This is a genomic window from Flavobacterium sp. UBA4197 (assembly GCF_002379575.1).
Lineage (GTDB): Bacteria > Bacteroidota > Bacteroidia > Flavobacteriales > Flavobacteriaceae > Flavobacterium > Flavobacterium inviolabile.
This window is the reverse complement of record NZ_DFUB01000031.1, coordinates 1-43,266: the sequence shown is the minus strand read 5'-3', so window position 1 is coordinate 43,266 and position 43,266 is coordinate 1. Positions and strand designations below refer to the sequence as shown.

Annotated in this window: 34 protein-coding genes; 17 read left to right on the top strand and 17 right to left on the bottom strand. The window is 39.7% G+C overall.

The features are described 5' to 3' along the window. Positions 1-108 precede the first annotated feature (108 nt). The 12 genes from B3394_RS15500 to htpG all read right to left on the bottom strand — a co-directional run bounded on the left by B3394_RS15500 (position 109) and on the right by htpG (position 14,498). On the bottom strand, positions 109-834 hold the full coding sequence (locus B3394_RS15500; RefSeq protein ID WP_177732738.1) for a DUF4369 domain-containing protein: 726 nt from the start codon (positions 832-834) through the stop codon (positions 109-111). A gap of 150 nt (positions 835-984) precedes the next feature. Then, positions 985-2,832 (bottom strand): peptidase M61, encoded by a 1,848-nt coding sequence (locus tag B3394_RS15495; protein WP_286926733.1) that lies wholly within the window; start codon positions 2,830-2,832, stop codon positions 985-987. A gap of 45 nt (positions 2,833-2,877) precedes the next feature. Then, positions 2,878-3,831, bottom strand: coding sequence for an alpha/beta hydrolase (locus B3394_RS15490; RefSeq protein ID WP_286926731.1), 954 nt, complete (start codon positions 3,829-3,831; stop codon positions 2,878-2,880). Positions 3,832-3,834: 3 nt separating this feature from the next. Then, complete coding sequence (locus B3394_RS15485) at positions 3,835-6,432, bottom strand: hypothetical protein (protein ID WP_286926729.1); 2,598 nt, start codon at positions 6,430-6,432, stop codon at positions 3,835-3,837. Between the two features lie 172 nt (positions 6,433-6,604). Beyond that, positions 6,605-6,886 (bottom strand): DUF2805 domain-containing protein, encoded by a 282-nt coding sequence (locus tag B3394_RS15480; RefSeq protein WP_273246927.1) that lies wholly within the window; start codon positions 6,884-6,886, stop codon positions 6,605-6,607. A 405-nt stretch (positions 6,887-7,291) separates the two neighbouring features. Beyond that, positions 7,292-7,972 (bottom strand): aquaporin Z, encoded by a 681-nt coding sequence (gene aqpZ, locus B3394_RS15475; protein WP_177732754.1) that lies wholly within the window; start codon positions 7,970-7,972, stop codon positions 7,292-7,294. A 39-nt stretch (positions 7,973-8,011) separates the two neighbouring features. Further along, positions 8,012-8,365, bottom strand: a complete 354-nt coding sequence (locus B3394_RS15470) for a DoxX family protein (RefSeq protein ID WP_286926689.1) — start codon at positions 8,363-8,365, stop codon at positions 8,012-8,014. Between the two features lie 65 nt (positions 8,366-8,430). Beyond that, positions 8,431-9,330: an EamA family transporter gene (locus B3394_RS15465; protein WP_286926687.1), complete on the bottom strand. Its 900-nt coding sequence runs from the start codon at positions 9,328-9,330 to the stop codon at positions 8,431-8,433. 192 nt (positions 9,331-9,522) lie between these two features. After that, positions 9,523-10,317, bottom strand: a complete 795-nt coding sequence (locus tag B3394_RS15460; RefSeq protein ID WP_286926685.1) for a hypothetical protein — start codon at positions 10,315-10,317, stop codon at positions 9,523-9,525. A gap of 248 nt (positions 10,318-10,565) precedes the next feature. Next, on the bottom strand, positions 10,566-11,849 hold the full coding sequence (locus B3394_RS15455; RefSeq protein WP_286926683.1) for a hypothetical protein: 1,284 nt from the start codon (positions 11,847-11,849) through the stop codon (positions 10,566-10,568). A 104-nt stretch (positions 11,850-11,953) separates the two neighbouring features. Further along, entirely contained in the window at positions 11,954-12,475 is a 522-nt protein-coding gene (locus B3394_RS15450) for a hypothetical protein (RefSeq protein ID WP_286926681.1), read from the bottom strand. 145 nt (positions 12,476-12,620) lie between these two features. Continuing rightward, the gene (gene htpG, locus B3394_RS15445) at positions 12,621-14,498 is read right to left on the bottom strand and encodes a molecular chaperone HtpG (RefSeq protein WP_177732764.1); all 1,878 of its coding nucleotides are present in this window, start codon (positions 14,496-14,498) and stop codon (positions 12,621-12,623) included. 177 nt (positions 14,499-14,675) lie between these two features. On the opposite strand from htpG, the gene B3394_RS15440 reads away from it, so the two are divergent. From B3394_RS15440 to B3394_RS15415, 6 genes are all read left to right on the top strand, one after another. Next, entirely contained in the window at positions 14,676-15,152 is a 477-nt protein-coding gene (locus B3394_RS15440; RefSeq protein WP_177732767.1) for a lipocalin family protein, read from the top strand. 13 nt (positions 15,153-15,165) lie between these two features. Further along, positions 15,166-15,861: an OmpA family protein gene (locus B3394_RS15435; protein ID WP_177732769.1), complete on the top strand. Its 696-nt coding sequence runs from the start codon at positions 15,166-15,168 to the stop codon at positions 15,859-15,861. Positions 15,862-16,005: 144 nt separating this feature from the next. After that, positions 16,006-16,677 (top strand): TetR family transcriptional regulator C-terminal domain-containing protein, encoded by a 672-nt coding sequence (locus B3394_RS15430; RefSeq protein WP_177732771.1) that lies wholly within the window; start codon positions 16,006-16,008, stop codon positions 16,675-16,677. A 21-nt stretch (positions 16,678-16,698) separates the two neighbouring features. Continuing rightward, on the top strand, positions 16,699-18,012 hold the full coding sequence (locus B3394_RS15425) for an ABC1 kinase family protein (protein WP_177732773.1): 1,314 nt from the start codon (positions 16,699-16,701) through the stop codon (positions 18,010-18,012). 91 nt (positions 18,013-18,103) lie between these two features. Continuing rightward, the gene (locus tag B3394_RS15420; protein ID WP_177732775.1) at positions 18,104-19,051 is read left to right on the top strand and encodes an ABC transporter ATP-binding protein; all 948 of its coding nucleotides are present in this window, start codon (positions 18,104-18,106) and stop codon (positions 19,049-19,051) included. A gap of 14 nt (positions 19,052-19,065) precedes the next feature. Continuing rightward, positions 19,066-19,473, top strand: coding sequence for a hypothetical protein (locus B3394_RS15415; RefSeq protein ID WP_177732777.1), 408 nt, complete (start codon positions 19,066-19,068; stop codon positions 19,471-19,473). A gap of 39 nt (positions 19,474-19,512) precedes the next feature. Here the strand turns inward: B3394_RS15415 and B3394_RS15410 are convergent, their stop codons facing one another. Further along, a complete protein-coding gene (locus B3394_RS15410; protein WP_286926678.1) occupies positions 19,513-21,930 on the bottom strand; it encodes a S9 family peptidase in 2,418 nt (805 codons plus the stop codon). Between the two features lie 226 nt (positions 21,931-22,156). On the opposite strand from B3394_RS15410, the gene B3394_RS15405 reads away from it, so the two are divergent. Both B3394_RS15405 and B3394_RS15400 read left to right on the top strand, forming a co-directional pair. Continuing rightward, positions 22,157-23,164, top strand: coding sequence for a 3-oxoacyl-ACP synthase III family protein (locus B3394_RS15405; protein ID WP_177732781.1), 1,008 nt, complete (start codon positions 22,157-22,159; stop codon positions 23,162-23,164). Positions 23,165-23,262: 98 nt separating this feature from the next. Next, positions 23,263-23,934 carry a sterol desaturase family protein gene (locus B3394_RS15400; protein WP_286926676.1) on the top strand — a complete coding sequence of 224 codons (672 nt, stop codon included), beginning with the start codon at positions 23,263-23,265 and terminating at the stop codon, positions 23,932-23,934. 66 nt (positions 23,935-24,000) lie between these two features. Here the strand turns inward: B3394_RS15400 and B3394_RS15395 are convergent, their stop codons facing one another. Beyond that, positions 24,001-26,391, bottom strand: a complete 2,391-nt coding sequence (locus B3394_RS15395) for a TonB-dependent receptor domain-containing protein (protein ID WP_286926674.1) — start codon at positions 26,389-26,391, stop codon at positions 24,001-24,003. Between the two features lie 296 nt (positions 26,392-26,687). Here B3394_RS15395 and argS point away from each other — a divergent pair, with 296 nt between their 5' ends. The 5 genes from argS (at position 26,688) to B3394_RS15370 (ending at position 33,380) form a co-directional block, all read left to right on the top strand. Further along, positions 26,688-28,463 (top strand): arginine--tRNA ligase, encoded by a 1,776-nt coding sequence (argS, locus tag B3394_RS15390; RefSeq protein ID WP_286926672.1) that lies wholly within the window; start codon positions 26,688-26,690, stop codon positions 28,461-28,463. A 30-nt stretch (positions 28,464-28,493) separates the two neighbouring features. After that, complete coding sequence (locus B3394_RS15385) at positions 28,494-29,951, top strand: hypothetical protein (protein WP_177732789.1); 1,458 nt, start codon at positions 28,494-28,496, stop codon at positions 29,949-29,951. Further along, positions 29,941-31,362 carry a GDSL-type esterase/lipase family protein gene (locus B3394_RS15380; protein WP_286926641.1) on the top strand — a complete coding sequence of 474 codons (1,422 nt, stop codon included), beginning with the start codon at positions 29,941-29,943 and terminating at the stop codon, positions 31,360-31,362. Before B3394_RS15385 ends, B3394_RS15380 begins: the two co-directional genes overlap by 11 nt. Before the next feature lie 14 nt (positions 31,363-31,376). Beyond that, a complete protein-coding gene (locus B3394_RS15375; protein WP_177732793.1) occupies positions 31,377-33,062 on the top strand; it encodes an MBOAT family O-acyltransferase in 1,686 nt (561 codons plus the stop codon). Positions 33,063-33,173: 111 nt separating this feature from the next. After that, positions 33,174-33,380 carry a hypothetical protein gene (locus B3394_RS15370; RefSeq protein WP_177732795.1) on the top strand — a complete coding sequence of 69 codons (207 nt, stop codon included), beginning with the start codon at positions 33,174-33,176 and terminating at the stop codon, positions 33,378-33,380. Positions 33,381-33,622: 242 nt separating this feature from the next. Here the strand turns inward: B3394_RS15370 and B3394_RS15365 are convergent, their stop codons facing one another. From B3394_RS15365 to B3394_RS15355, 3 genes are all read right to left on the bottom strand, one after another. Then, the gene (locus tag B3394_RS15365) at positions 33,623-34,381 is read right to left on the bottom strand and encodes an SDR family oxidoreductase (protein ID WP_286926639.1); all 759 of its coding nucleotides are present in this window, start codon (positions 34,379-34,381) and stop codon (positions 33,623-33,625) included. Between the two features lie 308 nt (positions 34,382-34,689). Next, positions 34,690-35,643 carry a hypothetical protein gene (locus B3394_RS15360; RefSeq protein ID WP_286926637.1) on the bottom strand — a complete coding sequence of 318 codons (954 nt, stop codon included), beginning with the start codon at positions 35,641-35,643 and terminating at the stop codon, positions 34,690-34,692. 253 nt (positions 35,644-35,896) lie between these two features. After that, positions 35,897-37,168, bottom strand: a complete 1,272-nt coding sequence (locus B3394_RS15355) for an NAD(P)/FAD-dependent oxidoreductase (RefSeq protein ID WP_273246940.1) — start codon at positions 37,166-37,168, stop codon at positions 35,897-35,899. Between the two features lie 393 nt (positions 37,169-37,561). On the opposite strand from B3394_RS15355, the gene ffh reads away from it, so the two are divergent. The 4 genes from ffh to B3394_RS15335 all read left to right on the top strand — a co-directional run. After that, positions 37,562-38,899 carry a signal recognition particle protein gene (gene ffh, locus B3394_RS15350; RefSeq protein ID WP_177732803.1) on the top strand — a complete coding sequence of 446 codons (1,338 nt, stop codon included), beginning with the start codon at positions 37,562-37,564 and terminating at the stop codon, positions 38,897-38,899. Between the two features lie 63 nt (positions 38,900-38,962). Further along, positions 38,963-39,853 carry a bifunctional 5,10-methylenetetrahydrofolate dehydrogenase/5,10-methenyltetrahydrofolate cyclohydrolase gene (locus B3394_RS15345; RefSeq protein WP_286926635.1) on the top strand — a complete coding sequence of 297 codons (891 nt, stop codon included), beginning with the start codon at positions 38,963-38,965 and terminating at the stop codon, positions 39,851-39,853. Between the two features lie 3 nt (positions 39,854-39,856). Further along, entirely contained in the window at positions 39,857-40,351 is a 495-nt protein-coding gene (locus B3394_RS15340; protein WP_286926634.1) for a GNAT family N-acetyltransferase, read from the top strand. Positions 40,352-40,511: 160 nt separating this feature from the next. Next, on the top strand, positions 40,512-43,266 hold a 2,755-nt coding region (locus B3394_RS15335; protein ID WP_286926632.1), incomplete at its 3' end, for a M4 family metallopeptidase.

Here is a 43,266-nt window from a genome sequence, read left to right as displayed (position 1 = left end):
CGAGTCCCTCCATCGGCTCAATCGTCTTTAAGCCACTTGAAGAAAGTGGTTTTTTTATTTATAAAGGTTTAAAAAAAGCGGCTTATGAAAATAAGCCGCTTTTTATTTTTATTGTGGAGTTTGTTCCTGCTGTTTTCTTTTCGCAATAAACTCTTTTAGCATTTTACCATAATGGGATTGAGCCACCTCAGGCGATAACGATTTCTGAATGGTATCCATATATTTCAGATTGGTATCGTAAATATCCGTCAGGGCAATATAAGGTGCTACTTCATATTTGGCATTGTTTACCGCAAAATTCACCGCATCCAGATAACGTCGGATGATTAGCTTTTCGTTACGCTCGTTCAGGCTGTCCATCATTTTTGTTTTGTTGAACTTCTGCGCATAAAGACTTAGGCTTAAAACCTTGTTTTCTTCGTCTGTAAAGCGTGATTTTATTTTTTTGTAGTCTTCGTATAGTTCGTTGTTTTTTGAGCCTGTAACTTTTGCTTTTGCGTAAAACTCTTTTAAGTCGGTTGTAATCTTCATTTCACCCGGTTCTGCAAAAAACATAAGGCTGTTGTCGATAGAATTGGAAGTACCGCGATCCAGGAACAGGTAGTACATTTCCGGAGAATCAATTTTTAAGTTGCTCTCAAAATTGGAATTTCCTTTAATCAGGAAACTGTCGATCGTTACAAATGAAGTGTCAACGATTTTTTTTAAGTATAGTTTACCCTGCTTTAATCCGTTAACTGTTCCTGTAAGATGAAGGTTGTTTGCTGATTCGTTCTCTTTATTACAAGCGGTTAATAAGGCCAGCGAAAATAAGGCTATAAGTGTTTTTTTCATTAGGGTTACGATTTTAAAGTTTGCAAAGTAAAGAAAAAAATATTCAGATGCTAAGGAAGTTGTTGAAATAGTATGGTTTAATCCGGCAATTTCGGATATAAAAAATCCCCAATAGCTATTGGGGATTTTGAAAATATTCCGGATAAAGCATTATCCTTTTAACCAGGCTTCTTTGATTTTTGCTTTACTGTTGTCTGTAAAGTGTAATCCTTCCACATCTTCCATGGTTAAGGTTACTTTTCCTTTTAAAGTCTGTTCCTTGTTGTTGCGTTTTATTTTAATCGTGATCGGGTCGTTTTCTTTCCAATCCATGCTGGACATGATCAGCTCATAAATGTTATCCAGATTATAAGCGGTACCGTTAATCGCTAAGAGGGTATCGTCGTTTTTAAGACCAATTTTTTTCATGAAACCGTTTAGTTCCATTCCCGGCGGTATCATAATTTCTTTTGTCGCAGGGTTTACCGTGATATAAGGCATATCGCCTTTTAAGAACGGATTGGCTGGTTTTTTAACGCTTCCTTTGATAACACCCACTTTGGCAAAATAGTCGTTATAAGGAATCGGAGTATCACCGGCTACATATTTGTTTAGGAATGCACCGATTTCCGGATAGGTTAATGCGGTAATTTTAGCAAAAAGATCTTCATCGTTAAACGGTTTGTTGTTACCGTATTCGTTCGATAGTGCCTGCATTAAGCTTAAGATTCCTCTTGCTCCGTTGCTGCTTTCTCTCATTTGAATGTCAATGCACATCGCGATCAGCGCTCCTTTCAGATAAACATTATAATACGAATCTTTATATTGTTTGTCCAGGATGTTCTTACTCATGTTTGTAAACGGCATTTTGTCGTTGAAACGGGTTGACGCTTCAATTTTTTCCGCCATTCTGTTGTAGAATTCGTCTTCTGTGATTAAGCCCTGGTTTACCTGGAACAGGTTTGCAAAATATTCGGTAACACCTTCATACATCCATAAGTGCTCGGACATTTTTGGAGTATTGTAATCGAAATACTGGATTTCTTTGGAGTGAATGCTTAATGGTGTAACGATATGGAAAAATTCGTGGGAAACCACATCTTTCAATTGCTCTAAAAGCTGTGCTTTTGGCATCATTTCCGGCATAACAACGGTTGTGGAAGTGGTGTGCTCCAAAGCTCCGAATCCTTTGGCATCCGGTTTTTTCATATCGGATAAATACAGCAATACACTGTATTTTTTAGTGCTGTTTACCGGACCTAAGAATTTTTTCTGCGCACGTATCATTGTTTCCATTTCCGGAGTGATGTCTTTTGCCGTATAAGTTCCGTTTGGTGAATATACGCTGATCAGGATGTCCATACCGTCCACATTGAATGTGGTATAATCCGGTTTGGAATACATGATCGGGCTGTCAACCAGTTCGGCATATCTTGGCGTATGGAAAACATCCACTTCATTGCTCGGATCATTGTCAACTAAAGATGTAGCACCCCATAATGTTGCCGGATGGGAAACGGTTACCGTGTACGGGATTTCGTTTTTCCCCTGAAAGTATCCTACAAAACCATGCGTGTTCAGCATGAAGTTTTCGTTAGCCGCAATATTGGTACCGGCTGGCGAAAAGATATCATGCGTTCCTTCCACATCATAAGTATCGTTAACGAGATACGTTACTTTTGCCAGGGCTTTTGCATTGGATATCTGCCAGGTATTGTCATCTGTTTTAGAAACGGCAAGTGCATTTCCGTTTGCATCAAGTGCTTTGAAATTGTCAATAAACTTACCATAATCGTCTTCCGAATAAGTACCCGGGATAATTTTTGGAATATGGAATGTTGCTGTTTCTGTAGTAAAGGTTGGAGGAGTAATGGTTACCATTACTTTGTCATCCGTTACATTTTTAAGGTCAATGGCAACTTTTACCTCGTTTATAGTGGTAGTGGATGTTTTTTCCTGAGTTGTTTTACAGCTCATAACCATCACTGCCAGTGCCAATGTACAGATAAGTTTCTTCATCGTTTTATTTTTAGTTTACTATTTGTAGTTGGAATTCGATTTTTGTTACAGTTTATTCTTTTTTAGGAAAAGATTAATTTTTTCCGAAAGTTCCGGTGTATTCCGGGTATCCGGATCGGAATAGGAAGCCAGGTTTTCGGCTTCGTCGCCGGTGATGTTTTTAAAGACATGATTCATGTTCGGAATGATGTTTAGCGTGGCGCCCGGTTTTGATTTTTGCAATAATTCGGCATCCAGAACGCGAACCTGAAGGTCTTTGTCGCCGTTTATGATCAGTACAGGAACTTTTAATTTACTGATCTCTGTTTGCGGATTGTATTGCATCCAGGATTTCATGTACGGCTGAACGCTTTCCCGGAGAATCGAGGCCAGCAATGGTTTTTTAATCTCGATGGTTTCTCCTTTTTTCAGGGCGGCAAAACTCTGAACCAGTTCCTCTTTTAAAGCGGGTGTCTGGCGGGTTATCTGTTCCACAAGAATTTCATCAATCGGTCTTCCGGGACCGGCTAATGAAATGAAAGCATCCGCTTTTGTTTTTTGGGCGGCGATCATCCCGATCAGGGAGCCTTCGCTGTGTCCGGCAAAAAGGATCTTTGAATAATGGTACTTGTTTTTCAAATAGTCAAATACAGTAACGGCGTCGGTAATCATGTCGTCAAAACGCATTTCTTTTTCGTTGACAGTTCCGGCAATTATCTGGGCAATAACTCGCTTGTCGTATGTGAAAACGGCATAGTTGTCTTTGCATAAATCTTCGGCAAGATACTTTAGCGAATTGTTCCTGCCTTTCAGCTGGTTTCCGTTCCGGTTAGTCGGTCCGGAACCGGCAATAAGAATGATCAGCGTTGTTTTTTGCGGCTGACTTTTTGCCGGTGAATATAGGTCGCCTTTCAGTAATTCGTTAACCTGTAGTTCTTCCACAGCAAAAGGCTGTTGCTGGGCATAACTTTTTAAACCGGCTATAAGAAGGAAACCTGTAAGAATTATGTTTTTTATCATGTTTTAGTCTTTTATAGATATTGGAGGAGCTGCTTCATCGGTATTTTGCCCGTCATATTCGCCCGGATAAAGAGTGTATAAATAGATGTTTTCGATTTCACTGAATACCGTATCCTCCGGATTAATCATTGTCAGGTTCATTTCAAAATTAGGTTTATCGGATTCTCCGATTCCGATAATGTGCATGTTGTTTTTGGATTTGGTCATTTTAAGGTATTTTGAGCTGGTGTTCAGGAAATATGTGGTTACCCATACGGTTCCGCTGCTTAATTTACCATCAGTAATATCGGCTTCATATTCTTTTTTGCCTTTCGGATTAAAATACGTCACTTTACCGTGTAGCATACCGTCCTTTTCGGAATAACTCATTTTCAGTTTGCCATTATCATAGTAAACCGTTGTCTGGTAGCTCAGGGCCGCAGCATCCAGCAGTGTTTTCTTACTGATCAGGATGTTCCCGGAAAAAGTACTTTGTTCTGTGAGCTGTCCGTTCTGATAGGTTGTTTTGGATGTGCTGTTTTCACTCTCTTCAATAATAGCCTGGCCGTTAAACGGTAGATCATCCTTATAGGTTACTCTGGAAATTTCTTCTCCCTTGCTGTTATAAAAAATATAATCCCCGTTAATAAGATCATCGACGTACTGCGCTTTCGTAGCAATGATCCCGTTTTTGTAAGTAGTGGTCTCCGCTAACATGCCGTTTTCATAAATGGATTTGCTGATCGGTTCTTTCGTTGAGGCATCCAGTGTGAGTTGCTCGCCCTGTTTGATTCCGTTTGCATAATTGTCAATCTGATAGGAATAGTAACCGTCAGTGGTGATGACTTTCCCGTTATAAGGAGCTCCGTCTTTGTATTGTGTAGTATATAATGGCTTTCCGTCCTGATAAAACACTCCCGATTTGTTATAGTCGATTTCGCTGATTAACTGGTACTTGTTGCTGTTTGCAGTAGCAGAAAAATTAACTGTATAAAGCTTTTCATAAAGCAGTTTTCCGTTAGCATATTTCTGAATGGATTGAATGTCATCGCTGCCCTCAAAGAAAGTATAAAGGGTTCCGTTTTGTTTTACATAGTCGTATTCGCTTATTTTTTTACCCTTCTCATTATAGAAGATGCCCATTTCGGGATCATAGGTGCCATAGGTGATGTCGGATTTTATTTTTCCGTTTTTATAGTAGCTGATGTCTTTTGAGAGTCTTTCGTTTTTGTAAAAACTCACTTTTTCCGGACGGAGTTCATCGGAAATGGTCTTATTGTACACTATGGATTTGGCGTAGGTTCCGCCTTTATACTCATAAGCATCGTTGATAACATCGTTATACATCGTGTAAAGTATTCCGTCTGCAGGTGTATCGTAATTGCCCGGACTATAGGAATCGGAATAGGTCAGGGTACCGATATTTTTTCCTTTTTTATCAAAAAAGACGGCCGTTTTGCCTTCAAATTTTTTAAAAGGTTTCTGATTGCTGTAATAAATAGTTTCCGAAATAATAATACCGGCTTTGTAAATACGGATAATATTGTCTGCTATTTCGGTTCCGTCTAACGGATTGGAAGAATCAGGGGCATAACTCAGACTGCTGCTTATTTTGCCAAAACGGTCATAATTGTCGGTTGTCATTATCATTCCGCCGTCATTGTACAGATCTGTTTTCAGTAAGCTGCCGTCCGGACGGTATTTTTTTGTTTTTACAAGAGCCCCGTCTTTGTATTCCGAATAGGTTTCCACGATATCCTGATCTTTACCTTCTTCCTGATCGTCATAAAAATAATGAAGCTGTATACCATCCTGGGGAGAGGAATAATCATATTCGTCCAGTTGTTCGGTGAGTTCACCCGCTTGGGAACCATCGGGATGGTAATAGATCGTATACCGTTTGGAAGCCTTGTCCTTTACCGAATGGGATTTTACCGAACCGTTTTTATAGAAAGCGGTCACTTCGGTCACTTTTCCGTCGGCATATTTACTTACGGTGCTTAAAAAGAAAGGAGAATAGTTATAAATGGCTTCCAGCCCATTTTGAATCGTATAGCCGGTCAGGGTAACATCACTGATAAGATTACCGTCTTTATTGTGTGAAATCTGACGGACTAATTGTGTGCCTTCATAAAAGTTTTTCTGTCTTAATTTCGGATTTTTAACAGGGTATACTTCGGAATAAAGAAACTGCCCGTCCTTAGCTTCTAAAGTGAAAGAATTATCATCTTCTTCAAACGTTATTTTCCCATTGTAAAGCATGTTGTCTTTAAAAACAGCTTCCGATTTGCTTCCGTCTTTAAGATAATAGGTTACCGGACCTTCAATAATGCCGTCTATATAATTGGCGGTTGAAGACAATTGGCCGTTTTTGGAGTAAAATTTAGCAGGACCGTTAAAGAGTGAGCTGTTTTTTTCGGCTGTAAATCTTTCGGCTTTTTTTGTTCCGTTCCGATAGTATTCCGTGGATAGAAAAGTACCGTTTTTGGCTTTCCTCTCAATTCTGAAATACTTCGCGAGTTCTTTTTGTGTTGGTTCATAATACCGATTGATCCATAAAGTGTCCTGAGAATAGGCATAACCGGATAAGAGTAGTAAAGCGGCGATTATTGTTTTTTTCATGGCTGTAAAAAAAAATTAAATTATAGTGTGAATTTACGGCTAAAAGTTGGGAAACGGAAAGGAAACAGCTAAAATTAAAAGGGTGATTTTCAGGCTTTCCGGCAGGGCTGTTTCCAGACGGTTTTATCGGGAAAAAGTATAAAAAAATGCCCGCGGCTGCGGGCATTACTATTTAGTCAAATTTATTTTTAAAGTAATATTTGCTGTCTAAATCATCGTCTTCCAGTTCATTATATTTTTGAGGTTTCGGTTTAGGCTTATTAGCAGCAACCTTTTTTTTCCAAAGCTCAAAATTATCTTTCGATAACTTTTTACGAACCATTTCTGTTACTTCACTTTCAGAAATTCCAAACTCTTCTCTTAATACTTCAAAAGGTTTTCTTTCCTCCTGAGCCATAGCGACAATTCTGTCAATTGTTTCCTTGTCGAATTCTAAAACTTTACTTTTTTTCATCAGATGAAAAATTAATTCAGATAATTTTTTTTAAATGGTTAAATTCTATACTCAATATTACTAAAAAAAATAATTGAGCAATAGCAACTTTTTATTTTTTTTGAATTTTCAAAAATCAGACCAAAATACTTTTTGCTTTTGAAAAAAAGTATCAAAAAATATTTGAAATATAAGATATGTTCGGGTTTGAGCCGTGTTTTTTGCTTTTTTTAAAATTTTAAAGGCAATGCTTTTACCGGCCTTTTGGAAGTGGAAATAAAGTTTAAAGTTGTTTTCAGGATAAAAACAGTTCTTAAAAATAAAGGCATAATGTGTTTTTGTTGCTTGATGTGCTGGTACATTTTGTAAAAGAAATAAAAAAGCACCAACTGGTGGTGCTTTTTAGTGTAAGGTATTTTTGAATCATTATTCTTTGCTAAAAATGGATTTGTACACAATTCCGGCGATAATAGCGCCTAATACCGGGGCGACAATAAACAGCCAAAGCTGACTGATGGCTTCACCACCCACAAAAACCGCCTGGCTGATACTTCTGGCAGGATTTACCGAAGTATTCGTAACCGGAATACTGATCAGGTGAATTAGTGTTAAGGCAAGGCCAATCGCAATTCCGGCAAAGCCTTTCGGAGCCCGTTCATCGGTAGCGCCTAATATGACAATCAGGAAAATAAAAGTCATGACCACCTCGGTTAGAAAGGCGGCATTCATACTGTATTTTCCGGGAGAGAGCTCTCCGTAACCATTGGAGGCGAAACCTCCGATATCACTTCCGTTACCGGTTGCGATTACATAAAGGACAGCCGCAGCTGCGATACCACCAAGTATTTGTGCCACGATGTAAGGAACAAGTTCTTTTGCTTCAAACCGGCCGCCCATCCATAAACCTATGGAAACTGCGGGATTAAGATGTGCTCCGGAAATATGGCCCAAAGAATAAGCAATGGTGAGTACTGTAAGTCCGAATGCCAGTGCGACTCCTACGAATCCGATTCCCGCATCCGGGAAATTACAGGCTAAAACTGCGCTACCGCAACCTCCTAAAACCAACCAAAAAGTTCCGATAAATTCTGCTACAAATTTTTTCATAATAAAGGGGATTAGTTAAACAATGGGTAATAAATGCAATCAGGTATAATTGTAAGACCAGTAAATAAGGATGATCTGTAAGGGCAATCGGATAAAACGCACCCATTTTAATAAGCCTAAGGAAGCCTTATCATTCAGGTACATGTATAGATTAGCCGGAAATACGGCAAATAAAAGCACTATTATTCCCCAGGCAGCAAAAGATTTGGTTTCAGGAAAGCATAACAGTATGCCTAAAACGATTTCTGCAATGCCGCTGATATAGTTTAGTAATCGGGGATTCGGTAAGTAGGGAGGGATAATTTTCAGGTATAACCTTGGAACTCTGAAATGATTAATGCCTGCTATGATATAAAGCGAAGACATGAGATATAAATGCCAAGGTAAACTCATTTTCAGGTAATTAAATGATTATATCCGTTACACGAATATAATCATTTTTACAGGAAAATTCTATATTATTTCTTTTTTTTGAAAGAAATGTTCATGATCACAATCGCTAAAATTATCAGTACTATTCCTAACCATTGTGTTAAAACGACCTCTTCATTTAAGATCACAAAAGCCATCATTACCGATACCGGAAGTTCTAAGGAAGAGACAATACTTCCCAGTCCGATCCCGGTGTGTGGGAAACCGGAGTTCATTAACATTGGTGGAATAATGGTTCCGAACAGGGAAAGTACAATTCCCCATTTTAAGAAGATATCAAAGTTATAAGGAGTGGTTTGGGTAAAAATACCAAACCCGAAAACGATAACCGCACCACCCAACAGCATGTACAGGCTTCGTTGTGCCGACGATATTTCGGTTGCCACACTGTTTGCCGTAAACATAGTCGTTGTAAAAGAAGCTGCTGCCAGCATTCCCCACATCAAACCTCGCCAGTCAAGTTCTATTTCACTGGTAAGTATATTGGTCGCCAGTGCCGTTCCTGCCAATACAATAACAACAGAAATCACTTTTTGAAGCGATGGCAGTTTTTTGTCAATAAACATTTCCAGCAAAACACCCATCCATACCGTTTGCATTAACAGTACAATACCAATCGAAACCGGAATGTATTTTACCGCCAGATAATAAAAAACACTGGTCATTCCCAGGGATGTTCCGGCAAGCATCAGCTGTGCAATATTCTTTTTGGTCGCTTTTTTGATTACGGTACCTTTATTTTTAGATTTCTGAAAGGCATTAATAATCAGAATCCCGATGATTCCTAAGATAAATTGAGAAGAGGTAACCTCTGCAGTAGTATAGTTTTCCTGATAGGCCAGTTTTACGAATGTTGCTAACATCCCGTAACTTGTTGCACCTAATCCTACTAAAAAAACTCCTTTTAATACGTTATTTCCTGACATTTTTATTCATTTTAAAACAGCCTGCAAAGATATGGCTTAGTTATTATTTAGAACCATTAAGCGATGAAAAAAAAAGTTAATTGCTAAAATGGCATTTATTTGTGATGAAAAATAACAATCTTTTGCTGCCTTGCGGAAACAAAAAAGACTAACCTGAGTTAGTCCTTTTCTGTATAATAATGTATATCCTGATTATTCAGACCAGTATACTAAGTTCACAATGATCACACCATTAGCGTTTACCAGACTGTCTGATAAAGTTACGGTTGCCGGAGAAGTTCCGCTGAAATAACCGTCGTGAGAATCGAAAGTGTAAGTACCCGGTGCTAAATTGTAGAAACAGTTTTCGTCTCTTTCCGGAGTGATATAGGCATTGGTAGCATCGTTATGAGCATAATACCCGTGTAAATCCGTATAATAAACAGGATTTCCCAAATGATCCACTAACTGAATACAAACATTGTATGTTTTGATAGCACTGGCAATAGCGTTAATCTCAGCGATTAAATTGTCAGTAGTACTGTTTTGTAAATCCAATACATTTTTAACATTAGGGATAAGGTTTAAAGCAGTATTGTTGTCGTTAGCCTGTAAGGCATCGTTAATTTGATAGGTTAAACCAATTAACTGATCGTTTAAGTTAACCAGATCGGCAGTAATCGCATTTACACCGACAGTAGCGAAAGCATTCTGAGAAGCAATCCGCGCTTCATTTACAAAATAATCAACATCGTCAGCATTATTTTGGATGGAAGCAACCTGTACAAACATCGCATCATAAAACTGTTGTGCATTTGGCGCATTTAAAAGCACAATTTGTTTGGCTAATTGTACGGCAGCATTTTTAGCAACCGGCGTATCCTGCTTAATGTTTTCGGCCATTCCGATAGCATTGTCAAGATTTTGTTGCGCAGTAGATTGCGCAAAAGCAGTACCAGCTGTTAATGACATAAATAATGTCAGGGCATAAAAAGTAATTTTTTTCATAAAAAAGATTTAAGGTTTTGTATGCCAAATGTATGAAAAACGTCTTAAAATGATTACAAACGGTATATTATTATTGCGTTAACAAAATATTATTGGTGCGTTTTGAGTGTGAATCGTGATAAAAGCAGTTGTTGGCACTATAAGCCGGCCGGCAGATTGCTTTGTATTCCAATTATCTTACTGAAAATCAAATCGTCAAAAATAAATGGTTACCGCTTTAATACTGGTCAGGAAAAACGAATCAGTAATTACAGGTTTAAACTGGATTTGTAGCCCACCTGGAACTGGAAAAAGTTATTGGCATTGCTGTATTCGCTGGTATAGTTAAAACGTAGAAATAGAGCATTGTTTCTATTGTCCCCGAAAAAAGAAACCTCCGATGAAAAGCGATACACCGTAAAAACCGGGATTTTTTCAAGCTGGTATTTGTAGCTGTTTAAATGTTTAATCCAGGAATGGGTAAACCCTACATCCAACATAAAGTTTCTGCTGCGATTGACAATTAAATTGATTCCTGCACCATAATTTAAACTCATCAGGTTTTCTTTTGCATCCAGTATGGCACCATTCGTTTTGGCTTTGTTTTCGGCTAAATTAAAGCAGATATGGGCCGGGATATTGAACTCAATAAAATTGTTTTTTGGAACCCAGTATAAAAAATCGGTTGTTAAGCCGCAGCTTAAAAATGATTTTTGAAGGATGTTCAGCCTGTTGGTTAATACGGTAGCGGTGATGGCTGAGCTGGTGTCAATTTCAATAAGGCGGTCTTTATTGTCAAAACGGCTGTAGCGTACAATCGGATAAACAGATTTAAATACATACAGGTTTTTGTTTGGTATATTCGTTGTTATCACGGGAATTTTTGCTTTTGCCTCAAAATTGATAATCCCATTGGTCGTTTCATTAATCATTCCTAAAAAGTCAGAGTATATCCGATAATCAATAAGCTTGTTGATTCCGTCATTGTATTTTAAATAATACATTTTTAGTATTGCATCATTACTAATGGATTCGGATAGCTTGTTTTTATTCTTTTCATCCAGCTTGGGTGCCAGTTTCACAATAATGTTGTCAGGGGTGTAATTATTCCCGATGGCAGCGTGATAGTTTAAAAAATCTCCTAAAATGATGTAGTTTTTTTGTCTATGGTCTTTATTGTACAGTCTGTCATTGGTTCGGTCTCCAAAATTAATTAATGATATCGGATACTTGTTTGTGTAAGTATTTCCTTCGGCGTGAACATTAATTTTTTTAATAAAACCGTCAACGATGTCCATTAAAACGGAGTCGATAATTGTTTTAATTGATTCAGGTTCAGAGGTTTTTGTTTTGTTTTCAGGATTAGTGTTTGCAGTGTATTTTAAGGTTGAACTATCTGTCAATTCCAGTTTTCCGATTAACTGGCTTTTTCCTTCTTTGGTAAACTGAGCGGACAATGCTTCCGTTAAACCGGATTTTACATCGTGTTCTTTCTGGGCATAAATACCATTTATGCAAAATAGAAAGCAGATAAAGAGTAGATTTGGTTTCATATCGTTTTGTTTAGTTTACGAATTTTATAGAACTAAATTCCTGATATCCGGTCAAAAAAAAATCCCCAACAATGGGGATTTTCCAAGTATCTAAAAATAGGTAATTACGGATGCTCCATTATGCATCCTTCTATAGTTAAGATACCGCCATTGCCTACTTTAGGTTGAATAATAATTTTCGGGAGTGTAGGTATAGGAGCCTCAAAAATGTTATACAGGTAGTTTTGATAATGTTCCAGAACAATCTTTTTGTTTTTTTCAAAATCAGTATCGTGGAAACAAACAAAAGAAAGCCTGTCTTTTTCTGTAATATTGCTCAGGCAAACTTGGCTAAAAGAATTATCAATGCCGTTTTTAAGGTCTAAGCGACCATTTTTAAGAACATTAATCATACGAGTTTTTTTTAACGTTCGTAAGTCAATATTATTTCTGGAGCTACCTTTTACAATTAAAACACCTAAAATGCCATAACTTGTTATTCCCGAGTCAGTTTTAGAGATGTTGTAAAACTTTATATATTCATACAAATCTTTTGAAATGGTTGTGGGAAGCATCGTTTCAATGACTGCTGATTTTTGTTCTGAACTAATCGACAGATGGCCGCAAGATTGATAGACTTTGTACATAGTTTTAGATTTTAAAGTTGATCCAATAAAGTTCAGAAGATTAAATCTGTAAAAAAATCCCCAATAATGGGGATTTTTAAAACAAAAAAACGCTGTCAGGAATACTGACAGCGTTTTCACTATAAATCGAATATAATGATGCAGCTTATTTGATAAGCTCAAAATTACGTTTTACAAAAGCGGTTAACTCTTCTCCTTTTAAAAGGTTTTGAGAAAGTTTCGCTAAATCCAAAGCCTGTTTTACCAGACTTTCCTGAGCCGGTTTGTCGGTAGTATTTAAAATGGTAGTTGCCAGGTCAGAATTGGTATTGATAACCAGGTTATACATTTCCGGGAAGTTCCCCATTCCAAACATGCCGCCGCCGGTCTGGCTCATTTCTTTCATACGACGCATAAACTCCGGTTGTGTAATGATAAACGGAGCTGCTTTGCTGTCCATCGCTTCCAGCTGAACGGTATAGTTCGCCTTAGGAACAATTTCCTCTAAAACGGTTTTCAGATTGTTTTGCTCTTCATCCGATAATTTCGAAATAGGCGTATCATCTTTTTTGATTAAGTTGTCAATGTGATCCGAATCTACACGGGTAAACGTCAGCTTCTCATTATCCGCTTCCAGTTTCTGAATTAAATGCGAAACAATCGGGCTGTCCATTAGCAGGACTTCATAGCCTTTTTCTTTAGCCGCATCAATATAACTGTGCTGGCTGTCTTTGTTTGAAGCATACAGAATAACCAGTTTGTCGTCTTTATCCGTTTGTTTCTCTTTTAAAGTTTCCTTTAGTTCTTCCAGTGTGAAATATTTGTTGTCAACCGTTGGATATAAGGCAAAGGCACCTGCTTTTTCATAGAACTTAGGCTCGGAAAGCATGCCGTATTCCAGTACGATTTTAATATCGTTCCATTTTTGCTCAAAATCCTCACGGTTTTCGGTAAACAGCGATTTTAATTTATCGGCTACCTTACGGGTAATATAATTGGAAATTTTCTTTACGTTACCGTCTGCCTGTAAATACGAACGGGAAACGTTCAGCGGAATATCCGGCGAATCGATCACCCCTTTCAGCATAGTCAAGAATTCCGGAACAATACCTTCCACATTATCCGTTACAAAAACCTGGTTCTGGTATAACTGGATTTTATCTTTCTGAATTTGTAAATCACCGGACATTTTCGGGAAATATAAAATACCGGTCAGGTTAAACGGATAATCCACATTCAGGTGAATGTTGAATAACGGCTCTTCAAACTGCATCGGGTACAATTCGCGGTAGAAGTTTTTATAGTCTTCCTCCGTTAGATCGCTTGGCTGTTTTGTCCAGGCCGGATTCGGGTTGTTAATGATGTTGTCCACTTCAACGGTTTCCTCCTGGGCATCGTCACCTTCTCCGGTTTTGATAGTTTCGCTTCTGGTTCCGAATTTAATAGGAACCGGCATGAATTTGTTGTATTTGGTTAACAGTTCACGGATTTTGCCCTCTTCAAGAAATTCTAACGAATCTTCCGCAACATGCAGAATAATTTCGGTTCCGCGGGTTGTTTTGTCTGCAGCAACAAGTGTAAATTCCGGGCTGCCGTCGCACGTCCAGTGTGCAGCCGGTTCATCCTTGTAGGATTTGGTGATGATCTCCACTTTTTCGGCAACCATAAAAGCCGAATAGAATCCTAATCCGAAGTGACCGATAATTCCGGAATCTTTGGCAGTATCCTTGTATTTTTCAAGAAACTCTTCCGCACCCGAAAAAGCTACCTGGTTGATATACTTTTCAACCTCTTCGGCTGTCATCCCCAATCCCTGGTCGATGATGTGGATTTTCTTGTTGTCTTTGTCAATTTTTATCTCAATAACCGGATTGCCGTATTCTACTTTGGCTTCGCCAATACTGGTTAAATGTTTTAGTTTTAAAGTAGCATCCGTGGCATTTGAAACCAATTCACGAAGAAAAATCTCGTGGTCGCTGTATAAAAATTTCTTAATTAAAGGAAAGATGTTTTCAACCGAGACATTAATTTTTCCTGTAGTCATATTCAGAATATATTTTTGATGTTAAACTTTTCCGGTATTTATACAAATTAAGTACCAAATCTGGTGAAAGTGACAAAATGACGGTTATGTTAAAATTTCAGGAAAAATTATCATTCAAAATTTAACAAATTAATTCTGTAGGTAGTATATTTGTGTTAACATTTTAAAGCGCTATATATGAAAAAATTAATTTTTTTGAGTGCACTTACATTGATGTTATTTTCATGTAAGTCAACGTCAGTGACCAACACGAAGTTAGACAGAACTTCTCAGGTTGCAATCAAAGGTAATTGGGTGTTAAGCTCTGTTAGTTATCCCGGTTCGGAATACATCAAGGTTACTTCTTTCCAAATAGCCGATTCAAAGTGCTTTGAAGGTAGCAGCTGGAAATTTATTTCGAATAACAACAAAGGGAACATGGCTTTCGAACAGGCAAATTGCCCTGCATTCAGTTCTGCATTTACATGGTTTGTAAATAAAGAAGGAGAGTTTGTTTTGAAACTTCTTGACGCCGGAGAAAAAGCGAAAAAAGTAAAAGAAGGTTATGTGTTAAGAATCGCGAATCAGTCGGAAACTTCTTTCCAGTTGATTGATAAAATTAACGTTGGCGGTAAATTGACAGATGTGGTATATCAATTTGAAAAAACAAACTAAAAAGCAGTAGTATATGAAAAAGATCGTAATATTTACATTAGCAACAGTATTCACGTTAACCTCGGTATTAACGAGTTGTGAAGCAGTAAAAAATACTAATAATACTCAAAAAGGAGCAGGAATCGGTGCTGTAGCCGGTGCTGTTTTAGGAGGAGTATTGGGGAATAACCTTGGAAAAGGAGGAAACGGTGCTTTAGGAGCTGTTTTAGGTGGTGTTGTTGGAGGTGTTGCCGGTGGTGTTATCGGTAATAAAATGGACAAACAGGCCCGTGAGATCGAACAGGCTGTTCCGGGTGCTGAGGTAGAAAGAGTAGGAGAAGGTATTAAACTGGTTTTAGGTGAAAATGCTGTTCGTTTTGATACCAACAAATCAACATTAACAGCGGCTGCAAAAGCAAACTTAGACAAATTGGTACCGGTATTCCAAAACTATTCGGATACGGATATCGTAATCTACGGATATACTGATAATACAGGTAAAGCAGAATACAACCTGAACTTGTCAGAACAAAGAGCTGCTTCTGTAAAAGCATACTTGGCGACAAAAGGTTTATCCGGAAACCGTTTCAAAACAACCGGAATGGGTATTGCTGATCCGATTGCAACAAATGATACTCCGGACGGAAGAAGCAAAAACCGTCGTGTAGAGTTTGCAATTACAGCTAACGAGAAAATGGTTCAGGATGCTAAAAAAGAAGCAGGAAACTAATTCTCATCCTTATTGATATTCAAAAAAGACCACCAATCAGGTGGTCTTTTTTTTTGAAAGAACTTTAACAAATATTTTGTTTATTTTTTTGATTACGGGATAAAACGCTTTGTAACTTTACAAAACCTTAAAACATTTTTTATTATGGCGATGACGAAGAGAGCGGCCGGAAAAAAAGAAACCATTACAGAAGAAACGATTATTTCCACCTACATGAACCAGGTTCTGGAAAAACATCAGGAACCGGCAAGTGTGTTTCACTTTTGTAAAGAAAGCAAAATGGAAGAAACACTTTTTTATAGTTTTTTCCCTTCTTTAGACGGTTTGAAAGAAGCAATATGGATAAAGCTATTTGAAAATGCCGTTAGCGGACTTAAAAATGAGGAAGCTTTTGAAACCTACTCGAACAGGAATAAACTACTGTCACTATATTTTACCTTTTTTGAAATACTCACGCTAAACAGGAGCTATGTTTATTTTGTACTGAAAGAAAATAAACAGGGATTGCAGAATTTAAAGCAATTGCGAAAATTGCGCAACCGTTTCAAAAAATTCATTCAGGAAGAAATTCAGACTACAGTCACGGACAAACATGAGAAAATAGATAAAATAGCCAAACCTGTTTTATCCGAAGCAGCATGGGTTCAGTTTCTGTTTATCCTGAAATTCTGGGTTGAAGATACTTCCATAGGGTTTGAAAAAACCGATATTATGATTGAAAAGTCCGTAAAAGCAACTTTCGATATTCTGGACACCACACCCCTGGAAAGCCTTTTCGATTTGGGGAAATTTGTCTGGAAGGAGCGCTTCAATTAGTAGGAACGAAAATAAAAAGCCATGAAAACGTTAAATAAAATCCCGACCAATAAAATTGAACGGGCAGGAGAGCTTGTGAAAACCGGTCTCAAAGTCGGAGGAAACTATCTGGCCTATTACGGCGAAAAAATGGTCAATCCTTCGCTGACAAAAGACAAGCTGAACGAAAACAATGCGGAAGATATTTATGACGGGTTGAAAAACCTGAAAGGAAGCGCCTTAAAAGTAGCGCAAATGCTCAGCATGGAAAAGAATATCATGCCTAAAGCATACGTGGAGAAATTCTCTTTGGCACAATTTTCCGTTCCGCCCTTATCAGCACCGCTGGTTCGGAAAACCTTTAAACGATATTTAGGGCATTATCCGGAAGCAATTTACGACAGCTTTACACCGGATTCCGTTAACGCGGCAAGTATCGGACAGGTACACAAGGCAACTAAAAACGGGAAACAGCTGGCTGTAAAAATCCAGTATCCGGGTGTTGCCGACAGCATCAGTTCCGATCTGGCAATTGTAAAGCCGTTTGCAATTAAAATGTTCAACCTGCAGGGAAAAGATTCCGATAAATATTTCAAAGAAGTAGAACACAAACTGCTGGAAGAAACAGATTATAAACTGGAATTAAAACAGGGAATAGCGATAGCAAAAGCCTGTGAAAAAATAAAAAACCTCAGATTTCCGGTTTACTATCCGGAATGGTCCTCCGAGAAGATCATTACAATGGACTGGATGGAAGGGGAGCACCTTTCGGAATTTGCTGCCCGAAACAACGATCCGGAAACGGGTGACCGCATCGGACAGGCACTCTGGGATTTCTATATGTTTCAGATGCACCATTTAAAACAGGTACATGCCGATCCGCATCCGGGGAATTTCCTAATCGATAAAGAGACCAACCTGATTGCAATCGATTTCGGATGCATCAAACACGTACCGGAAGAATTTTATGTGCCGTATTTCGAATTGGCGCGGCCGGAAGTTATTGACGATCCGAAACTGTTCCGGGAAAAACTGTTTGAACTGGAAATCCTGCGAACAGATGATACGCCAAAAGAAATTGAATATTTCTCCGGTTTGTTCCATCAGCTGCTGAGTTTGTTTACCCAGCCGTTCCACGGGGATTATTTTGATTTTTCCGATGAGGTGTTTTTTGAAAATATTGCCAGAATGGGTGAAGAGTTCTCTAAAGATACCCAATTGCGCAAGATGAACGGCAACCGTGGTTCCCAGCACTTTTTATATATCAACCGTACTTTTTTCGGATTGTATAATTTGCTGCACGACCTGAAAGCCCGAATCAACACCCGGAATTTCGAACAATATATCCCGCAGTAAACGCCCAAAACATCAAGAATAAGCGAATGGCAAAATTGGATGCGTTTCCGTATGCAGAAACTTTGTAATTTTGTGTCTTTAAAAATTAAGAATGCTTCACGTTAAAAATATATCTTTTGGTTATCATGAAAAAACGATAATCAAAAACATTGAATTTACAATAAAAAAAGGACAAAATATAGCCGTTATAGGCGAAAGCGGTTGTGGTAAGAGTACGCTTCTGAAATTGATTTACGGATTGTATGATTTGGATGAAGGACAGATTTTCTGGAACGATACGGAAGTATTAGGCCCAAAATTCCATCTGGTGCCCGGCATGCCGTTTATGAAGTACCTGGCGCAGGATTTTGATTTGATGCCGTATGTTACCGTAGCCGAAAATGTGGGTAAGTTTTTATCAAATTTTTACCCGGAACAAAAAAAACAGCGTATTCAGGAATTGCTGGAGATTGTAGAAATGACCGAATATGCGAATGTAAAAGCAAAATTTCTGAGCGGCGGACAGCAGCAGCGTGTCGCGCTGGCAAGAGTGCTTGCACTGGAACCGGAAGTATTGCTGCTGGATGAACCATTCAGCCATATTGACAATTTCCGGAAAAATGCATTGCGCCGTAATCTTTTTGCCTACCTGAAAGCCAAAGGAGTGACCTGTATTATTGCCACACACGACAGTACGGATGCTTTGTCTTTTGCAGACGAAACCTTTGTGTTGTTTGACGGTAAGATCGTAGATAAAGGATTGTCGGCCGATATTTATAACAATCCGGTGAATAAATATGTTGCCTCCCTTTTTGGGGAAGTAAACGAACTGAAACTTTCGGATATTACGGTTGTGGATGCCGGGGACGATGAACTGCTGCTGCTGTATCCGCATCAGCTGCGGGTTGTTGAGAACGGGATGATGAAAGTCACAGCGAAACAATCCTATTATAAAGGAAGTCACTACCTGATAAAAGCAGTATTCAACAGAAAAGTAATTTTCTTTGAACATGAAACCGCTTTAGCAATGAACGAGGAAGTGACATTGATGATAAGTTAAAAAAAACAGACATTATGCCAAAAGAAGATGTTTTAATGCGGCAAATCAGCGAACTGGGTTTTGCCTTAAGAAGATTGATGGAGCGGATGAAAGGCGGAAAAGGCGGCGGTGGCGGTATTTCACAAAGCAGTCTGGCCGATAATGTGGCACTGAAAGAGGAACTGGGATTGGACTGGCAGGAGTTTTTAGACCTTGATGCCGATCAACTGATTCCGTTCCTGTTAGAAAATCCCGGCTTTTCGGCGGAAAATATGGAACTCTTTGCCGACTATCTGGTGCAAACCGGAAAAGAAGGCTACCACAAACAGAACCTGTATGCAAAAGCACTGCTTATTTATACCCATGTAGACAAAGAAACGGCTACCTTTTCTATGGAAAGAAGCGGGAAAATACAAAGGATAAAACAAGAATCAGCATCATAAAAAAAATCCCCTGAACACTGTTCAGGGGATTTTTTTTATTTAGTTTTTAAGATACTTTTCCAGGAACTGATCCTGTTCCCAAAGCAAATGCAGTATGTTTTCTTTTGCTGCATAACCGTGGGATTCTTTTGGAAGGATAACCATTCTTGCCGGTGCTCCCAATCCTTTTAAAGCCTGGAAATAACGCTCGGTCTGTAAAGTAAAGGTCCCCGGATTATTGTCGGCTTCTCCATGCACTAACAATAGCGGTGTTTTCATTTTGTCCGCATTCATAAACGGTGACATTCCGTTGTAAATAGCCGGAACTTCCCAGTAATTACGTTGCTCGCTCTGGAATCCGAAAGGAGTTAGTGTTCTGTTGTAGGCACCGCTTCGGGCAATTCCGCAGGCAAACAAATTAGAGTGGGTTAATAAATTGGCAGTCATAAAGGCACCATAAGAGTGTCCGCCAACCGCTACTTTTTTACGGTTGATATAACCCAGTTTGTCTACTGCATCTATAGCTGCTTCGGCATTGGCAACCAATTGCGGGATAAAAGTGTCGTTTGGTTCTGTTGTACCTTCTCCGATAATCGGGAAAGCAGCATCATCCAGCACAGCATAACCTTTGGTTACCCAGTACACAAAAGAACCGTAGTTAGGGAAAGTAAACTCATTCGGGTTGGATGAGGTTTGTCCGGCACTGTTCTTGTCTTTATACTCTGTAGGGTATGCCCAGATTAAAAGCGGTAATTTTTCTTTTTTAGCATTTCGGTCATATCCTGCCGGTAAGTATAACGTTCCGGAAAGTTCAACACCGTCTTTTCGCTTGTATTTGATAACCTCTTTGTAAACATTTTTAATGCTTTCAAACGGATTTTTAAAATCGGTTATCTGGGTTAACTGGTTTTTCTTTTTAAAATTACGGAAGTAGTAATTCGGATATTCGCTTTTTGACTGAATCTGTATTAAAGCATCGCCTTTTTTGAAATCTTCAATAGAAAAAATACGCTCCATTTTATCGGTATAAGCCGACTGATAAAGACGTTTTGTTTTTAAGGTTTTAATATTGAACTCGTCAATAAAAGGGAATTGCCCGTTTTTGGTATAACCATCACCAATTAAAAAAGCATTGTCGTTCTCTAACGCCAGAACCTGTTTGCCGTAGCTGTTTTTTACCGTTTCAAAATTTCCCGGATCCGAATAAATATCCTGGGAATTTCTGTCGGAGATAACTTTAGGCGTTTCCGACGGATTCGACGGATTGATCAGGTAAGTTTTAACATTACGGGTATCGTACCAGCTGTCGGAAACAATGGCGATCTTATCGTTACCCCAGGTAATGCCGTCAAAACGCTGTTGTGTTTTTACCAGAGAAGTTGGATTGGCGGTAAAAGGTGCCGGCCATAAAAACACTTCATCGCGGTAAGCCACTTTGTTTTCCGGATTTCCTTCATCAAGAGCTTCTGCGAAATACAAGGTAGCCGGAGCATCATTTCTCCAGCTCATGCTTCTTTTTCCTTTGCGTACTGCCATAAAACCTTTAGGCATGATCTCCGTTAAAGGCACTTCGTTCACAACTTTGATCTCTTTTCCGGTTTTGTCATAAACAACTGTTTTTTGAGGGAAACGGTTTAACGGAACAATATAGGAAAACGGCTTTTGCAGGGTGGTTAACATTACATAATTCCCGTCAGGAGAGAAGCTCTCTCCGGCATACATATCTGCCGGTTTAAACAACGAAGCTGTTCCGTCCAGGTTTACTTTGTATAGTTCAGATGTTACAATATTTTCAAAATTAGCCTCGTCCGTTCTGTTCTTTAATAAATCCTGGTAGGTTCTGTTTTGAGAAACCTTACCTTCACTATTGGAAACAATAGGACCGTTTGGCAGGTCTTTTTTAGCATCAATTAAAGCCGGTCTGTTTTTAGGAAGCATCTTTACAATAAGACTCTGTCCGTCTTTAAACCAGCTAAACGGACTGCCGATATTGGCGTTGATCGTTGCAGTGGTAAGCTTACTCGCTTTTGCCGAAGCAATATCCAGGATCCATAATTCTATTCCGGTTGCGGTAGTATGGGCAAAGGCAATTTTTTTCTCATCCGGTGACCATGCCAGGCTGCTGATTCTCGGATTTTGCGGTAAGCCCTGAACCTGAACCTCATTTTTATCTTTCACCCTGCGCACTTTCAGGTTGTTGGTATAGGTAACCGAACTGGAAATGTTGGTGATCGGATTGATACGCAAACCGCCCAAACGGAGTTCTTCCTGATTCAGGTCTTCAAGATTTTTATAGGTGTTTCTGTAGCTTAACAGCATCCATTCTTTTTTGGTATCCATGATTACCGATGGTGCTCTTTCAAAATCGGCCAGTTGCAAAATACTTGCCGAAGGCTTTTGATACGTAATGTTTTCCTGTGCAATAAGCGATGAGGTGCCCAGCAGCAGGAATAATACGGATTTGTAAATTAGCTTCATAAAATTGTTAAGGGATTAAATAGATATTAATGCGTTCACAGTTGATTCTGAAATTATAGGTCGAATATACTGTTTACATGTTACAAAAAATCTTTAAGTTTTGTTAAAAGAAATCCGGCTGTCCGGGAGGCTGTTTGTGATAATTGAAAAAATGCTTCGGAATAGTCATAGTTTTTTTTATAATGTGTAAATTTGCATCCCTGTTTTTAATAAAAAAATAAAAATAATGCATCAATCAAAGATTTCAGGATTAGGTTATTACGTTCCCGAAAATGTAGTGACTAATGACGATTTGTCAAAAATAATGGATACCAATGACGAGTGGATACAGGAGCGAACCGGTATTCAGGAAAGACGTCATGTGATCAAAGGAGAGGATACCACAACAACCATGGGAGTGAAGGCGGCAAAAATTGCCATCGAACGCTCCGGAGTGGCTAAAGAAGATATTGATTTTGTTGTTTTTGCAACCTTAAGTCCTGATTATTATTTTCCGGGACCGGGTGTTGCCGTTCAACGTGATTTAGGATTGCGGACGGTTGGTGCGCTGGATGTTAGAAACCAATGTTCCGGATTTGTATATGCGCTTTCGGTTGCCGATCAGTTTATTAAAACAGGTATGTATAAAAATATTCTGGTTATCGGTTCCGAAGTACATTCTACCGGATTGGACATGACAACCAGAGGTCGCGGTGTTTCCGTTATTTTTGGTGACGGAGCCGGAGCAGCCGTATTGAGCAGAACTGACGAACCGGGTAAAGGAATTTTATCAACACACCTGCATTCGGAAGGCGAACATGCCGATGAATTAGTGTTGAAGGCACCGGGAATGGGAAAACGCTGGGTTTCGGATATTATAGCCGATAACGACCCGAATGACGAAAGTTACTATCCGTATATGAACGGGCAGTTTGTCTTTAAAAATGCTGTGGTACGTTTTAGTGAGGTCATCATGGAAGGACTTCAGGCAAACAATTTACAGGTTTCCGATATCGATATGTTAATTCCGCACCAGGCAAATCTCAGGATTTCGCAATTCATTCAGCAGAAATTCAAGCTAACAGACGACCAGGTGTATAACAACATCCAGAAATATGGTAACACTACTGCTGCTTCTATTCCGATTGCTTTAACGGAAGCGTGGGAGCAGGGGAAAATTAAAGAAGGCGATACGGTAGTACTGGCCGCTTTCGGAAGCGGATTTACCTGGGCGAGTGCCGTTATAAAATGGTAAACGCTTAAAATTCTGAATGTTAATTTTTTGAATGTAAAGAAAATGTTGTAAATTTCGTACTGATGCTTTCGTGAATTGTTTCACTAAAACCGGGTACGATGAATTACAAAACCATTCATAACAAAGGGCAGGCCAGATTGTTTGAGAACAAATACCTGGAAATGCTCACGAAAACACATCCCGCAGTAATCTGGGGTATGTACATCCCGATACTGGGATATTTATTGTTTACGGCACATACAAAATTTGCTATAGAAGTCCGGAATGTCATTTACCTGTTTTTTGCAGGAATGATATTCTGGACTTTTTTTGAATATATAGCCCACCGGTATTTGTTTCACTTTATTACCGATAATCCGAAGCTAAAAAAGATCGCCTACGTTCTTCACGGCAATCATCACGATTATCCCCGGGATCGGGAACGGCTGTTCATGCCGCCGGTACCCAGCCTGATCCTGGCCGCCACATTATTCGGATTGCATTACCTGTTTTTCAGGGATTATACCTGGGCATTCTTTCCCGGATTTATGTTTGGCTATTTACTGTATGCTTCCATGCATTATGCCATTCATGCCTTTGCGCCGCCTTTTAAGTTTATGAAGCCTTTGTGGCGGAACCATCACTTGCATCACTACAAGGATGAACAATTGGGATTTGGTGTGAGCAATACCTTTTGGGACCGGGTGTTCGGAACGATGTTCGATTTAACCAAAACAAAAGAAGATCCCGAAAAAACCAAAGCCCTTTTGTTTGAAAAGAAAAAGCCATAAAAAAACCTCGAAGCTTTTTTACTTCGAGGTCTTCCAAATAAATATAATAAAAATCAAAAACTCAGATTAGAATAAACCGCCACCGGCTTGTTTGGTATTGTCTTCACGTTGTTTACGCTGTAAAGCTCTGTTCTTGCCACCACCAAACATATAGTTGAATCCTACAAATAGCGACTGGCTCTCCCAACGGAATTCCCCTTCACCCGGATAAGGGTTCTGACTTTCAAAACCGTATTTCATAGTTCTGAAGATATCGTTGAAACGCAAGCTCAAAGAAGCTTTGTTTTCCCAGAAGCTGTAACGGCTTCCGGCATCAATTTTATACATGGCTTTGCTGTTTGCCTGTACGCCGTCTACCGGACCTCTGTAGAATCCGAATAAAGAGAAACGTAAACTTTTTGTAGCCTTGAAGTTGTTGTTCAATCGGGCATTAAAAGCAGCAGCATTAATTTGTTTTAACGTATAGTCAAAATCACCGGTTGCATCATTTTTAATCGCTACAACACCTTTCTGACGAATGTTCGAGAAATCAACACTTGGCTGAACATCCCACCAGGAAGTAAACTTGTAATTAGCCGAAACCTCAAATCCGTAAGCATTGTTTTTATCAAAGTTCGTGTAGCTCATGATAATCTTTTTCGTTTCCGGATCGGCATTCGGGTCCGGGTAGAACGTACGGGTGATCTCATCACTGATGTCGCGGTAATAGATCCCGGCAGTAACCGTTCCCTTTTTAAGCGTTCTGGTGTAATTCACCTCGATAGAGTTGGTAAACTGTGGTACTAATTCCGGATTACCGATAGAAGTAACTCTTGGAGTACTAAACTCTCTGATCGGTTTTGTCTGCTCCACACTTGGACGGTCAACACGACGGCTCATGCTCAACTGGAACTGGTTTTTCTCTGTTGGCGTATAGGTAAAGTAAGCCGACGGATATACCGTTATATAGTCGTTTTTAAAGGGTGCATTTTGATTGTTCTGAACGTAATCAGCCTGAACTTTATAGCTTTCCAAGCGGGCACCAAGCTGGTAGCTGATCTTTTTAAAACGCTGACCAAAAGTGGTGTAGAAAGAGTAAATGTCCACATCATAATTGAATTTAGCGTTTGGCGTGTTGAAACGACTGGTCAGGTAATCGTTGTCAGTTCGCATCAAACGGGCTTCAGCACCTATTTCTAAAGTCGATTTTTTATCCAGTGGATTCACATAATCCACATTGATAATCGTACTGTTTCGGGTATCTTTAATGTGATCGCCGTATGGTGTTAAACCACCACCTACAGGGTTAAAAGATGCATCCTGAGTGTTTTTGGTATTGTTGTAGTTGGCTTCAATGTCCAGCGTGTGTCCTTCTTTGGCAAATAAATGTTTAAAAGCTAAGTTGTAAGCACTGTTCACATTGTCCGTATCATAAATATCCTTTTGTGAAATATTGTTGGCACTGTTCGGGAAATATAAATCGGTATTTACGTTTCCTAAACCGGAGGTGAAACTCTGGTTCGTATAGGCCGAAATCGTGTTTTTATCATCGATATAAAAATCCATTCCCGCTTTAAACATGTGGGTTTTGTTGTCGTTAACAATATCGAATAACTGTAAAGAATTGTCATCGAATTGCTTGATCTCTCCTTTGTTTAAACGATCTCCCAAAGTGTTGCCATACGTACCGAAAAAGTTTACTTTCCCTTTACGGTAGTTCATATCGATAGTGTTGTTGAATTTAGGAACATCGGCAAAGGTAATTCCGGTATTGAAATTTGCGTTAAATCCGTCATTGGAGTTTTTATGCAGGACAATGTTGATAATTCCCGACATCCCTTCCGGATTGTATTTGGCCGAAGGATTCGTGATTAACTCAATCTTTTTGATTGAAGTCGAAGGAATCTGTTTTAACAGTTGCGAAGCATCCATATTGGTTGGTTTTCCATCTACCAATACTCTCACGTTTTCATTACCGCGAAGCGATATTTTTCCATCCTGATCCACATTTACAGACGGAATATTGCTCATAATCTCAGAAGCAGTTGCTCCGGCTGTTGTTAAATCACGGCCTACATTAATAACTTTTCGGTCAATTTTCTGTTCAATCGTGGAACGTTCTGCTACTACGGTAACACCTTCCAGCTGTTTGGCTTCCGGTTCGAAAGCAATAGTGCCCAAAGCAGCGGTTTTGGCATCGGCAGTAATCGAAAAAGTTTTCGTTAAGGTTTTATAACCCATATACTGGATCTCTAAGGTATAATTTTTAGGAGCCAGGTTGGTGATGTTAAAAGAACCGTTGTCTTCTGTAATGCCACCGGTTATTACTTTGTTGTCTTCTTTAATGGCAATCGTTGCATACGATATGGGTTCCTTGGTGGCTTTGTCGACCACCTTACCCGTGACATTTCCGGGATTTTGAGCGTATAAATTACCAATTGCGGTAAGCATACAGATTAAGAATAGTTTTAGTTTCATGTCTGATTTGTTTTTTATTGATGTTTGTTGCTGTTGCAAATGTATGGCTTTTTAAGCTAATTTGCATAACAAGGTACTGTTTTATACAAAATTTAACGAAAAATAAAGACTTCGCTAACGAAGAACCACTATGAATAGACAGAAAAAGGGGTGTTTTGTTACAAAAAATTTCAAAAAAAAGTTTCAATGTGAAATAAAAAATGTAACTGATTGGCTGTCAAAGGATATTTTTATTATTTTCAAATTTACAAATTGCTGAATTAAGCTTATCTTTGCACCCTTAAAAATAAATCACCATGACATTATCACAAATTCTTACGCCCCAGATACAAAAAGCGGTTCAGGCTTTATTTGATGTTACATTCGAAAAAGTTGAGTTTCAGGTAACACGCAGGGAGTTTGAAGGCGATATTACAATGGTAATTTTCCCGCTTTTAAAAGTAATCAAAAGCAATCCTGCAGAACTGGGAAGCAAAATAGGACAATATCTGGTAGACAATACTTCGGAAGTACAGGCTTTTAATGTGGTTTCCGGATTTTTGAATATCGTTATTGCCGATGCATATTACCTGGATTTCTTCGGGAAAATAAAAAACAATGAACAATATGGCTTTGTAACACCTAAAGAAGGTGAAAAAGCAATAATGGTGGAATACTCTTCACCCAATACGAACAAACCGTTACACTTGGGACACGTTCGTAACAACCTGTTGGGTTTTGCGGTTGCTGAAATTTTAAGAGCTTCCGGAAAAAAAGTATACAAAACACAGATCATTAACGACAGAGGGATCCATATTTGTAAATCCATGATTGCCTGGCAGAAATTCGGACAGGATCAGACTCCGGAAACTACCGGATTAAAAGGAGACAAACTGGTTGGAAACTTTTATGTGACTTTTGATAAAGAATATAAAAGTCAGATCAACGATTTGATGGCTCAGGGTAAAACCGAAGAAGAAGCAAAAAAACAGGCTCCAATTATTATTGAAGCTCAGGAAATGCTTCGCAAATGGGAAGCGGGTGATGCAGAAGTTGTAGCCTTGTGGAAAAAAATGAACCAGTGGGTTTATGACGGTTTTGCAGTTACCTATAAAAACCTGGGTGTGAATTTCGATAAAGAATACTACGAAAGCAATACCTATTTATTAGGGAAAGAAGTCGTACAGTTTGGATTGGAAAAAGGCATCTTTGAAAAAGATCCGGACGGTTCCGTCTGGATTGACCTTACAGCTGACGGACTGGACCGAAAAATCGTATTGCGATCAGACGGAACGGCGGTGTACATGACACAGGATATCGGAACGGCTATTCAGCGTGTGAAAGACTTCCCGGATGTAGGAGGAATGGTATATACTGTAGGTAACGAACAGGATTATCACTTTAAAGTGTTGTTCCTGATTCTTAAAAAACTGGGCTTTGACTGGGCGGAAAGCCTGTACCACTTATCATACGGTATGGTGGAATTGCCTACCGGAAAAATGAAATCGCGTGAAGGAACCGTTGTAGATGCCGATGAATTAATGGAAGAAATGACGGCAACGGCAAAAGCCATTTCGGAAGAATTAGGTAAGCTGGACGGTTATACGGATGCTGAAAAAGCAGAATTATATAAAGTTATCGGATTGGGGGCATTAAAATATTTTATGCTGAAAGTAGATCCTAAAAAAGGAATGATGTTCAATCCGGAAGAAACGGTAGATTTTGCCGGAAACACAGGACCGTTCATACAATATACCTATGCCAGAATCCAGTCGATATTGCGAAAAGCAGATTTCGACCTTTCCGGTACGACCATAACAGTATTGCACGAAAAAGAAAAAGAACTGCTAAAACAAGTTGAACTCTATCCGGAAATAATTCAGAATGCGGCGGCCAACCACAGTCCGGCGTTAATTGCGAATTATACATACGACCTGGTAAAAGAATACAACTCTTTCTATCAGACCGTTTCCATTTTAGGAGAAGAAGACTTAGATAAAAAAGTGTTCAGAGTACAATTATCCAAGAAAGTTGGAGAAACCATAAAGTCTGCTTTCGGACTTTTAGGGATCAGTGTGCCCGAGAGAATGTAATTCAGGATAAACGTTTAAAATAAAGAAGCGGTGAATCAGCCAAAATCATATTTTTTTCAATCGCTCACTATCATAGCCATTTCGATAGTAGCTTTTATTGCTTTCAAATCCTTTCTGCCAAAGAAACTCTTTACGGAAAAACCCGGAAGCTCCAAAAATGTGGTCATCGACAGTATGCTTTTGGAAGCTATTGAAAAAGATGCGCATCAAAATGAAGAAGATACTATCTCTATGCAGCCCATTAAATTTCAGGCTGTTGACGGTATCGTGTTTCCAACCGAAACATTCCAGGATTACAAAGGATTCCAGCATTTGGTTAACTTCTTTGAAAAACTATTCCAGCTGGAAACCAATCAGCAGGGAAATGTGCGTATTGCTTACTTTGGCGATTCCATGACCGATGGCGATATGATCGTACAGGATTTCAGAAGCAACTTCCAGACCCGTTTTGGCGGTAATGGAGTTGGCTTTGTAAACATCACTTCCGAATCGGCAGCATCCAGAGGATCCATCAAACACGAATTTTCAACCAACTGGAAAACGCAGTCCTATTTGAATATCAAACACCCGAAAAGTCCTTTCGGTGTAAACGGACACGTTTTCTTTGCCAACGATACTGCCCATGTGGAATGGGTGAAGTATAAAGCCAGCAATCTGAAAAACCTTTCGGAACTGTATAATCCAACCCTTTTTTACGGTCGATCCGGAAACAAAGAAGGAAAGATCGCTTATAAAGTTGGCAACGATACGATTTACAAAAAACTGAACCCGTCGCGATTGGTCAACACCATGACTATCGGGAATACAACAAAGAGTTTAAAAGTCGATTTCGTAAAAGCGGACTCCATTCCGGTTTATGGCTTCAATTTTGACGATGGTAAAGGCGTACATGTCGATAACTTTTCAAACAGAGGAAACTCCGGTTTGCCTATCACTACTTTCAATACCGATGTTATGCGTCAGTTCCAGGAAAAACTGGGATATGACCTGATCGTATTGCATTACGGAACCAATGTACTGAACTACGGTTCTTACAATTACGGCTGGTACGAACGCAAAATGAACGCAGTGGTGAATCATTTAAAAGAATGCTTCCCGGGTGTTGCAATTCTGATCGTATCCACAGCCGACAAGTCGACCAAATACGACCTGGAAATGAAAACCGATTCGGCAGTAGTGCCGCTAACGGTTGCCCAGAAAAAATATGCGGTTCAGTCGGAAGCCGGTTTTATCAACCTGTATACGCTGATGGGCGGTGACGGTTCGATGGTTAAATGGGTGGAAGAAGTTCCGGCAGCGGCCAATAAAGATTACACACACTTCAATCACAGAGGTGCTAAAAAAATATCCGATTTAATTTATAACCAGATCAGTCAGGGATACGAACAGTACAAAAAACTGAGAGCCAAAAGAAAAGCTCCGGTGGCCAAGCCGTTAGTAAAGAAAGACAGCGTTATGGTGAAAAAAGATACCACTCATGTTGAATAAACTTTGTTTTGTACTGCTGTACCTGTTTTTTACCGGTCCCGCTGCTGCACAGGTAGTCGATTCTACGGAAGTAGTACTCGATACGCTGATGGTTGAAGAACCGGTGGTTTACGGCGAAAATGCAATCGCGAATCAGAAAGCACTGCAAAAGTTTTTTGACAAACTGTACCAGCTGGAAACAACCAAAACCGGAAAAGTAAATATTGTCCATATTGGCGATTCCCATATTCAGGCCGACTTGTTTACCGGTGTGATCCGCAAAGCATTGCAGGACAAATTTGGAAATGCCGGACTGGGATTCTCTTTTCCGTACAACCTGGCTAAAACAAACGGAAGTTATTATGTGCGGTATTCGTCAAACGAATCATGGAACAGCTACCGGAATATTTACCCGGTAAACGGTGCTCCGGTGGGATTAAGCGGAATCGGACTCACAACCAGGACCAAGGACTTTGCAATCGAGATTAATGTAAAAGATCCGGCTTACGAATTCAATACCTTAAAAATTGTTACCCCGCAGAAACAAAACCTGTTTGATGTGGCTACCAGTTCCAAAACAATAGTGCTGGAATCCAACGTCCCTAAAAAAATCAACCACAAGATTAAAAAAGGCGAAGCGATTTCCATTATAGCCGATAAATACAATGTGTCCGTTGCCGAGATCAAACGTGCCAACGGTCTGAAAAATAATAACATTCGTGCCGGGAAAGTATTGCGGATCCCTACGAATGAAATGCAGAAAAAAAGTATCAAACGCTCCGAATTTATTCCGTTGTCCCTAACGGAAGAAACCAATGCGTTTAGTTATACTTCGGAAGAGGCCATAAAAAAAATATACCTGCTGCCCAATAAAAAAGCATCGCAGTTTGCTTTAAACGGACTGGTATTCGGGAAAAATGCACCCGGAGTGGTCTATAGCAGTATTGGTGTTAACGGTGCTAAATTCTCCGACTATAACAAATACCCGCTGTTCTTTGAACAGGTCCCGGTATTGCAGCCCGATCTTTTGGTCGTGTCGCTGGGAACGAATGAAACGTTCGATAAAATGGAAATGGCGGCCTATATGAGTCAGTTGAACCAGTTTATTGAAAACATCAGACAGAAAAATCCTGATGTTGAAATTTTAGTCATGACACCGCCTCCGTCATTATTATACAGACGTTCGTTAAATACGTATGCTGCGGATTATGCTAAAGAAATCAATGTGCAGGCAGAAATGCGGAACCATGCTTCCTGGGATTTGTTTTCCATTTTCGGAGGATTGTATGGTGTGAACAAAAATTACAGACAAGGATTAATGGCAGGAGATAAAGTGCATTATTCCAAAGCCGGATATGAAAAACAAGGCACGCTTTTCACAGAAGCCTTATTGCAAGCCTACGAGAGTTATAAATTAAGTACGAAAAATTGATTACGTTTTTGAATATGCAAGATTGGTTCGCCCAAAATATAACGTCGCTTTTCACCAGCCTTACTGCCGAAACAGTAAAAAATTGGTTTATTTACAATCCTAAAGAACCGTTGTTATTCAATACCGGTTTGTTCCTGGGACTGTTTTTGGTTTTTTACAGTGTGTATATCCTGACCCGGAAGACATTCCACCTGAGACTGGTTTACGTGATCTGTTTCTCCCTGTTTTTCTATTATAAATCCAGCGGTATCTACTTCCTGTTACTGCTTGCTTCTTCTGTAGTGGACTATAACCTGGGAAATATATTGCACCGGGAGAGCAGGGTACTGACTAAAAAGCTCTACCTGGCATTCAGTGTGATTCTGAACCTGAGTTTCTTGGGGTATTTCAAATACACGAACTTTATTATTGAAAACTATAACGCCCTTTCCGGCGGACATCTGGATTTTCAGAAAATCATTTTACCGGTAGGTATTTCGTTTTACACCTTTCAGTCAATCAGTTATATCATAGAAGTATACCGTAAGGAAATCGAGCCGACCAAGAGCTATATCGATTACCTCTTTTTCGTATCCTTCTTCCCGCAATTAGTTGCCGGACCGATCGTTCGTGCCAAAGACTTTTTGCCACAGATCTATCAGAAACTGAATCTGACCAAAGACGATGTCAACAGAGCTTTGCTGTTAATCATTGGCGGATTGGTTAAAAAAACGGTTATTTCCGATTATATCTCGATCAACTTTGTCGACCGTGTTTTTGATGCACCGTCCAGTTATACCGCTTTCGAAAACCTGATGGCTTCCTATGGTTATGCCATTCAGATTTACTGTGATTTTTCCGGTTATTCAGATATGGCTATCGGGGTGGCATTGTTGTTAGGATTTAAATTGCCAACCAACTTCCGCACACCGTATCAGTCGGCATCCATTACCGAATTCTGGAGAAGATGGCATATTTCGTTATCCACCTGGTTAAAAGACTTTTTATACATACCGGTAGGAGGGAACCGTAACGGTACTTTCGCAGGATTCCTGTTTCCGGCATTGTTTTTCTTCGGACTGATTGTTTGGGGAATCACCTATGCACCAACCAGTAACATCCCGTTGATCATTGCGGTATGTTCTTTAGTGGTTTTCTCGCTGACGTTTCTATTGTCTAAAGACAGAGAGCGCAATATGTTTACAAACGTAAACCTGTTAACCACGATGTTATTGGGCGGATTATGGCATGGGGCAAGCTTGCGTTTTATCATCTGGGGTGCTTTACACGGAGTAGCCCTGGCGGTACATAAAATATTTATTGAATTCTTCCCGTCAAAACAGGATTCGAAAAAAACTTTCGGAGGAGCAATCTGGACGTTCTTTGCCGTGATTCTGACATTCCACTTTGTGACCTTTTGCTGGATTTTCTTCCGTGCGAAAGATTTTACAACAGCTTTGGAAGTGATTGGAAACATTGGTAAGGTAACCTTCGAACCGGAACATTGGAAAGTTATTGCCGAAGGATATAAAAACGTATTCATTTTAATGGCAATCGGATTCATCTGGCATTTCCTGCCGGAAAAAGTGGTCAATGCCATGCAGGGGGCTTTCAGAGCCTTGCCATTAGTGCTAAAAGCAATTATATTGGGATTGGTTTACTGGTTGGTTTATGCTACGGCATCTGCAGGACCGCAGCCGTTTATTTACTTCCAGTTTTAAATTATAAGGAAAAATTAAGAAATAGAAATAAGGATACTTCCGTTTTTTTGCTAAATTTGGAGCAATTCAAAAAGAATCGAAACAGAAATCTAATATTTAAAATACAAAACAATGAAAAAATTAATGGCAATTGCAGCGGTAGCGCTTTTTACAGTTTCAATGAATGTTAATGCTCAGGAGCAAAAACCAAAAGACAAAAAAGAGTGCTGTTCAGCTAAAGGAAAAGACACTAAAAAAGCAGCATGCTGCTCAGCTGATAAAGCTACAGCTAGCGCTGAGAAAAAAGCTTGTTGTTCAAAAGATGCTAAAAAAGCATAAGGAATAGTATTGTACAGAAAGAAAGCCGCTCATTGAGTGGCTTTTTTATTTTATAACCCGGGATGATAGTTAAAACGAAGTTATTATTTGCATGATGCTTTACAGTATGGTTTTACATCTTGATAATTGGTAAAAGATAAATTGGCAAAATGCAAAATGCAAAAAGCAAAAGGCAATTGTCCTTTGCCCTTTGCCCTTTGCTAATTACTTTTTACTAATTGCTATTTGCCCTTTGCTTTTTACTAATTCCCCTTTATCCTCGGAAAACCGCCGTCGACAAACACTTCGGTTCCGTGAATGAAGGAAGCTTCATCCGAGGCAAGAAACGTTACAACTTTTGCCACTTCCTGCGGCTGACCGAAACGGGCAAGCGGTACCTGCGGGAGCACATAATCCGTCATACCCTGATATTGTGCTGCTGTTAAATTGGAACGGTCAAAATAATTCGTAACAATTGGTCCCGGGCTAACGGCATTGATTCTGATTTGTTTCGCGGCTAATTCTGCGGCAAATGTTTTTACAAAAGACTGTACCGCTGCTTTGGCTGCCGAATAGACTGCAGCGTGCGGCATCCCGATCTCGGTTACTATGGAAGTGTTCAGGACAATACTTCCGCCGGCCTTCATTAATGGCAGTAGCTGCTGTACGGTAAATAGAGTACCTTTTACAAGTACATCGAACTGCTCGTCAAAATGATTTTCATCGATAGTTTCAATAGGAGCATATTTCCCAAAACCGGCATTAACATATAGTATGTCAATATGAGGACTGATTGCCAGTGTCTTTTTCGTCAGTTGCAATAAGTCGTCCATCTTTCCGGCATCGGAAACAAAACCTTTGGCCTGTCTGCCAAGCTCCTGCAGTGTAGTGGTTAGCGTGTCCTGGAAGCGCCCGGTAATAATCACCGAAGCACCGTTATTAATAAAATCTATAGCAGTAGCTTTCCCGATACCGCTGGTAGCACCGGTTATAAAGGCTACCTTACCGTTTAATTTTGTCATCGTTTTAAAGGTTTAAAGTGATGTTGCAAAATTGCTCCGGTTGCAGTTGTCATAAAACCCGATTCTTGCGGAATAGATGATGAAGTATGAAGTGAGATTTATGAAGTACGATGTATGAAGTATGAATATCATAGATTTAATTTCGTATATCAAACCTCGTAAATCTAATATTGATATAAGATATTTGAAGTATGAAGTGTGCGGGATGAAGTGTGCGGGATGAAGTGTGAGGGATGAAGTACGAAGAATGAATATCATATATCTAACTTCGTATATCAAACCTCATAAATCAAACCTCGTATCCAGATTTAATCCGGCATGGGTACCGGTTTATCACTAAGATGCTCGCCTAAATAATAATCATCAATAGCGAATTGATTATTTTTCCACGTTGCCTCTATTGATTTTGGAGTAGCGCTGTTCTGTTTGTATGAAATTGTTTTGGAATTTTCGTCAAAAGCAATGTTCAGGTAGCGGGAGCCGTAATGAGTGGCGATGGTCCGGTTGCTGGCCAAACGCAGATAGGCACGCTTGTCTGTAAATGCCTTTTTAGAAAAATCTTTAGTGTTTTCGGTAAAGGCATTTCCTTTAAAACCCTTAACGGAAGTCCAGTTTTGCATGTCTGATTCCAGTACGATGGCTCGTAGTCCATTATCACCCATATCTTCTACGATAAGAAGATGTTTGTCGTCAATTTTATTCAGCCTGTGAATAGGAGCATTGGAAGTTAGTGCAGCACCTTTGTAGACAATCTTATTGCTGGAAAGATCTTTCACATAGTAAGTGCCTTCTCCATTGGTACTGTAATAATATACCACATACTCTTTTCCATCCACTGTATACGGTTGCATATACATCGAAACAAAATTGGATAACTGATAATCATATAAACCATAAAAGGAAATGTTATAGTTCACATTGTTATCAAGAGATTTAACGGTTGGAATTCTTCTTTGATTGTTGAAATAATAGGAATATTGATTAAACCAATAGCTGCCGCCACCGCTTTTTGCCTGCTGTTTTAAATTGTCTAAGTTTTTACTGTCTTTGTTTAGTATAAAACGGATAAAGGCATCCTGAGCCTCTTTTTTTAGCTTAACGGTATTTAATGCTGTTTTGGGAATGGAATCGATTTTCCCTAAATCGTAATAAATAAAAAGCGTTAGCTTTTTTCGAAATGCTTCCAGTTCGTTCACTTGCGAAAAAGAATTTACAGTCGCAATAAGGAAAAGACCGGTATATAGTATTTTTCTGATTTTCATATTCAACTATTGAAGTTTTAATATTTTAAAGGATACTAAGGAAGGATATTTTTTTCTTATGTAAAAATAAAATAGTGTAAAACTTCAAAGTGCTGGAATTTAGGAAGATATTTAAAGTACGAGGTAAGAAGTAAGATATTAGAAATTAGAAATATGAGGGATATATATATCGTAAATTATACTTCATACTTCTAATATTTAAAGGATGTATATCGTAAATCAAACCTCATACTTCATAAATTAAACCTCACACCTAAGACGATGTATCTCCGTTTTTACCCGGGCGGATAATCATACGCAGAGGCTGGTCTTTAGAAAAATAAGCCACGGTCCAGTTGTATAACGTTTGTAATCGGTTGCGGTAAGTCACTAAAGACATTAAGTGAATAAACAACCATACCAGCCATGCAAAGAAACCGTTAAAATGCACTTTTGGTTTTTCTAAATCCACAACCGCTTTGTTTTTACCGATAATCGCCATCGATCCCATATCGTTATAGCTAAAAGGCGTTAAAGGTTTGTTCGAAACCATCGCCTTAAAGTTTTTAGCCAAATGAAGCGCCTGCTGTATGGCTACCTGAGCCAGCTGCGGATGCCCGTTCGGGAATTGCGGATCGGTAACCTGTAGGCAGGTATCGCCCACAGCATATATATTCGGGAATAAAGTCAGTTTGTTGTGCTCGTCTACCAGCATACGTCGGCCACGGCCGTAAGCTTCCGCCGGAATACCGTCAAAAACTTTTGCGCTCACTCCGGCTGCCCAGATCAGGATTTCTGTTTTTATCGTTTTACCGTCGGCAAAATAAACAGTGCCGTCTGTATAATCTTTAACCTGTGAATTCAAACGTACTTTTACACCCAGATCCGTCAGGGCTTTGTAGGTGTTTTGCTGTGATTTGACACTCATCGGCGCCAATACCGCCGAACCGCCGTCCACCAGGTAAATATCGCTTAGTGTTGTTGCCAATTCCGGATATTCCTTTCGCATGATCCCGTTTCGCATTTCGGCAAACATTCCGGAAAGCTCTACTCCGGTAGGGCCGCCGCCGGCCACGACTATCGTCAATAACTGTCTTCGTCTTCGCGGATCTTCACAAATAGCGGCTTTCTCCATTTGCTGTAGCAAACGGTTACGCATCTCCACGGCATCCGTCAGCGTTTTCATCGGAATGGCATTTTTCTGTACGTTCTCCATACCGAAATAATTACTCTCCGCTCCGGTGGAAAAAACCAACTGGTCGTATTCCAGTTCTCCATTGGAAAGAATCACTTTATTCGCGGCGGCATCCACCCGAATCAATTCGGCAAGGCGGAACGTGATGTTCTTTTTGCCAAAAAACAACTTCCGGAAAGGATAGCTGATGCTCGAAGGTTCCAGGAAAGCCGTAGCCACCTGATAGATCAAAGGGGGGAAGAAATTATAATTGTTTTTGTCAACTAATGTAACCTGAAAATCCTTATTGTTGGCCAGGCTTTTTGCCAGATTGATACCTGCAAAACCACCGCCTATTATTACTATTTTCATATTAATGTGATTTTAAAAACACGGACTGTTTTATAAGCCATATTCGTGTTAATGCTTTACACTATAAATTTATCCCTTTTAAAACGGATGACCAATTGAAAAGCTGACTTTTGGATTAATATTAAGAAAAATTTAGCGTTTGAGTAAAATTGCAGACAATGCAGTAAAAAAAATCCGGTATTCTATAATTTCATTGCAAAAAGTATAATACCGGATTGGAGTTGTTTTTGATGAAAAATTGCTTTGCAAACAGGTCAAAAAACAAACCGTAAAACGAACAATTCACAAAACAATAACACTACCGGTACAATTCCTGTTTTTTTATCAAATGAATCTGTGAAACTTCAAAATCAAATTCTTAAATTTGCACCTCATTAAACGAAACACAAAATCATGTTTGATAATTTAAGTGATAAACTCGATAAAGCCTTTCATATATTAAAAGGTCATGGAAAAATTACAGAAGTAAACGTTGCCGATACCTTAAAAGAAGTTCGAAGAGCTTTATTGGATGCCGACGTTAACTTTAAAATTGCCAAAGATTTTACCACTAGAGTAAAGGAAAAAGCAATAGGTGAAGATGTATTGACTACGTTACAGCCGGGACAATTAATGGTTAAGATCGTTAAAGACGAATTAACCGAATTAATGGGTGGTGATGTAGCAGGTGTGAATCTTTCCGGAAACCCTTCTGTGATTTTGATGTCTGGTTTACAAGGATCCGGTAAGACAACCTTCTCCGGAAAATTGGCAAACTTCCTGAAAACAAAGAAAAACAAAAAACCGTTATTGGTTGCTTGTGATATCTACCGTCCTGCGGCAATTAACCAGTTGCATGTAGTGGGAGAACAAATCGGAGTAGAAGTATATTCCGAACCTGAAAATAAAAACCCGGTTCAGATTGCTCAAAATGCAATCCAGCATGCGAAAGCAAACGGATTCAATGTGGTTATCGTCGATACAGCCGGACGTTTGGCGGTTGACGAGGAAATGATGACCGAAATTGCTAACGTTCACAAAGCAATCCAGCCGCAGGAAACACTATTCGTAGTGGATGCCATGACCGGACAGGATGCGGTGAATACAGCAAAAGCATTCAACGACCGTTTGAACTTTGACGGGGTGATCCTGACCAAATTAGATGGTGATACCCGTGGTGGAGCAGCGATTTCTATTAAATCGGTAGTAAACAAACCGATTAAATTCATCGGTACCGGTGAAAAAATGGAAGCAATCGATGTGTTCTATCCTTCCCGTATGGCCGACCGTATTTTAGGTATGGGGGATGTGGTATCCTTAGTAGAAAGAGCGCAGGAGCAATATGACGAAGAAGAAGCCAGAAAACTACAAAAGAAAATCGCTAAAAACGAATTCGGTTTTGACGATTTCCTGACACAAATACAGCAGGTTAAGAAAATGGGTAACATGAAAGACCTTGTCGGAATGATACCCGGAGCCGGAAAAGCCCTTAAAGATGTAGAAATTGAAGACGATGCTTTCAAACACATTGAAGCGATTATCCACTCGATGACACCATCCGAAAGACAGAAACCGGCATTACTGGATGCAAAAAGAAAAACCAGAATTGCAAAAGGTTCCGGGACCAACATCCAGCAGGTTAACCAACTGCTGAAACAATTCGACCAGATGAGCAAAATGATGAAGATGATGCAGGGAGCAGGAGGGAAAAACCTGATGCGAATGATGGGAGGAATGAAAGGAATGAGATAAAATAAAGACGCGATTTGTCGCGTCTTCTTTTTTACATAAAAACAACAACACAAATACACAGGAATGCAACTACTAGACGGAAAAAAGGTTTCGGACGAAATCAAAAATGAAATTGCTGCCGAAGTGCAGAAAATGAAAGACAACAACGAAAAAGTGCCTCACCTGGCAGCGGTTATCGTTGGTAATGACGGAGCGAGTCTTACGTATGTGGGCAGTAAAGTAAAAGCATGCGAAAAAGTAGGCTTTGAATCTACTTTAGTAAAAATGCCCAGTACGACTTCAGAAACCGAATTGCTGAAAAAAATCAAGGAACTGAATGAAGACGACAATATCGACGGATTCATCGTACAGTTGCCGTTACCGGATCAGATTGATACCCAAAAAGTATTGATGGCTATCGATCCAAGCAAAGACGTAGACGGTTTCCATCCGGAAAACTTCGGTAAAATGGCTTTGGATATGACAACTTTCATTCCGGCAACACCATTTGGAATTCTGGAATTACTGGAGCGCTACAACGTAGAAACAAAAGGAAAGCATACGGTGGTAATCGGAAGAAGCCACATTGTAGGAAGACCGATGAGTATTTTAATGGGAAGAAAAGGATTTCCGGGCAACTCAACCGTGACGCTAACACACAGCCATACTAAAAACATCACGCAAATCACCAGTCAGGCCGATATTATCATTACCGCTTTGGGTGTACCAAACTACCTGAAAGCAGAAATGGTAAAAGACGATGTGGTTATTATCGACGTGGGAATTACCCGTGTTGCAGATGAAAGAGCTGAAAAAGGTTATGTGATTACCGGAGATGTTGATTTTGATAACGTTAGCAAAAAAGCCTCTTTTATCACACCGGTTCCGGGTGGTGTAGGACCAATGACTATCGCCATGCTAATGAAAAACACCTTATTAGCAAGAGAACAAAAAAGATTAAAAACAGCATTATAATATATGATTATTACCAGAGTAATATCTTCAGATCAGCTGCAAACCGTCAGGGATCTGGCTTATGCTATCTGGCCGGATGCTTACGGAACCATTTTGTCGGAGCAGCAACTGGCTTATATGCTTGATAAAATATATGCAATTCCGTCATTGGAAAAGCAAATGGAATCAAGGCATGTTTTTCTGTTAGCAGAAGAAGACGGTGTTTTTTACGGATTTGCTTCTTATGAAGTGAATTACCAGAATTCCGGAAAAACCAAACTTCACAAAATATACGTTCAGCCGCAAACGCAGGGTAAAGGAGTTGGAAAAACATTATTGGCAGCAGTGGAAGAAGCGGTAAAGCTTAACGAAAACCAGGCATTGCTTTTAAATGTTAACCGCTACAACAAAGCCATTGCGTTTTATAAAAAGAACGGATTTGAAGTAATAGCAGAAGAAGACATCGATATTGGCAACGGCTATCTGATGGAAGATTACATCATGGAAAAACCATTTTAGAAATATAAAAAACCCAGGATCAGCATCTTGGGTTTTTTATTGCCCGGATTTAAGATACACTTATGGTGTAGTAGTGGACGGTCATTTTGCGGTTAATGAAATAAATTTGATAGTGTTTTTATAACACAAAGTTTAAATTTTAACCAAAATTACCGAAAAAATGAAAAAAAATCTACTAAAAGGGTATGTGCTGCCGGTTGTGGCAGCCATGCTGGCGCTTTCGTCCCATGCCCAGGACAAAAGAGGGGTGAAAGAAAAAGTAATCGGAGAAAATGGTTTGCCCAAACTGATTGTTTTCGATGAAAAAGCAACCTACAAACAGAATGATGCTCAAAAGGTTTTTCAGGAACAATTGGGACTAAAAGAAAATGCCTCCTTTGCAAGGATCAGATCGGAAGCCGATAACCTGGGTTTTACACACGAAAAATACCAGCTCTTTTTTCAGGGCGTGAAAATCGAATTTGCAACTTATACATTACACTCAAAATCCGGGAAACTGGAATCCATGAGTGGTGAATTTTATAAACTTAACAATATTAATGTAGCACCGGCTTTATCAAAAACGCAGGCTTTGCAGCGGGCAATGATCCATACCGGGGCGGTCAAATACCTTTGGGATGATCCACAGTCTGCCGCGGCACTGGGATATACAAAGCCGGAGGGCGAACTGGTACTGCTTCCGGTTTTTGAAGGGGAAAGTACGGCAAAAGACCAGTTGCGCCTGGCGTATAAATTTGATATCTATGCGGTAGAGCCGATCAGCAGAGGTGATCTGTATATCGATGCGGTAACCGGAAAGGCGTTGTTTTACAATGCGACGATAAAACACGCAACACATTTCGGACATACTTCGGACGGATTGGTGTTGCCCAAGAAAAATTGCGGACACAATCATGCTGCAGATAACGAAAAAGCGGCAACTGCTCTACAGAAAATGGTTGCCGGAAATGCAGCAACCCGTTATAGCGGAGCGCAAACCATTGAAACAACGTTAAGCGGAAGTGTTTATATTTTAAAAGATGCCACCCGGGGTAACGGAATCAATACCTATAACCTGCAAACCGGTTCCAACTTTGGTGCGGCAATCAACTTTCAGGATAATGATAATAACTGGACAACGGCAGAACACAGTGTCAATAAAAACAATGCCGCATTGGATGCCCATTGGGGAGCTGAAAAAACCTATGATTACTGGCAGGCAAAACACGGAAGAAACAGTTATAACAATAGCGGAGCGGCGATAAACAGTTATGTGCATTACCAATACAAACTGGATAATGCCTACTGGAACGGAAGTGCAATGCTGTATGGTGACGGAAGTGATACCTACTTTGATGCTTTAACGGCTTTGGATGTTGCCGGACACGAAATTGGCCACGCCGTTTGTACCTATACAGCCAATCTGGCTTATCAAAGAGAATCCGGAGCCATGAATGAAGGCTTTTCCGATATTTGGGGAGCGGCAGTGGAATATTATGCCGCACCGAATAAAGCTACCTGGCTGATAGGGGAAGATATCGAAAGAAGATCCGGTCATGCAGCACTGCGTTCCATGAGTAATCCGAAAAGTGAAGGACAGCCCAATACGTATGGCGGAACCTACTGGGTAAATCCGAACTGTGGAACGCCAACACTATCCAATGATTATTGCGGAGTACATACCAATAGCGGAGTATTAAACCATTGGTTCTATATCCTGGCAGTGGGGAAATCAGGTACGAACGACATCGGAAGTACTTATAATGTAACCGGAATCACGATTGACAAAGCGGCAAAAATTGCATATCGTCTGGAAAGTGTCTATTTATCGGCTAATTCCACCTTTGCCAATGCAAGAACTTATGGTATCCAGGCGGCAGTTGATTTATACGGAGCGGGATCGGCTGAAGTTATTGCAACTACAAACGCCTTTTATGCTGTTGGAATCGGTGCGGCCTATGCCGGAACGACCGATACGACAGCACCAACCGCACCGGCGAATTTAGTAGCCTCCAATATTACAGCCAATAGTGTGGTCCTGACCTGGAATGCCGCTACCGATAATGTAGCGGTTACCGGATACAATATATATAATGGTACAAATCTGGTAACAACTGTAACCGGATTAACCACAACTGTGACCGGGCTGACGGCTTCAACGGCTTATACCTTTTCGGTAAAGGCAAAAGATGCTGCCGGAAATCTGTCGGTATCCGGTAATGCTGTTTCGGTAACAACGGCCGCCGGAAGCGGAACGGCCTATTGTACTTCTAAAGGAAGTAATGTTTCTTATGAGTATATCGATTATGTAGCGCTGAATAATATGGTGAATACGACAGCATCCAATTCCGGTTATGGAAACTTTACCAATTTAGTAGCTAATTTACCTTATGGAGCAAACACTATATATATAAGTGCAGGATTTGCCAGTACAGCTTATACCGAATACTGGAATATTTGGATTGACTACAACAAAAACGGAACTTTTGAAACTTCCGAAAAAGTTGTTGCCGGATCTTCGGCGAGTAATGCAACCCTGTCGGCAACCTTTACAGTACCCACAACAGCATCAGCCGGAACGACCCGTATGAGAGTTTCGATGAAATATGGAGCAGATGCTACGGCATGTGAAACATTTTCTTATGGTGAAGTGGAAGATTATACAGTTAATATAGGTGCGGCAGCCATTCAAAATACGATTGCTGCAAATATATTAGGTAGTGAAAAGAATAATTTTGATTTTGTTTTATACCCGAATCCGGTAAATGAAGTGCTGAAAGTCACTTTGGCAGACAGCAGACCGGTAATTTTTCGCGTTATAAACCTGTTGGGACAAGAAATACAGCAGGGAGAATTGACCGATGAAGGAATAAATATGGCTAAATTAAACGCCGGAACATATTTATTTGAGATAAATGACGGTCAAAAAGTAGTCA

Coding starts and splice junctions, on each gene's coding strand:
- B3394_RS15500 (WP_177732738.1), bottom strand. CDS start 834: ATGAAAAAAACACTTATAGCCTTATTTTCGCTGGCCTTATTAACCGCT.
- B3394_RS15495 (WP_286926733.1), bottom strand. CDS start 2,832: ATGAAGAAACTTATCTGTACATTGGCACTGGCAGTGATGGTTATGAGC.
- B3394_RS15490 (WP_286926731.1), bottom strand. CDS start 3,831: ATGATAAAAAACATAATTCTTACAGGTTTCCTTCTTATAGCCGGTTTA.
- B3394_RS15485 (WP_286926729.1), bottom strand. CDS start 6,432: ATGAAAAAAACAATAATCGCCGCTTTACTACTCTTATCCGGTTATGCC.
- B3394_RS15480 (WP_273246927.1), bottom strand. CDS start 6,886: ATGAAAAAAAGTAAAGTTTTAGAATTCGACAAGGAAACAATTGACAGA.
- aqpZ (WP_177732754.1), bottom strand. CDS start 7,972: ATGAAAAAATTTGTAGCAGAATTTATCGGAACTTTTTGGTTGGTTTTA.
- B3394_RS15470 (WP_286926689.1), bottom strand. CDS start 8,365: ATGAGTTTACCTTGGCATTTATATCTCATGTCTTCGCTTTATATCATA.
- B3394_RS15465 (WP_286926687.1), bottom strand. CDS start 9,330: ATGTCAGGAAATAACGTATTAAAAGGAGTTTTTTTAGTAGGATTAGGT.
- B3394_RS15460 (WP_286926685.1), bottom strand. CDS start 10,317: ATGAAAAAAATTACTTTTTATGCCCTGACATTATTTATGTCATTAACA.
- B3394_RS15455 (WP_286926683.1), bottom strand. CDS start 11,849: ATGAAACCAAATCTACTCTTTATCTGCTTTCTATTTTGCATAAATGGT.
- B3394_RS15450 (WP_286926681.1), bottom strand. CDS start 12,475: ATGTACAAAGTCTATCAATCTTGCGGCCATCTGTCGATTAGTTCAGAA.
- htpG (WP_177732764.1), bottom strand. CDS start 14,498: ATGACTACAGGAAAAATTAATGTCTCGGTTGAAAACATCTTTCCTTTA.
- B3394_RS15440 (WP_177732767.1), top strand. CDS start 14,676: ATGAAAAAATTAATTTTTTTGAGTGCACTTACATTGATGTTATTTTCA.
- B3394_RS15435 (WP_177732769.1), top strand. CDS start 15,166: ATGAAAAAGATCGTAATATTTACATTAGCAACAGTATTCACGTTAACC.
- B3394_RS15430 (WP_177732771.1), top strand. CDS start 16,006: ATGGCGATGACGAAGAGAGCGGCCGGAAAAAAAGAAACCATTACAGAA.
- B3394_RS15425 (WP_177732773.1), top strand. CDS start 16,699: ATGAAAACGTTAAATAAAATCCCGACCAATAAAATTGAACGGGCAGGA.
- B3394_RS15420 (WP_177732775.1), top strand. CDS start 18,104: ATGCTTCACGTTAAAAATATATCTTTTGGTTATCATGAAAAAACGATA.
- B3394_RS15415 (WP_177732777.1), top strand. CDS start 19,066: ATGCCAAAAGAAGATGTTTTAATGCGGCAAATCAGCGAACTGGGTTTT.
- B3394_RS15410 (WP_286926678.1), bottom strand. CDS start 21,930: ATGAAGCTAATTTACAAATCCGTATTATTCCTGCTGCTGGGCACCTCA.
- B3394_RS15405 (WP_177732781.1), top strand. CDS start 22,157: ATGCATCAATCAAAGATTTCAGGATTAGGTTATTACGTTCCCGAAAAT.
- B3394_RS15400 (WP_286926676.1), top strand. CDS start 23,263: ATGAATTACAAAACCATTCATAACAAAGGGCAGGCCAGATTGTTTGAG.
- B3394_RS15395 (WP_286926674.1), bottom strand. CDS start 26,391: ATGAAACTAAAACTATTCTTAATCTGTATGCTTACCGCAATTGGTAAT.
- argS (WP_286926672.1), top strand. CDS start 26,688: ATGACATTATCACAAATTCTTACGCCCCAGATACAAAAAGCGGTTCAG.
- B3394_RS15380 (WP_286926641.1), top strand. CDS start 29,941: ATGTTGAATAAACTTTGTTTTGTACTGCTGTACCTGTTTTTTACCGGT.
- B3394_RS15375 (WP_177732793.1), top strand. CDS start 31,377: ATGCAAGATTGGTTCGCCCAAAATATAACGTCGCTTTTCACCAGCCTT.
- B3394_RS15370 (WP_177732795.1), top strand. CDS start 33,174: ATGAAAAAATTAATGGCAATTGCAGCGGTAGCGCTTTTTACAGTTTCA.
- B3394_RS15365 (WP_286926639.1), bottom strand. CDS start 34,381: ATGACAAAATTAAACGGTAAGGTAGCCTTTATAACCGGTGCTACCAGC.
- B3394_RS15360 (WP_286926637.1), bottom strand. CDS start 35,643: ATGAAAATCAGAAAAATACTATATACCGGTCTTTTCCTTATTGCGACT.
- B3394_RS15355 (WP_273246940.1), bottom strand. CDS start 37,168: ATGAAAATAGTAATAATAGGCGGTGGTTTTGCAGGTATCAATCTGGCA.
- ffh (WP_177732803.1), top strand. CDS start 37,562: ATGTTTGATAATTTAAGTGATAAACTCGATAAAGCCTTTCATATATTA.
- B3394_RS15345 (WP_286926635.1), top strand. CDS start 38,963: ATGCAACTACTAGACGGAAAAAAGGTTTCGGACGAAATCAAAAATGAA.
- B3394_RS15340 (WP_286926634.1), top strand. CDS start 39,857: ATGATTATTACCAGAGTAATATCTTCAGATCAGCTGCAAACCGTCAGG.